The organism is Flagellimonas zhangzhouensis, from assembly GCF_900102925.1.
Classification (GTDB): Bacteria; Bacteroidota; Bacteroidia; order Flavobacteriales; family Flavobacteriaceae; genus Flagellimonas; species Flagellimonas zhangzhouensis.
Map to the genome: position 1 here is coordinate 1 of NZ_FNKI01000004.1, position 57,671 is coordinate 57,671.

Annotated in this window: 50 protein-coding genes and 2 pseudogenes (1 of these 52 running past the window's edge); 28 read left to right on the forward strand and 24 right to left on the reverse strand. The window is 41.6% G+C overall.

Translation table 11 applies throughout. The features are described from left to right. Nucleotides 1-13 precede the first annotated feature (13 nt). Entirely contained in the window at nt 14-808 is a 795-nt protein-coding gene (locus tag BLQ18_RS14585; RefSeq protein ID WP_090298251.1) for a cation efflux transmembrane domain-containing protein, read from the reverse strand. 509 nt (nt 809-1,317) lie between these two features. Continuing rightward, complete coding sequence (locus BLQ18_RS14595; RefSeq protein ID WP_090298257.1) at nt 1,318-1,704, reverse strand: hypothetical protein; 387 nt, start codon at nt 1,702-1,704, stop codon at nt 1,318-1,320. A gap of 589 nt (nt 1,705-2,293) precedes the next feature. Between BLQ18_RS14595 and BLQ18_RS14600 the strand changes: the two genes are divergently transcribed. Together BLQ18_RS14600 and BLQ18_RS14605 are read left to right on the forward strand one after the other, a co-directional pair. Beyond that, on the forward strand, nt 2,294-2,980 hold the full coding sequence (locus BLQ18_RS14600) for a phosphatase PAP2 family protein (protein ID WP_090298260.1): 687 nt from the start codon (nt 2,294-2,296) through the stop codon (nt 2,978-2,980). Further along, nucleotides 2,973-4,577: an ArnT family glycosyltransferase gene (locus BLQ18_RS14605; protein ID WP_090298264.1), complete on the forward strand. Its 1,605-nt coding sequence runs from the start codon at nt 2,973-2,975 to the stop codon at nt 4,575-4,577. The genes BLQ18_RS14600 and BLQ18_RS14605 overlap by 8 nt, the downstream gene beginning before the upstream one ends. 113 nt (nt 4,578-4,690) lie before the next feature. Here BLQ18_RS14605 and BLQ18_RS14610 read toward each other — a convergent pair whose 3' ends face one another. After that, complete coding sequence (locus BLQ18_RS14610; RefSeq protein WP_090298267.1) at nt 4,691-4,885, reverse strand: hypothetical protein; 195 nt, start codon at nt 4,883-4,885, stop codon at nt 4,691-4,693. A 240-nt stretch (nt 4,886-5,125) separates the two neighbouring features. On the opposite strand from BLQ18_RS14610, the gene BLQ18_RS14615 reads away from it, so the two are divergent. The 14 genes from BLQ18_RS14615 to BLQ18_RS14680 all read left to right on the forward strand — a co-directional run bounded on the left by BLQ18_RS14615 (nt 5,126) and on the right by BLQ18_RS14680 (nt 21,796). Continuing rightward, entirely contained in the window at nt 5,126-5,800 is a 675-nt protein-coding gene (locus BLQ18_RS14615; protein WP_036378998.1) for a response regulator transcription factor, read from the forward strand. Between the two features lie 30 nt (nt 5,801-5,830). After that, nucleotides 5,831-7,069: a sensor histidine kinase gene (locus BLQ18_RS14620; protein ID WP_245668140.1), complete on the forward strand. Its 1,239-nt coding sequence runs from the start codon at nt 5,831-5,833 to the stop codon at nt 7,067-7,069. Between the two features lie 76 nt (nt 7,070-7,145). After that, nucleotides 7,146-9,563: a TonB-dependent receptor gene (locus tag BLQ18_RS14625; RefSeq protein WP_090298272.1), complete on the forward strand. Its 2,418-nt coding sequence runs from the start codon at nt 7,146-7,148 to the stop codon at nt 9,561-9,563. A 97-nt stretch (nt 9,564-9,660) separates the two neighbouring features. Next, the gene (locus tag BLQ18_RS14630) at nt 9,661-10,134 is read left to right on the forward strand and encodes a PepSY-like domain-containing protein (RefSeq protein ID WP_090298274.1); all 474 of its coding nucleotides are present in this window, start codon (nt 9,661-9,663) and stop codon (nt 10,132-10,134) included. Nucleotides 10,135-10,299: 165 nt separating this feature from the next. Further along, nucleotides 10,300-10,818 (forward strand): hypothetical protein, encoded by a 519-nt coding sequence (locus tag BLQ18_RS14635; protein WP_090298277.1) that lies wholly within the window; start codon nt 10,300-10,302, stop codon nt 10,816-10,818. A gap of 73 nt (nt 10,819-10,891) precedes the next feature. Continuing rightward, a complete protein-coding gene (locus BLQ18_RS14640) occupies nt 10,892-12,868 on the forward strand; it encodes an LTA synthase family protein (RefSeq protein ID WP_090298279.1) in 1,977 nt (658 codons plus the stop codon). Then, a complete protein-coding gene (locus BLQ18_RS14645; RefSeq protein ID WP_090298281.1) occupies nt 12,868-13,770 on the forward strand; it encodes a diacylglycerol/lipid kinase family protein in 903 nt (300 codons plus the stop codon). The genes BLQ18_RS14640 and BLQ18_RS14645 overlap by 1 nt, the downstream gene beginning before the upstream one ends. A gap of 114 nt (nt 13,771-13,884) precedes the next feature. Further along, entirely contained in the window at nt 13,885-14,460 is a 576-nt protein-coding gene (locus tag BLQ18_RS14650; RefSeq protein WP_090298590.1) for a phosphatase PAP2 family protein, read from the forward strand. 42 nt (nt 14,461-14,502) lie between these two features. After that, nucleotides 14,503-15,129: an HD domain-containing protein gene (locus tag BLQ18_RS14655; protein WP_090298284.1), complete on the forward strand. Its 627-nt coding sequence runs from the start codon at nt 14,503-14,505 to the stop codon at nt 15,127-15,129. 17 nt (nt 15,130-15,146) lie between these two features. Continuing rightward, a complete protein-coding gene (locus BLQ18_RS14660; RefSeq protein WP_090298287.1) occupies nt 15,147-15,719 on the forward strand; it encodes a phosphatase PAP2 family protein in 573 nt (190 codons plus the stop codon). 96 nt (nt 15,720-15,815) lie between these two features. Then, nucleotides 15,816-17,093 (forward strand): TolC family protein, encoded by a 1,278-nt coding sequence (locus tag BLQ18_RS14665; protein ID WP_175443779.1) that lies wholly within the window; start codon nt 15,816-15,818, stop codon nt 17,091-17,093. 1 nt (nt 17,094) lies between these two features. After that, nucleotides 17,095-18,012 (forward strand): efflux RND transporter periplasmic adaptor subunit, encoded by a 918-nt coding sequence (locus BLQ18_RS14670; protein ID WP_175443780.1) that lies wholly within the window; start codon nt 17,095-17,097, stop codon nt 18,010-18,012. Next, nucleotides 18,012-21,011 carry an efflux RND transporter permease subunit gene (locus BLQ18_RS14675; protein WP_090298296.1) on the forward strand — a complete coding sequence of 1,000 codons (3,000 nt, stop codon included), beginning with the start codon at nt 18,012-18,014 and terminating at the stop codon, nt 21,009-21,011. Before BLQ18_RS14670 ends, BLQ18_RS14675 begins: the two co-directional genes overlap by 1 nt. A gap of 14 nt (nt 21,012-21,025) precedes the next feature. Continuing rightward, a complete protein-coding gene (locus BLQ18_RS14680) occupies nt 21,026-21,796 on the forward strand; it encodes a patatin-like phospholipase family protein (protein WP_090298299.1) in 771 nt (256 codons plus the stop codon). Between the two features lie 3 nt (nt 21,797-21,799). Here BLQ18_RS14680 and BLQ18_RS14685 read toward each other — a convergent pair whose 3' ends face one another. After that, nucleotides 21,800-22,192 carry a DUF1003 domain-containing protein gene (locus BLQ18_RS14685; RefSeq protein ID WP_090298302.1) on the reverse strand — a complete coding sequence of 131 codons (393 nt, stop codon included), beginning with the start codon at nt 22,190-22,192 and terminating at the stop codon, nt 21,800-21,802. After that, nucleotides 22,192-23,055 (reverse strand): mechanosensitive ion channel family protein, encoded by an 864-nt coding sequence (locus BLQ18_RS14690; protein WP_090298305.1) that lies wholly within the window; start codon nt 23,053-23,055, stop codon nt 22,192-22,194. Before BLQ18_RS14690 ends, BLQ18_RS14685 begins: the two co-directional genes overlap by 1 nt. 319 nt (nt 23,056-23,374) lie before the next feature. On the opposite strand from BLQ18_RS14690, the pseudogene BLQ18_RS14695 reads away from it, so the two are divergent. Both BLQ18_RS14695 and BLQ18_RS14700 read left to right on the forward strand, forming a co-directional pair. Beyond that, nucleotides 23,375-23,641 (forward strand): annotated as a pseudogene (locus BLQ18_RS14695) (DUF5712 family protein); the annotation flags it as partial. A 10-nt stretch (nt 23,642-23,651) separates the two neighbouring features. Next, complete coding sequence (locus BLQ18_RS14700) at nt 23,652-23,990, forward strand: hypothetical protein (RefSeq protein ID WP_245668141.1); 339 nt, start codon at nt 23,652-23,654, stop codon at nt 23,988-23,990. 122 nt (nt 23,991-24,112) lie between these two features. On the opposite strand, the gene BLQ18_RS14705 is transcribed toward BLQ18_RS14700, so the two are convergent. The 14 genes and pseudogenes from BLQ18_RS14705 to BLQ18_RS17115 form a co-directional block, all read right to left on the reverse strand. Then, nucleotides 24,113-24,862 (reverse strand): methyltransferase family protein, encoded by a 750-nt coding sequence (locus BLQ18_RS14705; protein ID WP_090298308.1) that lies wholly within the window; start codon nt 24,860-24,862, stop codon nt 24,113-24,115. Between the two features lie 5 nt (nt 24,863-24,867). Further along, on the reverse strand, nt 24,868-26,076 hold the full coding sequence (locus tag BLQ18_RS14710) for an OprO/OprP family phosphate-selective porin (protein ID WP_090298311.1): 1,209 nt from the start codon (nt 26,074-26,076) through the stop codon (nt 24,868-24,870). Nucleotides 26,077-26,081: 5 nt separating this feature from the next. Then, the gene (locus BLQ18_RS14715) at nt 26,082-26,459 is read right to left on the reverse strand and encodes a YkvA family protein (RefSeq protein WP_090298314.1); all 378 of its coding nucleotides are present in this window, start codon (nt 26,457-26,459) and stop codon (nt 26,082-26,084) included. Between the two features lies 1 nt (nt 26,460). Continuing rightward, nucleotides 26,461-27,192, reverse strand: coding sequence for a TVP38/TMEM64 family protein (locus tag BLQ18_RS14720; RefSeq protein ID WP_090298317.1), 732 nt, complete (start codon nt 27,190-27,192; stop codon nt 26,461-26,463). A 17-nt stretch (nt 27,193-27,209) separates the two neighbouring features. Continuing rightward, on the reverse strand, nt 27,210-28,412 hold the full coding sequence (locus tag BLQ18_RS14725; RefSeq protein ID WP_090298320.1) for an efflux RND transporter periplasmic adaptor subunit: 1,203 nt from the start codon (nt 28,410-28,412) through the stop codon (nt 27,210-27,212). Between the two features lies 1 nt (nt 28,413). Further along, nucleotides 28,414-32,769, reverse strand: coding sequence for a CusA/CzcA family heavy metal efflux RND transporter (locus BLQ18_RS14730; RefSeq protein ID WP_090298323.1), 4,356 nt, complete (start codon nt 32,767-32,769; stop codon nt 28,414-28,416). Between the two features lie 111 nt (nt 32,770-32,880). Beyond that, a complete protein-coding gene (locus BLQ18_RS14735) occupies nt 32,881-33,489 on the reverse strand; it encodes an HD domain-containing protein (RefSeq protein ID WP_090298326.1) in 609 nt (202 codons plus the stop codon). Nucleotides 33,490-33,611: 122 nt separating this feature from the next. Beyond that, nucleotides 33,612-34,877, reverse strand: coding sequence for a sensor histidine kinase (locus BLQ18_RS14740; protein ID WP_470303229.1), 1,266 nt, complete (start codon nt 34,875-34,877; stop codon nt 33,612-33,614). Then, nucleotides 34,878-35,552, reverse strand: a complete 675-nt coding sequence (locus BLQ18_RS14745) for a response regulator transcription factor (RefSeq protein ID WP_090298330.1) — start codon at nt 35,550-35,552, stop codon at nt 34,878-34,880. 180 nt (nt 35,553-35,732) lie between these two features. Further along, nucleotides 35,733-36,431, reverse strand: coding sequence for a response regulator transcription factor (locus BLQ18_RS14750; RefSeq protein ID WP_090298596.1), 699 nt, complete (start codon nt 36,429-36,431; stop codon nt 35,733-35,735). Nucleotides 36,432-36,500: 69 nt separating this feature from the next. Then, nucleotides 36,501-39,308 (reverse strand): TonB-dependent receptor, encoded by a 2,808-nt coding sequence (locus tag BLQ18_RS14755; RefSeq protein WP_175443781.1) that lies wholly within the window; start codon nt 39,306-39,308, stop codon nt 36,501-36,503. Between the two features lie 197 nt (nt 39,309-39,505). Then, nucleotides 39,506-40,705 (reverse strand): hypothetical protein, encoded by a 1,200-nt coding sequence (locus tag BLQ18_RS14760; protein WP_090298337.1) that lies wholly within the window; start codon nt 40,703-40,705, stop codon nt 39,506-39,508. Nucleotides 40,706-40,728: 23 nt separating this feature from the next. Then, nucleotides 40,729-43,554, reverse strand: a complete 2,826-nt coding sequence (locus tag BLQ18_RS14765) for a TonB-dependent receptor (protein ID WP_090298340.1) — start codon at nt 43,552-43,554, stop codon at nt 40,729-40,731. A 348-nt stretch (nt 43,555-43,902) separates the two neighbouring features. After that, nucleotides 43,903-44,061, reverse strand: a pseudogene (locus BLQ18_RS17115) (site-specific integrase); the annotation flags it as partial. Nucleotides 44,062-44,216: 155 nt separating this feature from the next. On the opposite strand from BLQ18_RS17115, the gene BLQ18_RS17120 reads away from it, so the two are divergent. From BLQ18_RS17120 to BLQ18_RS16910, 4 genes are all read left to right on the forward strand, one after another. After that, nucleotides 44,217-44,615 (forward strand): hypothetical protein, encoded by a 399-nt coding sequence (locus tag BLQ18_RS17120; RefSeq protein WP_245668143.1) that lies wholly within the window; start codon nt 44,217-44,219, stop codon nt 44,613-44,615. Further along, nucleotides 44,591-45,760 (forward strand): IS21 family transposase, encoded by a 1,170-nt coding sequence (istA, locus tag BLQ18_RS14775; RefSeq protein WP_245668144.1) that lies wholly within the window; start codon nt 44,591-44,593, stop codon nt 45,758-45,760. Before BLQ18_RS17120 ends, istA begins: the two co-directional genes overlap by 25 nt. A 20-nt stretch (nt 45,761-45,780) precedes the next feature. Further along, nucleotides 45,781-46,518: an IS21-like element helper ATPase IstB gene (istB, locus tag BLQ18_RS14780; RefSeq protein ID WP_090298345.1), complete on the forward strand. Its 738-nt coding sequence runs from the start codon at nt 45,781-45,783 to the stop codon at nt 46,516-46,518. 65 nt (nt 46,519-46,583) lie between these two features. Beyond that, nucleotides 46,584-46,892 carry an efflux RND transporter permease subunit gene (locus tag BLQ18_RS16910; protein WP_245668145.1) on the forward strand — a complete coding sequence of 103 codons (309 nt, stop codon included), beginning with the start codon at nt 46,584-46,586 and terminating at the stop codon, nt 46,890-46,892. A 15-nt stretch (nt 46,893-46,907) separates the two neighbouring features. Here BLQ18_RS16910 and BLQ18_RS14790 read toward each other — a convergent pair whose 3' ends face one another. The 3 genes from BLQ18_RS14790 to BLQ18_RS14800 are packed head-to-tail and all read right to left on the reverse strand — an operon-like array spanning nt 46,908 to nt 50,789. Continuing rightward, nucleotides 46,908-48,287 (reverse strand): di-heme oxidoreductase family protein, encoded by a 1,380-nt coding sequence (locus BLQ18_RS14790; protein WP_090298598.1) that lies wholly within the window; start codon nt 48,285-48,287, stop codon nt 46,908-46,910. Nucleotides 48,288-48,336: 49 nt separating this feature from the next. Continuing rightward, entirely contained in the window at nt 48,337-49,416 is a 1,080-nt protein-coding gene (locus tag BLQ18_RS14795; protein ID WP_090298351.1) for an imelysin family protein, read from the reverse strand. A gap of 23 nt (nt 49,417-49,439) precedes the next feature. Beyond that, entirely contained in the window at nt 49,440-50,789 is a 1,350-nt protein-coding gene (locus tag BLQ18_RS14800) for a porin (RefSeq protein ID WP_245668146.1), read from the reverse strand. Nucleotides 50,790-51,530: 741 nt separating this feature from the next. Here BLQ18_RS14800 and BLQ18_RS14805 point away from each other — a divergent pair. The 3 genes from BLQ18_RS14805 (at nt 51,531) to can (ending at nt 53,713) form a co-directional block, all read left to right on the forward strand. Then, entirely contained in the window at nt 51,531-52,058 is a 528-nt protein-coding gene (locus tag BLQ18_RS14805) for a DinB family protein (RefSeq protein WP_090298602.1), read from the forward strand. 137 nt (nt 52,059-52,195) lie between these two features. Further along, nucleotides 52,196-53,029, forward strand: coding sequence for a DMT family transporter (locus BLQ18_RS14810; protein WP_313795038.1), 834 nt, complete (start codon nt 52,196-52,198; stop codon nt 53,027-53,029). A gap of 45 nt (nt 53,030-53,074) precedes the next feature. Continuing rightward, nucleotides 53,075-53,713 (forward strand): carbonate dehydratase, encoded by a 639-nt coding sequence (gene can, locus BLQ18_RS14815; RefSeq protein ID WP_090298357.1) that lies wholly within the window; start codon nt 53,075-53,077, stop codon nt 53,711-53,713. Between the two features lie 78 nt (nt 53,714-53,791). Here the strand turns inward: can and BLQ18_RS14820 are convergent, their stop codons facing one another. Next, nucleotides 53,792-54,364, reverse strand: a complete 573-nt coding sequence (locus BLQ18_RS14820) for a Crp/Fnr family transcriptional regulator (RefSeq protein WP_175443782.1) — start codon at nt 54,362-54,364, stop codon at nt 53,792-53,794. 235 nt (nt 54,365-54,599) lie between these two features. Between BLQ18_RS14820 and BLQ18_RS14825 the strand changes: the two genes are divergently transcribed. From BLQ18_RS14825 to BLQ18_RS14835, 3 genes are read left to right on the forward strand one after another with little or no spacing between them, the layout of a single operon-like run. Beyond that, complete coding sequence (locus BLQ18_RS14825) at nt 54,600-54,869, forward strand: ArsR/SmtB family transcription factor (protein WP_090298363.1); 270 nt, start codon at nt 54,600-54,602, stop codon at nt 54,867-54,869. Nucleotides 54,870-54,905: 36 nt separating this feature from the next. Further along, the gene (locus BLQ18_RS14830; protein ID WP_090298366.1) at nt 54,906-55,925 is read left to right on the forward strand and encodes an LLM class flavin-dependent oxidoreductase; all 1,020 of its coding nucleotides are present in this window, start codon (nt 54,906-54,908) and stop codon (nt 55,923-55,925) included. Nucleotides 55,926-55,959: 34 nt separating this feature from the next. Next, complete coding sequence (locus BLQ18_RS14835; RefSeq protein WP_090298375.1) at nt 55,960-56,970, forward strand: bile acid:sodium symporter family protein; 1,011 nt, start codon at nt 55,960-55,962, stop codon at nt 56,968-56,970. 10 nt (nt 56,971-56,980) lie between these two features. Here the strand turns inward: BLQ18_RS14835 and BLQ18_RS14840 are convergent, their stop codons facing one another. Then, on the reverse strand, nt 56,981-57,671 hold the 3' portion of the coding sequence (locus tag BLQ18_RS14840) for an arylesterase (RefSeq protein WP_090298378.1). The gene runs 11 nt beyond the window's last position; only the last 691 of its 702 coding nucleotides appear in the window; its start codon lies beyond the right edge, outside the window — the gene reads right to left on this strand; its stop codon occupies nt 56,981-56,983.

Below are 57,671 nucleotides of genomic sequence, written 5' to 3' on the forward strand. Positions count from 1 at the left end.
TTTGAACTTTGGTTCATTTGCTAAGTTTCAAAATCCTGAATGCTCCTTGAATCACCAAAACAAAAACAATAGTTCCAATTATTAAATCAGGTTTGTTAGAACTTAACCAATTTACCAATAGTCCCGCAATTATTACTCCCATATTGATGATTACATCGTTAGAGGTGAAAATCATACTTGCTTTCATATGTGCCTCATCCTTGCTTTTTGATTTTTGTAATATGTAAAGACAAATTCCATTTGCAATAAGTGCCAAAATTGAAATGACTATCATAGTTGAAAAATCGGGAAGTTGTTCTGCCCCAAAGAATCTTCTCAAAACTTCTATAAAACCAATTACAGCAAGAGTTATTTGAAAATACCCAGCAAGTTTGGCAATCTGTTTTTTTCTGGACATAGTTCCTCCAACAGCAATCAAACTTATTCCATAAACGAATGAATCAGCAAGCATATCCAAGCTGTCCGCAACCAACCCCATTGATTTTGAGATTATTCCTGTAGCCATTTCGATTACGAAAAAGGCGAAATTTATTCCCAGGACAGTCCAAAGTAGTTTTCTTTGGTTTGTATGCTCATTAAAGTCGATTTGGTCCGTTTCCTCAGTCGATATTTTCTGTCCACCTAAATTCAGTTCAAGAACTGATTTTTCTATTTGGTCAATTTGTCCTTTATGAAAAACGGTCAATTTTCTGTTGGGAATGTCAAAGTCCATATTTGTAATACTTGAAATTCCGTCCAGTTTCATACGGATCAGATTTTCCTCTGAGGGACAATCCATTTTAGTTATCTCAAATATTGTTTTTTCCATTACAATCGTTTGTTTGAACTTTAAAAATAATCAATATTAGAATTGGAAACACTGTAGCATATGTTACTTACAACATTTTCCAATCACCTTTTAAATTTGGTTCCCATCCAATGGTCTGCCTTAAGTAGGGTTATCTATCAAACTATTGTCACTTTGAATCATTTTTAGGTTTTCTCCTTGACTTACCAAAAAACTGATGGCATATACTCCCCTAATCAAAGTCCGGTCTACTTTTAGTTGAAGATTTGCAAGAGGCCGATGTCCAGTTCAAGTTCTTCTTCGGAACTAGGGGACTTTGACCCACCTGCCAATTATGATGTTATTAAACCTATTGAAGTGAACTAAAAAAGCCATTTTTAAAAAGTCAGTCCACTTGGTTCTATCAAGAGGCTTTTTTAGAAAGTGAGCAAAACATTTGTTTAGCGCAGCAAGTCCCAATCTTACTTCAACTTTTGTCCTGGGAAGAATAGGCAAACAAATTCACAAGTCCTAAGGAGAAAAGCTTTGTTTTATTTCAATAATTCATTTGTGATGACCAATCTATATTCAGCATCGTATGATGATATCTCATCAAACGACCACAATTGATCCACAATTGGCATTTGCTCATAGGATATGGTCTTATTTCCTCCGGTCTCCTCTTTGTAAAGCCTCACTTCATCAAATGCTATATTTTTGGAAGGGGGAACAAAGGAATTCAAATCCGTGGATACGGCCATAAATTGACTGGATCGGCTTTCAATCGAAATCTCTCCGGCATCTTTGGTTATCAATATTAAATCAATGCTAGTGCTGTTTTGGATGTAGTACTCCGTTCTGAAAACAGGACTGTCATCAGATTCACATTGGGAAGACATCAATAGTGGGGCAAGAAGTAGGAGGAAAAACTTTTTCATAATAGCGTGTTTAGTTTGTTGTAGAACAAATCGGTAATTAAAAACCCCACTTTGAATTTTGGTTTTTTTTAATAAGGTTACTCCAAATTGATAAAATTATTGGAATCGTAATTAAGTGATTGACAGATAATGGGTAATCGATTTCCAATGATAGGGTCAAACCAAGGCGATAAATTCGTGTTTTGGTTATAAGTAGCCAAATGTTTAAAAATTGTTTTCCTCAACCAATTATCTAATTGATCGATCTCTTACAACTACCCATTTCCCATTTGATAGAGGATTTTTAAGAAAAAAATAAGCTTTCGCTTTGATACCTGTTTCCATCCCTCATTTCTGATGGAGCGTTTATTGCATCCTTCAAAAATTTTGTGGCTTTGGTTTTAAGGTCATTATGAATTCTGAGGTTTCTTTTGGTCAACAATCCAAGTGTGATGGTATTTTTTCTCTGGATACCGTGCCTGGTAACACTTCAGATAATTCAAGTAAAGAATTTATTTACAATCCCTAAAGATATTGGTAAAAAACATATAATTAATCCATAACCTTCTGGACTTAGGCTTTAAATAACTTTGTTTAGAAAACAAATAGTATGCAGATTGTAGTAAAGAGACTTTTCCCCTTTTTTCTTGTCATAGTCATATTTTTCCCCATAATATTCCTTCCAAAAGGCACCGTTGTATTGGCTGTCAATTCGTCCAGAACCCCTTTTTTTGATGTATTCTTCAGTAAGGCCAGCGCATTGGGTAACGCGATAACCGTTATTTTTGCAGTTCTTTTGGTCCTAAAATTCAAATTAAAATGGTTGGCCATATTTCTTTTGGCATTTGCTTTTCAAATTGTTCTTGTCTTGTTGTTTAAAAAAGGGATCTATTCCGGTGAATTGAGACCCTATCTTTACTTTAAAAATGCTGGTCTCGTTGACTTGCTGCACTTGGTCGAGGGGGTGAAAATTAGATATGTCAACACCTTTCCTTCTGGACACACGGCAACGATTTTTTATTTGACCTCTTTTTTTGCTTTGTTTTCACGGAACAGAACTGCGAGTTGGGTTTTGGTGGTTTTAGGATTCATTGTGGGTCTTTCGAGAATATACCTTGTTCAGCATTTTTTTGTTGACGTTTATTTTGGTATGTTATTTGGATTGCTCTCATCTGTATTTGCATATCTGATTGTCCGGGCACATCCCAAAAAGTGGCATTCCCAACAATTCCATATCGATTTACATCGGGTACACAGAAAAACCCAGGATGCTATCAACCAGCTTTTAAATGGATAAATGGCAATATTATAGCTTGGGTGGGAGATTGATCAATCAGTATGATTATCTCATTCTATTTATAGTTGGGCTTGCAATTTGTACTTCATCCATTGGCCAGTATCCCATTTATATCCTTGACGAAGCCAGAAACTCTGAGGCGGCAAGGGAAATGTTGGCATCTGGGAATTTTTTGTCCCCATTCTTCAATGGGGAACTTCGAACCGATAAACCCCCTCTGCACTATTTCTTCATGGTCTTAGGTTATAAATGGTTCGGAGTAAATAGCTTCGGGGCCCGTTTTTTTTCGGGTTTTTTTGGTGCGTTGACCCTATTGGCGACTTATTGGGCCATTAAAAGGCATTTGGATTCCTTTGTTGCATGGACAACCGTAATGGTTTTGGGTTCCTCCTTATTTTTTATCAATGAATTTCACTTGGCCGTACCCGACCCCTATCTTATATTCTTTGTTTCGGTTTCCTTTTTTTCGTTTTACTTCCTTTATAAGGAGGGTAAATGGGTGTGGTTCTTTGCAATGTATGGTGGAATCGCCTTGGGAGTATTGACCAAGGGACCCATTGCAATTGTTTTACCGGGATTGGTGATACCGATATTTCTGCTATTAAAAAAAGACTTTAATTGGAAAACCCTACTACAACTTAGACCAATTTTGGGTTTGTTGGTGGTACTCTTAATTGCAGCACCTTGGTATTATTTGGTACATTTGGAAACTGATGGGGAATGGACCAGGGGCTTCTTTTTGGATCATAACCTTTCCAGGTTTGGTTCTGAAAAAGAAGGGCATGGTGGGCTTTTTTTGATGACTCCCCTCTATGTGATTTTAGGCATGCTGCCATTTTCACTTTTTGGTATCCAATCCTTTGTATACGCATGGAGGAAAAGAAAGGGAAACGATATGGTACTCTTTGCCTTGACGGTGTCTGTTGTAACCATACTTTTTTTCAGTATTTCAAAGACGAAACTCCCCAACTATCCAATGCCCTGTTATCCTTTTGTTGGAATTTTAATTGCCCACTATTTTAAAAAAGTGTACCATGAAAAAACACATAAAAAGGGGGTGTCCTGGAGTTTGCTTGTTCTGACTATCCTATCCATTTTACTTCCAATTGCTGGCTATGTGGCACTTTCAATCGAAAAACAATTCTTTGCAATAAGATTCTTGAGCTTATTGCTGGCCTTATCGGCCTTGGCCTCGATACTCGGATTTCATTTTTATGGCAGGGGTAAACTGAAAATCTCATTTTTATCGATAGCAGGGGGTTGGCTATTGACTGGAATGCTACTTTCTGGCATCATCTATCCAGAGCTTACAGAAAAGAGCCCGGTAAGCTTGGCCCTTAAACATATTAATGAAAAAGACAATATTGTTGTCTTTAAACGTTTTGACAGTGCCTTTCCAATAAATTTCAAACGTACTTTTACTGTATTCCAATCTTTGGAAGGAATAATGAAATATGCCGAGGAAAACCCAGAAACCTTTATTATAACCAATACAAGAAGCGAAGAGGACCTAAAACTTCTTGAGGGATTTGAATTGGTGTTGGAGCAAAAGGCACTTTTCGAGGACCATATTACACGCATTTATGTGATTAAATGAAAGCTTGGTTGCCCAAATCTGCCTCTTTTGCTTTTATGTTGTTGGGCAACATGTTGAACCTCGTGGATACCTAAATTCAAAAAACTCTTTTGCCCAACAAAAAATATAAGGAATCACAATTTGTTCATGGAATATTTTCCGCCGTTATTGAACCAATCAGTTGCCATATCAATTGCAAGCGAAACTGCCTTCTCCTTATCATATCCATGAACTTTTACCATACCATTGGCAAGAAGATAAACTTTGTTCAAAAACTTTTGATCCGTGGTGCCAATTTTTCTTTTTAGCTCTATCAAAGTTATTTCCATGGTAAGAGGAGATTCAGGATTAAGTAAATCTAATCAAAACATAAGAATCTCAAGATATTCAATTTTTAGAATAAATCAATTTACATCGTTTAAATGGAGATTTGTTTTTTGAGGAGTGTATCGTTTATTTGAACTTTCCTTTTATTGGGAAAATTCTACTGGCCATTTTTAAATCCTTAAATATAGAGCTTTAGAATTTCTAAAGATTTGAAACCTATTTTTAAGCCTTAACTTTAAGGTATGAAGATCCTTATTGCAGAAGACGAGACAGAACTCCAGAAATCCATTGCCACCTATTTGGAAAGGGATGGCAATGTCTGTGAAATGGCTTCAGACTACCACGAGGCCCTCTACAAGATCGACCTCTATGAATACGATCTGTTGGTCCTGGACATCAACCTGATCACCGGTAGTGGATTGGATATCCTAAAATTATTGAAGCGCAACCGTTCTGAGACCCCGACCATCATCATCTCCGCCAACAATTCCTTGGACGATAAACTGGAAGGATTGGATCTGGGTGCCGATGACTATTTGACCAAACCTTTTCATTTGGCCGAACTCAATTCGAGGATCAAAGCCGTTTTGCGAAGGGGCAAGTTTGGGGGCAATGACCGTTTGGAGTTCCACGAGATTTCCATTGATACCCGCTCAAGGACCGCTTATGTCAATGAGCAAGCCCTTTCCTTGACCCGTAAGGAATTCGATCTCTTGCTTTTTTTTGTTACCAATAAGGGACGGGTGCTTTCCAAAGAGATCATCGCCGAACATTTATGGGGGGACCATAGCGATCTTGCGGATAATTTTGATTTTATTTATGTCCATATCAACAACCTGCGCAAAAAATTGACCGAAGCCGGGGCAAAGTATATCAAAACGGCCTACGGAAGTGGGTATAAGTTCGTGGAAGAGTGATCTATGGGGGATACCTTGAAAAAAATACGATTGATCCGAAAGACCTCCAAAACTTTTTTGGGGATCAGTGCCCTGTTGATGTTGGTCAGTACGGTGGCCCTTTATTTTTATTTGAGGAACCTGCTCCAGTCTGAAGTGGAGGAAGAGCTCCGTTCGACAGAGGCACGGATTGAAAGTTCCCTGGTCGAAAATCCGGAGCCTTTTCAATTGTCCCCGGTCGTCGAGATCCAAAAGGTATCCCGGTTGGGCAATGAGGTGCTAAAGGATACCATCATCTATGATCCCTCACAAGATGAAATGGAGGAGTTCAGGGAACTGTCCACCTTCTCCGCCATCAATGGTGAAAATTATAGGATCACGGTCCGCGCACTCGTGGTGGAATCGGAGAACATCCTGATCGCCGTGGTCATTTCCTATTTGGTGATCATTCTTTTAGTGTTCCTGTTCCTGTTTTATGTGAATCGTTCGAAGAACCAAAAACTGTGGACCCCTTTTTTCCACAACCTGGAGCAAATGAAACGGTTTTCGCTCAGCTCCGATGCTCCCATTGCCCTGATGGACAGTGAAATCCTGGAGTTCTCCGAATTGAATACAGAGATCAAGCTATTGACCAATAAGGTCCGTTCGGATTATCGGAACCTGAAACAATATACGGAGGATGTATCCCATGAGATGCAGACCCCCTTGGCCATTATACAGGCGAAGATCGAGAATATGATCAATATCGAGGAACCATTGGACGACCAGCAGTTCGAACAACTCACCTCCATCCAAAGGGATATACAACGACTCTCCCAAATGACCAAGCGCTTGACCTTGTTGACCAAGATCGAGAACAACCAGTTCGCCAACGTCGAGCAATTGGATATCACGAGACTCATGGCGGTAACGGTCCAGGACTTTTGTGAGATTTCCAACAATGCGATCAAGGTCGATTTCGAGTATCCCATTAAGGTGGACATGGATCCCTATCTGGCAACGGTGCTCTGTAACAATTTGGTCTCCAATGCCATCAAATATAATATTGCCCAACAAGATATTGTCGTGGGTTCGACGGTGGATGATATTTCCATTTCAAATGCGGGTACAACACCCCTGAAACACCCCGACAGTCTTTATAACCGATTTTATAGGGAGTCCGATGGGGTCAAGGCAACGGGGCTCGGCCTGGCCATTGTAAAACGGATCTGTGACCTTTATGGTTTTGGGATTGATTATCGATTTTCAGGGGACAGGCACGTGTTCACCATTCATTTTGGGAAGAAATAAATCAGGGAAAATGTAAAACTTTAAATTCCCTTAAGGTTTCGATCCTAGATTTGACATTTAACTTAAAACGTTTTCCATGCGAAGCCTATATGCCCTGTTATTTTCCTTTATCTTTTCTTGCCCCTTGTTTTCCCAAGAGACCATTACCATTTCTGGTCAGATCTTGGATGCAGAATCCAAGGAACCCTTGGCCTTTGCCAATGTGGCCGTGCATGAGTTGGATACCAATGCCCTGGTGACCGGGACTATCAGTGATGAACAGGGGAGGTTTACCATCGATGGCGTGGCATTGGGGGAATATGCACTCTATTTTTCCTTTATCGGATTTGCCACCTTGGAGCGGACCCTGGTGGCAGGGGGATTGAACAACGTGTTCGACCTCGGTAAAGTGGAATTGCTGCCCAGTGCCCAAAGTTTGGGAGAAGTAGAGGTAGTGGGCCAACAGGCCACCACCAATTCCGATCTCAACACAAAGACCTTTAGCCTTGAGGATAATATAGCCCAATCAGGAGGGTCGGTCATGGATGCCATGAAAACCCTGCCAGGGGTCACCTTTGACCAAGAGGGGAAGGTCGTCCTCAGGGGCAGTGACAAGGTGGTGGTCCTTATCGATGGGAAACAGAGCAGCCTTACGGGGTTTGGGAACCAAAAAGGGTTGGCAAATATCCCCGCGTCCAACATTGAAAAGATCGAGATCATCAACAACCCTTCGGCAAAATACGATGCCAATGGGTTTGCGGGTATCGTGAACATTATCTATAAAAAGGAACGACAGGCCGGGCTCAACGGGGACGTGGGGCTATCGTTTGGTCTCGGTGCCCTGGGCAAACGACGGGCCGATACCCCAACGGATCTGGGCAGCTACTCGGTCAATCCCAAATTGATCCCGAGCCTAAATCTCAACTATAAAAAAGGAAAACTGAATTATTTCCTGCAATCGGAATTTATCCTTCAGGAAGCCCTGCCGAACAATGAATTCACCACGAGGAATTATGATGACGGCCGTAATATACTTTCCCAGGTGCCCGAAAACCGGAGACAGTTCCGGTCCATCATCAACGGAGGGATCGATTATGATTTGGATGACCACAACAGTTTTACCTTTTCCGGTCTATATGATCGCGAAAAACATATTGATACCGCCCAAGTGGCCTTTATGGATATGGATGCCAACCAACGGAACCGATTTTATAGTTGGCAGGAAGAGGAGGTCACCCGCTTCATCAACGCCACGGTGAACTATAGGCATTCCTTTGCACAACCGGGACATACCCTCAGTGCCAGCGCCCAATATACCCAGGGGTTGGAGGATGAGACCTATTCCCTGAACGATAGTTCTGCGGTGCGCATCGGTACGGACAAAACCAATATCAGGGCCATTGAGAACACCACCAGTATATCCACGGACTATGTGAGGCCCTTGCGGTCAGGCCGTATGGAACTGGGGGCCAAACTGAGAATAAGGCGATTGCCCGTGGACTATACCATTACACCGGGGAACCAGTCCATCATCTATCCCGGTCTGGGCAGTTTTTCGGATTGGGGGGAGAACCTTTATGCCGGGTACGCCAACTATGTCCTTGAAAAGGAAACGTTCGATATCGAGGCGGGGCTCCGTGCCGAACAGACCAATGTTTTCTACGACCTGGACCCAGTCAATAGTTATTATCCCAACAATGACAAGTACGATTATTTCGAACTGTTCCCCAGTGCACGGTTTACCTATAAATTGGGGGGGCACAACAAATTGTCGGTGTTCTACAACCGCAGGATCGACCGTCCGGGGGAACCGGAACTCCGAATTTTTCCAAAGTACGACGATCCCGAACTGCTCAAAGTGGGCAATCCCTATTTGCGGCCACAGTTCACCAATGCCCTTGAGTTGGCCCATAAATATAGCTGGTCCACAGGATTCATTTTTACGGCAGTGTACCACAGGATGATCAAGGACCAGTATATGAGGGTCTACAGCATCGATGCTTCCAATCCGGACTATGACATAGTCAACCGCATTTACCAGAACACGGGAAGGGCCACCAACACAGGGGTCGAGCTGTTGTTGGCCCAGGATATTTCCGACAAGGTAAAGGTATCGGGCACTTTTAATTGGTACTCCAATGCCATTGATGCCTATCAGGGGACTTTGCTATTCCCTTATGAAAGGACTTTTACGGTGGAGGAATCCACAGCGGATGCCTGGAATGCCAAGTTGAATGCGGAGCTTCAATTGGAACATGATCTGGCCATCCAATTGACAGGCATCTACTATTCGGATAAGAACATCCCTCAAGGCAAGGAACTCTCAAGATCTTCAGTGGACCTTGGGCTCAAAAAGAGTTTTTGGGACAAAAAGGCGGAACTGACCTTCTCCGCCACCGATATCTTCAATCGGTTAGGAATCCGCCAAGAAGTAACGGACCAAGGGTTTACGGCAATGTACCAAAACTATTTCGAGACCCAGATTTTTAGGTTGGGGCTTCGGTATAAGATATAGTGAGGTAAATGAATGGCGATGGGGCCATCTTTAGATTTGCTTTAAACCATCTTTAGAATTGGATTGTAGTTTTAGGTCAGATATAAAAATTGGAACCATGAAGAACAAAAAAATTATTATCGGATTACCCCTCGCTGTCCTTTTGGGACTTGCACTCTTTGCCTTTGCAAGTAACCGTTCCGTGCCCCTTCGGGTAAAGGCAGCCTTTGTCAAAAAGTTTCCCCAAGTGAAGAAAGTGAAATGGGACAAGGAATCGGATGCTGAATGGGAAGCTGAATTCAAAATGGACGGTATGGAATATTCCGCGAATTTCCTGGAAGATGGGACTTGGAAGGAGACGGAACATGAAATTGAACAAAAGGATATTCCCGACGCCGTCAGGGCTACCTTGGACAGTGAGTTGTCCGGGTATGAAATCGAAGAGGCGGAAATTTCCGAGACCGTTGATGGCCTGACCTATGAATTTGAAATGGAAAATGGCGAACAAGAACTGGAAGTAAGTATCGATGTCCATGGAAAATTGATCCATAAACAGGTCGTCGATGAAGAAGGGGAAAAGGATAAAGACTAAAGTTTAGGTTTGAGTTTGAGTTGGTTTTTGATGGAGGTCGGGAGTTCATGCTTCCCGACCTTTTTCATCTTGGGGAATCCCATGGGATTCCATGGATACAGTCGGTTTTCATAAAATACCTTGAAGACCATGCAGTGGAAGATTCAATTTTATAAAATGTAAGGAATGGGGATTTTATGGATTACAGGGGCAAGAGGTAAGCGTTGGCTTGACCAAGTGAATTTGGGTTCGGGAAGGCTTCTGGGATGTTTGCTGCTGCTGGCAGTGGCCTGTACCAGAAAAGTACCTGATGCCATCGATAGGGCCTTTACCTCCAAGTTCTTGAATGCAAGGGATGTCGAATGGCACTATACTCCTGATGGCCATTGGCTGGTAAACTTCTATATGGAAAAATTCGACTATATGACCGCGAGCTATACCTTGGATGGCCTGTTGGAATATTTTGAGCTTGAGCTGCATGGGGAAGAAGTTCCCAAGCAGCTTATGGATAGGGTCAAGAAGGCCTATCCTGAAGGTGACGTATACGAGGTCTATGAGCGGAACCGGGGAAATTCGGCAGAGTACATCTTTGAACTTGTGGACCACGGAAGCCTTTTTGGGGTCGATTTTTTTGAGGATGGCCACAGCCAGATCATTCCCTCCGATGACTATCGCTTTACTTCTAGGATTTTGGTAGGGGATTAACCTAAAATTTACAAAGGGGTAACTTTAAATTTCCTTAAGAATTGGATCCTACCTTCGATTTTCAAAAAGTACCATGTTGACCAAAATCTTTCCGGCCCGGTATGCATTGTTGAGGGCTTTCGTTCTTATCTTTTTGTCCATTTCCCTTGTGGTTCGGGGCATATTGTTGGTTTGGGACTTTCAGGAGACCGATACCGGTCCCTTGTCCCTTGTTTGGACGTTTGTGGTCGGTTTTGTGTTCGACTTGGCGACACTTTCCTTTTTTGTGATCCCCTATCTGGTCTATCTTGTGTTGGTGCCCTCCAAATGGTCCGGTTCCCTGTTGGATCGCGTCCTGACCTTCTTTGGGTTCTTTTTGGGCATCTTTATCCTATATTTTTCGTTTCTGGGGGAATTTACCTTTTGGGATGAGTTCCATAGAAGGTACAATTTTATAGCAGTGGATTATTTGATCTATACCTATGAGGTAGTGCAGAACATCAATGAATCCTATCCCTTGCCCTTGTTGATCGGGACCCTTCTGGGACTGGTAGCGGTGACCTTTTGGTTGTTGTTCAGGTTTGGGGTCTTTCAAAGGACCTTTTCCACTGGTACCCATTTCGCGCAACGGTCCTTATCAGCTGTACCATGGTTGGTGGTCATGGTGCTCTCGGTATTTTTATTGACCAATGAACAGGCGGAATGGTCAAGTAATCGCTATAACAACGAAATTTCCAAAGCGGGTATCTTTTCCTTTTTTGCCGCTTTTCGGAACAATGAACTTTCGTTCCCGGATTTCTATATGACCGTCGAACATAAAGAGGCCTTTGCCCGTGTGAAAAATGAACTGGCCATGGATGGGGCAACTTTTGTGCACCCTGATGCGGATGAAATCCTTCGGACCGTAACAACCACGGACAGTATTGTGTTGGACGCCAGGCCTAATGTGGTCTTTATCTGTGTGGAAAGTCTTAGTGGTAAGTTCCTGAAATCGTTCGGGAACGAACTGGATCTGACCCCAAATCTGGATTCCTTGGCAGAGGAAAGCCTCTTCTTTACCCAGCTGTATGCCACGGGTACACGCACCGTAAGGGGCATGGAGGCCATTACCTTGAGCATTCCCCCCACACCGGGGAGAAGTATTGTCAAACGGGTGGACAATGCAGGGTTGTTCACCATCGGGGAGGTGTTCGAACAAAAAGGGTATGAACGGAACTTTTTCTATGGAGGGGACGGTTATTTTGATAATATGAACTCCTTTTTTGGGGGCAATGGTTTCAACATTGTGGACCGTGGCCGTGGATTTCTAATGGATAAGAGCATCCTGACCAAAAGGACCAATATCGATGATGACGAGGTCACCTTTGAAAATGCATGGGGTGTCTGTGACGAGGACATCTACAACAAAGTTTTGAAAGAAGGGGACCGGGCCTACGGTGCAGGGCAGCCTTTTTTTGATTTTGTGATGACCACTTCCAATCACAAACCCTATACCTACCCTGAAGGGAAAATAGACATTCCCTCCGGTACGGGACGGAACGGGGCGGTAAAATATACGGATTATGCCATCGGGGAGTTCCTGCGCAAGGCCAAGGGGAAACCATGGTTTGCCAATACGGTCTTTGTGATCATGGCCGATCATTGTGCCAGTAGTGCCGGCAGGTGGGAATTGGATGTGCAGAATTACCAGATACCTGCACTGATCTATAACCTGCCCCAAAAAAATACAGGAAAGATCAATAACCTCTGTTCACAGATCGATATGTTTCCGACCCTGTTCGGCTTATTGGGTTGGGACTATACCTCCAACCTTTTTGGAAAGGATGTACTAAAGATGAGGCCAGAAGTAGAAAGGGCCTTCATCGGTAACTACAGAAAGTTAGGGTTGTTGAAAGGGAACCAGGTCATGGTGCTTGGAGATCAAAAGAATGCCAATTTCTATGATTGGGATCCTTCCGACAACAGTCTGAAAAGTATCCCCACGGACCGGGCTTTTCTCGATGAGGCCATTTCGTGGTACCAGGTGGCTGATTTCCTCTATTCCAACGGAGGACTTAAACTTCGGGATTGATGGGGCATCAGAGAATACATTTTATTGTCAATCCCATTGCGGGCAAGGGGGAAAGGGTGCTCAATGAAGGTCATCTGGAGCAGTTTTTTATCAAGAGCTTTCATCGGTTGACCGTAAAATATTCCCAATACAAGACCCACGCCAGTACCTTGACCAAGGAATCAATTGCCGAGGGTGCGGACATCATAGTGGCCTGTGGTGGGGATGGTACCATCAATGAAGTGGCCTCCTGTCTGTTGGGAACCAACATCCCCTTGGGCATCATTCCCTTCGGTTCCGGAAATGGCTTGGCCTCCAACCTACATATCCCGAAGAATCTGCGTAAGGCCTTGGGGCTTTTGCGCAATGCCCATACCATCCGCATTGATGCCGGTCGGATCAACGATCATTATTTTTTCAGCAATACGGGGGTCGGTTTTGATGCCAGTGTCATCAAGAACTATGAATCGTCCAATAGACGGACCCTATCCGGGTACCTAGGTGCCTGCATGACCTCCTTCAAGGAATTGAAGAAATCCCAGGCAATTAAGATCAAATCCAACGGTAAGGAGTGGAGTACCGAACCCTTTTTGGTGTTTGTATCCAACACCAATGTAATGGGGTACCACCTGAGCCTTACGCCCCATGCATCCTTGCAGGACGGGCTTTTGGATGTATTGGTCATTTGCAGGATCAACAGGTTCAAAATGTTGGTATTGGGCGCTCTGCTCTTGATGAACAGGCCCCATTTGCTCAAGGAGGCAACGCATTTTCAAACCACTGGCCTTGATCTCTCAGGTCTGCCCGGTGCCCATTTCGATTCCCAGATCGACGGGGAGTTCCATCCCATGGGGGACAATACCATTTCCATCGGTATTGAGAAGAAAGCCTTGACCGTCATCGTGCCCAGACCAAAAGGATGATGGATGGTACTTCGGCCACAACTTAAAATTGTCTTTAGATTTCAATTCTACTTTGGCTCTCCAAGGATGGGTCGGGCACTTCAAAACCAGATCCTAAAAACGAAATTTTGCGGTATGGGAACACGGTTTATTGGAGCCACTGGAATCAGGAAAAACATATCGGCCTTAGGGTTGTTCCTGCTTTTGATCGGTACGGTTTGGGACACCAATGCCCAGGACAGGACCCTCCAGAGCGCAGGGGACGTATTGCTGGTTTCCCTGCCTGTGGCCAGTCTTACCGGGACATTGCTCATTGGGGACCGGGAGGGGAGTTGGCAGTTTGTCAAAGGGTTTGTAGTGAACCAGGCCGTGACCCTTGGGATGAAATATGCCATCAACAAGCCAAGGCCCTATGACAACGGATTTCGTGCCTTTCCCTCGGGGCATACCTCCACGACCTTTCAAAGTGCGGCCTTTTTACAAAAAAGGTATGGTTGGAAATTTGGGGTGCCGGGTTATGTTCTGGCCGCATTTACGGGGTATACCCGTATCAAGGCCCATAAACACGATGGTTGGGATGTCCTCGCGGGTGCTTTGGTGGGCATCGGAAGTTCCTATTTATTTACAAGTCCCTATATAGAATATCCTATGGAGCTCACTTTTTCAAGCGATGGACAAGGCCTGCTCGTGGGATTCAATTATACGTTTTGATCGCTGAAATGAACTTGCAGGTAAAGAAAAAGAAACTCGATTATGGATGATTTCACTGCCCACAAAAGTGGTGGCATATTTGCAAAGGCCGAGCTCCACGTGGTGGCCCTGTTGCAGAATGGTGCCTGCGGGTCCCTGCCTTTCCACAATGTACAGCACACTTTGGAGGTATATGTTCAAGTCCTAAAGGTCGGGAACCATGTTGGATTGGATCCAACGGAACTGGAGCGTGTTCTATTGGCCGCCCTATTCCATGATGTGGGACATGTATCGGGTTTTGAGGGACATGAGACCCAAAGTTGCGATTTGGCGAAAGCGTTTTTGGAGGACTGGGATTACCCATCTGAGGGATTGGCCGTTGTGCAGGACTGTATCTTGGCCACGCGAATGCCACAGGAGCCCAAAAATCTAATGGAAAAGGTACTCTGCGATGCCGATCTGTTCCATTTGGGGACCCTTTCCTTTTTTAATAAGAACGCACTGCTGCGAAAAGAATGGGCCCAGCACCGAAACATGCAGTATTCGGATCGGGACTGGACCCAGCTCAATATCACCTTTCTTGAAGGGCATTCGTTTTTCACCACCTATGGACAGCGGGTTTTGGAACCCGTCAAACAGGAAAACCTGGCACAACTCAAGGACCGTCTCGGGTGGCTCGATCCATTTTAAAAAGTAAACATTCGATCATGATGAAATATTCGATTTTTATGTTATTGTTGTTGTCCCTTTGGGAAATTAAGGGACAACAAACGGAATCTCCCAAAGAAATTGCCACCGAAACCACCATTGAAAAGGTGGGGGACTATGCGCAGTTCGTGCCCACGGCCTTTTCCCTGGTGACCGTTTTGGCCAAAGGGGACAAGCAAGGGTTTTGGCAGTTGAGCAAATCCGTGGGCACCAATTTGGCGGCCACATGGATCTTGAAATACGCCATCAACAAACCAAGGCCGGAGGGTAGGCTCGATGGGCATGCATTTCCCTCCGGACACACCTCCTTTGCCTTTCAGGGTGCTTCCTTTTTACAAAGGAGGTACGGTTGGAAATATGGAATCCCTGCCTATGCCGTAGCTGCCTACGTGGCCTATAGTAGGATCGAGGGGGTGAACGATAGACACGATGGATGGGATATTTTGGGTGGGGCCTTGACAGGAATTGCCTCGACCTATCTGTTCACCACCCCCTACATGAAGGAACATTTTGATGTGAGCTTCCAAAGTGGGGACGGTTCCTATGCCCTTGGGGTGGTCTATAAGTTCTAAAAGGGTAAGCATCTTGGATCGGGGTTTTTGCGATGTGGTGTTATCCATGGATTTTGAAATAGAATGATATATTTGAAAAACTGTAATAGTTTGGTTATGAGGTATTTTGTGGGTATGATTTTTTTGTTCGGATTGGTACATCACAGCTGTGCACAGGAAAGATCCCTTGGATTCTTTGTGACCAATGCCGAAGAAAATGCCCCGGGACTTTTGGAAAATGCCAACCTTCAAAAGGTAGGGGAACTACAGAACGAAATCATCAGGGCCCAGAACAATGCCTTTCAAATCAATGCCACCTCCGAAGTTTTGGTGGCCCCTTATTTCAACAGTAATGGCAAGTTTTTGGATGTGACCACAAACCCTTCCGTCAATGCACTGGGGTATGATGTGGGCATTACCAATGGGGGACTCTATTCCGCCCAAGTGAACATTACCAAAAACATTTTCAATAAGACGATCGTGGACAATCTGTTGCTCCAAAACCAATTGTCCAATGCCTCCCTGGCCTTGGGACAGGAGGAAATGACCAGAAATTTGGTCAAGAACATCACGGACCTCTATATCTTCACTTACCAATTGCAACTCCAAAAGGACTTTACCCTTGGTATCATTGAAGATCTCAATAATCGGTTAAATGTCATGGAGTTGTTGGTAAAGCGGGGCATTTTGGCCGAAAGTGATTATTTGGCCATCCAATCGGATATAGGGACGAAACAATTGGAATTGGATCAGATCGATATCAACTTCAAGAACCTCTATACCCAAATGGGTAACTTGTCAGGGGTGACCCTTTCAAACTTCGATCCCTTGGCCGATCCCCAAATAGAAACAACGTCCCAAAAGGATACCCTGCTCTTCGAAAAAAGATTTGCCCTGGATAGCCTTCAGATATCCGCCGATCAAAATGTATTTGAGAACCAATATCGGCCACAGGTTTCAGTGTATGGCAACTCTGGATTGAATGCAGTGGACCTGAACAACCTTCAACGCAGGTTCGGACTCAGTGCAGGCCTACGGTTGACCATACCGATCTACGATGGGCATCAGAAAAAATACAACGAGCTCCAAAATAAGCTGAAATTGGACAACCTGGATTATTATAAGAAGTACAATGAGACCCAGGCCCAAAATACCTTTGAAAGCCTTCGGATGCAGATGGAGGGACAAACGGCATATTTGAAACAGATGGAAGAACAACTGCAACTGCAGTCGAACATCCTGGAAATCTACAAACAAAAAATGGTTCAGGGACTTGCTTCCGTAATCGATTATTTGAACCTGGTCCAAACCTATAAATTGACGGCCTATGCCAAACTGCAGGCCCAGACCAACCTCTGGTTGTTGCGTAACCAATATAACTATACAAACTGGTGATATGATGAAAAAATTAGGGTACACCTTTCTTTGCATATGGGTCTTGACCTCCGCGGGTTCCTGTAAAAGCGACCCCCAAAACACAACCACATCGGAAGTGCCCATTCAGGTAAAGACCGCTGCGGTTCAACAGGGTGACATCAAGGAATATATTACCTTCAATGGAGTGACCCTGTACCAGAAAAAGGAGAATGTGCGTTCCAATGTTACGGGATATGTCTCTTGGTTGCCCCATAAATTGGGGTCCCATATCCGTGCTGGACAAACCTTTGCCACGGTCAGGACCAAGGAACAGGATGCGCTGGCCGAAGCCGTAAGGATAGATAGTACCTTGGCCAAGCTTTCAGGGCCTATTTCAGTCATTAGCAATGGTACTGGGGTCATAGCCCAACTCAATGTGCAGCGTAATGATTATGTGGCGGAAGGGGATGTGCTGGCCATAATTTCAGAACCAAGGTCCCTCGTGGTCCAAGTCAACGTGCCCTATGAATATGGGGACCATATCGATATCGGGACCCTTTGCGAGATCATGTTGCAGAACGGAACGGTCATACAGGCCAAGATATCGGCCATCCTTCCAGTGATCGACCCTGTTCCCCAATCCCAACAATTTTTGATCCAACTCCCCGACCAAGAACTTCCCGAAAACCTGAACGTGCAGGTCAAGACCGTCTACAAGGAAAAAAAGAATGCCATGGCCGTGCCACACTCCGCCCTACAATCCAATGAATTGTTGACCGATTTTTGGGTCATAAAGGTCTTGGGTGACACCCTGGCGGTCAGACAAGATGTCGAGACGGGCCTCAAAAACGATTCCTTGATCGAGGTGATGTCAAAAAACCTGGGAATCCATGACAAGGTGGTGACCGAGGGCAGTTATCAAATGCAGGATTCCACCAAAGTCAGTATCGAAAAATAATGAAGCTATCCTACTCCAAATACAAATACCCACTTTTGGCCATAGCCCTGATGTTATTGATTGGGGGTGTTTTTTCCTATAGGGGACTGAAGACGGGACTGTTTCCCGATATCACCTTTCCGAAGATCAAAGTGATCGCGGATGCGGGTCAGCAACCTGTGGACAAAATGATGACCACGGTGACCATCCCCTTGGAAAATATTATCCGAAGAACGGAAGGGTTGCAATATATCCGTAGTACCACCTCAAGGGGCAGTTGTGAGATTTCGGTCTTTTTGGATTGGAGTACCGATATCAATACGGCCAAATCGCAGATTGAATCCTTTATCAACCAGTCCCAAGGGGATATTTTGCCCAATACGACCACATCCGTAGAGAAAATGAACCCCTCCATTCTGCCGGTAATGGGGTATTCCCTGGAAGGGGAGGGGCTCTCCCAAGTGGATTTGAAAAAAATAGCGAAATATCAGATAAAGCCCTATTTGGCCGCCACGCCGGGTGTGTCGGACATTGCGGTGATAGGGGGCAAGGACAAGGAATACCAAATCGAGTTGAAACCGTATGTCATCCATACCCTTGGTATTTCGATTGCTGCGGTTACCAGTGCCGTGGTCAATTCCAATATCCTCCAATCCAATGGATATGCCTCGGATTACAATCGATTGTACCTAACCCTGACCGACAATGCCATCGATGATCTGGATGATCTTCGCAACCTGGTCATCATCAACTCCCCGAATCGTTTGATCCGGTTGAAAGATATTGCCGAGGTCAAAGTGACCGAGGCCAAATCCTATACCAAGATTCTGGCCAATGGTAAAAATGTTCCCCTGATCGCTGTCATCAAACAGCCCAATGCCAACCTTGTGGAGGTCAACAACACTATTGAAAAAAAGGTAAAGGAACTGGAGTCCATTCTCCCAAAGGGTGTAAAACTCTTACCCTATTACAAACAAGCGGATTTTGTCAATACCAGTATCAGCAGTATCAAGGATGTACTTTGGATAGGTCTGGTCCTGGCCCTATTGGTAGTTATCCTGTTCCTACGGTCTTTTTCGGCCAGTATGGTGGTACTGTTTACCATTCCCCTTTCCCTTTCCTTGACCCTTATTGTTTTGGATGCCATTGGTTACACTTTCAATATCATGACCCTTGGTGCCATAGCTGCTGCCATTGGCCTGATGATAGACGACGTGGTCATCATCGTGGAACAGGTGCATAAGATCAAAGAGGAGCATCCGGACCAGAACGCTGCATGGTGGTCCAAGGAGGCCATTGCCCATTTATTTCCGGCCATGGTAGGGTCGTCCTTGAGCACATTGGTGATTTTTATTCCCTTTGTGCTGATGACAGGGGTGGCAGGGGCCTATTTCAAGGTGATGGCGTTTAGTATGATCATTGCGTTGGCCTGTTCCTTTTTGGTGACATGGCTTGTGGTACCCGTACTTTCAATGCTATTCTCTTCGAAAAAGAAGATCACGAAAAAACATCATACGAATACCCAATGGATCCATATGGTTCTCACCAGACCAGTGATTGGGGTTCTTTTTGCCCTGGGATGTTTGGTCATCATTTGGCTGGTTCCCTCGAAATTGGCGTCCGGATTTTTACCGGAAATGGATGAAGGTAGCATTGTTTTGGACTATTACAGTCCTGCGGGAACCACTTTGGAGGAGACGGATCGGATGCTACAGGTGGTCAACCGGATTTTGGACGAGCAACCGGAAGTGGAGGCCTATTCTGCACGCTTGGGTACACAAATGGGGTTTTTCATAACGGAGCAGAACCGAGGGGATTATTTAATAAAACTAAACGACAAACGGAAAAAGACCACAACCGAGGTCTCCGATGAGATCAGGGGACGAATTGAGGCGGCGGTGCCACCTCTTACGGTAGATTTTGGTCAGGTGATCGGTGATATGTTGGGAGACCTTATGAGTTCCGTACAACCTATCGAGATTAAAGTATTTGGTGATGATATTGGCAAATTGGAGGATTTTTCCAGGCAGATTGCATCTTTGGTGGAGCAGGTTAATGGTACGGCCGATGTGAGCGACGGAATCATTGTGGCGGGCCCCGAGGTACTCATACAGCCCAACGTACCCATTTTGGCACAATTGGGATTGACCCCTGCCGATTTTCAAACGCAATTGGAAACCCAGATACAAGGGGTGGTCATCAGTAGTATCATTGAAAGGGAACAGGCCGTGAACATCCGGTTGGTGTTTCCCGGCACCAACACCAATTCGGTTTCGGATATCCAACAAATGACCCTGCAATTGCCCAGTGGGGATATCGTACCCTTACAAAAGGTGGCGAAAATCGAAATAGGGAAGGGAGTGGCAGAGATCAATCGGGAAAACCAAAAATCCATGGGGGTCGTTACGGCTCGCTTGAACAACAGGGACCTGGGGTCGACCTTGACCGATATCCGAAACAATCTGTCCACGAAGATCAGCCTTCCCTCGGGGTATCATATTGAATATGGAGGGGAATACCAGCAACAACAACAGGCTTTTAAGGAATTGATGCTCATTTTGATTGCCGCGGTACTGTTGGTCTTTACCGTCATATTGTTTCTGTTCAGAAAGATCAAGATTGCTCTTGCCATCATATTCATTGCCATTTTAGGGGTTGCAGGTTGTCTGTTGAGTCTATTATTGACAGGAACACCTTTGAACGTAGGAAGTTACACAGGTATCATTATGATAGTTGGGATTATCGGGGAGAATGCCATTTTTACCTATCGACAGTACCAAGAGTGTGATGTTTCGTTATCACATCTTCAAAAGATCGAATATTCCATAGCGCAACGATTGCGGCCCAAATTAATGACAGCCACTGCCGCAATCATGGCCTTGATCCCCTTGGCCCTGGGTATCGGAGCAGGGGCCCAGTTGCACCAGCCCTTGGCGATTGCCGTCATCGGAGGGTTGGTCTTTGCATTGCCATTGCTATTGGTGGTACTTCCAATTATACTTAAATTGTTGAAGGAGTAGAAACAATTTAAAAGATGCCATTGATTGGAATTGCTTTGTCAGGAGGAGGTGCAAGGGGAGCTGCCCATATAGGGGTCCTTCAGGCCCTGAACGAGCACGGAGTATTTCCAGAGGATGTTTCCGGATCCAGTGCGGGAAGCATCATCGCGGCATTGTACTGTTTTGGATATACCCCGTTGGAGATTCTTGACCTTTCACATGAAAAAGAGTTTTTAAAGATCTTTAAATTGGGAATCTTCAATAAGGGAGTTACCGAGCTTACCTTTTTGAAGAGATTTCTAGAAGCCCATATTCATATACCTGGGCACGAGAATCCTAGGAACAGACTTCATGTCTGTATGTCCAATATCAATTCAGGAAAGTTTGAAATAGCCTCAGAGGGTAATTTCATCGTTCCCTTGTTGGCATCATGCGCCTTACCATTACTGTTCAAACCTATTGTTCACAATGGATATACCTATGTCGATGGGGGTTTGTTGAATAATTTGCCCATTGAGCCCCTGATGGCCAGCTGTGATACTGTTATCGGTTCCAGTGTCTGTCCCCATGAAGAAAGGTATGATATCCAGGGAAGACGGAATGTTGGTTCACGTTGTTTTCAATTGGCCATTTGGAACACTATCTATCCCCGCCTCAAGGAATGCGATTTGGCCTTGGAAATTGAGGACAGCTATCGTTTCAATATGTTTGACATCAAGGAATCCAAAACACTTTTTGAAATCGGTTACGAGTCCACCTTAAAGAAAATACCAAAGCTTATGGAAATCCTAGAAGAAAAAAAGTAGGGTTTACTTTGATGATTTTTCCGAAAGCATTTTTTTCAATTCCTTGATTTCCTGCATCAAAAGCGCAATTTCCTTTTCGGCCTTGATGTTGACATTATAGTCGTTTTCAGCCCTGATCTCCGCTCTTTTGGCCTGAAGGTTTTGACCCACCATCAATAAGGGCATCAGGAATATCTGGATCATATTGGAAATGAACAACCATAGTACAAAGGCGGGGTAGGGGTCGAACCGGAAGTTGACGGGTGCGAACATGTTCCAACCTAGCCAAAATATGGTCCATACCAAAATAAGGATGAAAAAACCGATGGTCCCGATGCGTTCCGTGATCCATATGGCGAAACGTTCCGATGGTTTTAAATTGTTTTTATAGACGTGGTTGGTGTTCTTGATTTCCATTAGATTTCATTTTTGTCCATGGTATTGGGGAATGTAACAGTTCGTTGGGGGAATGGGATTTCGATACCTGCATCATCAAACCTTTTCTTGATACTCTGTAAAAGGTCGCATTGAAGGACAAACCCATCGGCCGAATTGGCCGCCCACGCCCAAACCCGTAGGTTCACGGATGAATCGTTAAGGGCCGTTACCCTTGCAATCACAGGAGGAACTTTGTTCTCCAAACCCTCCTTGTTTCTGGAATCGATATGCAGTGGGTGTTTCGCTACTTCTTCCTTCATGATATCCAAGGCTTTTTCCACATTTGAGGAATATCCTATGCCAATGTCAATCATTTTGCAACACTTGGTATCCCCCAAGTGGGCGTTGATGATCAAATCGGAACTTATCACTGAATTGGGGACAATGATTCTATTGTTCTCAAAATCACGAATCACGACTTGACGTAGGTTTATGTCTTCAACAATTCCAGTAAAACTTTCACGGATGGTAATCTTGTCATTCACGCGGAAAGGTTTAAATATGACAATCAAGATGCCGCTCATGATATTGCTAAGCGCTTGTTGGGATGCAAGACCTGCAATCAGGGAAACAACACCGGCACCTGCCAAAAGGGAATGACCGACAATTTTGAATTCAGGAATCTGTACTAAGGCACATGCAATGCCCACCACATAGATCAGTGCGGTAGAAATATGTTTGATAAAGAGAAACCCGGTCAAATCCTTGTGATGGTTCAACAAGGATTTTTTAATGAAACGGTTTAGGAACCAGTTAAAGACTAAAGCAATTGTAATAGTGAGAAGTATGATAATTACAATCAATGTCAATGTCCTGAATTCTGTAAATAGCATTTTAATCATGGACACTTGAAATTTCACCAATCCGTAGAGATTAATATAATCTTTTATTTACTTAGATTGTTGTAAAAAGTTGAATGTAGCAATCTTCAAAGGTCTTTTTGGAAGACTTCAAAAAATCATTAAGTCCTGACTGCATTTAAAATAACATCGCAAACATGGGCCTTAATTGGATGAGTTGGATGGTTGGGGCCACCAAAAATAGAAAATTTGAGTCACCCAATATTTGGTTTTAGTGCGTTGAAAATTAGATTTTTGAGTTAGTTTTGAGGGTGCTCAATTTTGTCCGGCGAAGGTGGTATACTATGTCCGGCGTTTCCACTTTGACAGGACTTTTGGCTATCAGCGCAACTTTGCTGAAACCTACCAGGCACGGAAAGACTTTATTAAGAATCCCAAAATCTATTTTGCTTCGTTGATGAAATTGCCCACCAACGAAAAGGCAATCGCTTTTAAACTGATGCGGGAAACGGGCATCCCGATTATGCCGAGCATCCCAACCAATCAGGCGCAGCTTGCCCTAAAGGTTTTCAATCAGCTTCGCAAAGGTTTGGACGTGGCCATCAAATCAAGTTCCATCGGAAGCTAAATCTTAGTTTATGCAACTGGACAACCTTACAACGGTACTCTTAATTCTTGGCTTAGCTAGTGCGCTATTTTATATGCTGTACCGATTGACCCGTTATGCCTTTATTTTAAATGGGATTTTGCTAGGGATTTTGGCGTTCTACCTATCGAGCAGCAATGACCTAATCTTGATTTCATTGGTTCTAATTTGCCCCCTGATGCTAATCAATACGGGACTGTACGTTTTCTTGCACAAAACGGACGAGCCAAAAAGTGCCGAGAGCAAGTATCTGAAACGCTATGGTTATGATCCAAATTTGAAGCGGCTACGACCACGGTCTGAGAATTATCGGAAACCACATCGGCACTAACATCAGTACAAGGCAACGCGTTGAGCGTTAAAATATATAGACCAAATATGAATGTTAATAATTTCACGTTGCAAAGATAACAAAATGGTCTGGCTGCAAACTTTTTGCAATTCCAGATGCTCTCATCTACCAATTTCATCTAAACGTTTTTTCTTTTTAAGTATTTTCAAAATGAGATATAGTACTGAGCTTGAAATTGCTGCATAGAACCAAAAATCGATTATTAGTAGGGAGCTGGTATATGCAATAATGCATTCGAACCATTCAAATAACCAAAACAGTAAAAAGATTGCAGCCAGACCATTTTTTTCCTTTTTTAAGACTTTCATCACACTAAATGGATAATTTGGCCTAATGACTTTTTTAAATGCGGGAATAAATGGAGGTGTATGGGATGACCATTTTAGGTATTCATTGCCGAATTTCTCAATGAGAAAACTTTCTTCCGCATACATTATCCGTTCGTAATAGAGCCAAAAGAGAAATATAAAGGAGATTATAAACCATAAATTTGCTGTAAGCATCGCTACACCGAGCCACATTAAAAAATTTCCAAGATACAACGGGTGCCTAATAACCGAATACATTCCAGTTGTGTTGAGCTCATCTGCTACCTGTCCCATTTTTGTATTTCGGCCTGAAGTGTTTTTTGGTGTAAAACCAACGGTCAATACTCTTATAAGCAATCCCATCAAACTTACACCCAGGCATATGAATTCATAATATTCATCTATTGCCGATTCTATTGCGGGGTTTTGAAACTTGCTGTAAATATGCACACTTAAACCAATAAGAAGAAAAATGAGTGGGAGGTAGCTGCGATTTTTGAAAAGGAAATCTCCTTGTTTTTTGAATTCGTTATATAATGCCATTTGGTTCAAAATTGATATTGAAAACGCATCAAGAATGCCTTTTCCCGGTTAAAAGTTTTATTTTCTATTGATAAGTTATCGGAATAGTGAAAGGCTTGATAATTGGCCACAATTTTAACGTCGTCATTGGGGTACCAATTGATGCCGAAGGATAAGGCACTTGTGTCATTTGTGCCTTCTATAGCCCCAAGGCCAAGAGCTGATGGCGATATGGAAAGGTTCTCGTAGCGGCCTGCTATTTCAAATGCACCCCAATGCCCTAGCGATGGATTAAACTCGTTCGTTGGTTTTACCGTTTTGCCATTATTTTCCTCACCTGTAAGAAAATAGGTAATGGTGGTATAGAAGCCACTTGCATCAAACACATTGAAGCTACTATTTTTAGTAAAACCTTCAAATTTGGCTGTTAGATATTCCGCTTTAATAGAAGCACAACCAACAAACCACTCTATATCGCCCCCTAATCTTTTTACACTCCCGTTTTGTTGAATACTATCCCCGAATTTTAGTAATGGGGTTCCCAACACATTTTTGTATTCTTTGTTCGAAAAGTCTTCTTGATGTATACCGGAAGAACTGGAGACCCCAAATGAAATATTAGATAGTACAGAAGATTCCCAAGTTTTGAACGGTTTAAGGATTATGCGGGCAACTACATCCTTCGATTTATTGTTTTCCGGAGTATTTCGGGGGACTCCGTTAAAAACTCCTGCTGCATAATCTATATGTCCCCTCCAGATTGAACCAAACAACATTGCCCCAACATCCCTACCAGAAGAAAAATTATCTATAATTAAGGGCCTGGTCATTAAATCCAGTTGAGAACTGGAGGTAAGGTTCGATAGGCTAAATGGAGCAAAAAATTGACCTACACGTATTTTTGCATAAGGTAGATGTCGGGATTCGATAAATGCTTCGTTAAGCTCTGCTTTTCCTTTATCGAACCTGGCATAGAGCATATAACGGAATTTTCCCTGAAAATAACCTGTTGCCGCCAACCTCGCCCTTCGAACTGAAAATTCGGAAATAGCAGGGCTTTCGCCAATTGGCGTATAAAAATCCGTTTGTCCATAACCTTTAAATTTTAAAAGATCATCAGAACCAATAAATAGGTACCCTTCGTCGAAAGGAGTAGGCCTAGGAATAGTGTCTTGAGCAACTGTCGCTTTAGAAAAGGCAATTAAAATCAGTATAAAACAGAGAGATCTTTTCATATTTGCTATTCTTTATCCATTAAAAAATTCGTTACAATCCAATACCCGACAACAAACCAGACCAGAATAACAATACCGCCAATTATCCAGCTGTTTTTCTTATCCCATTTGTAATCTTCAGCTTTTTGAAGGGCTTCCCGTTTTACTTCCTCTGGTATAAGTTTTAAGGCAAAATAGATTCCTATAGGTAATAGGATTAGGTCGTCCAAATAGCCAATTATTGGAATGAAATCTGGGATAAGATCAATTGGGCTAAGGGCGTAAGCAATGATTATAAAAATCAGGACTTTGGCAAACCAAGGCGTTCGATTGTCTTTATAGGCCAAGTGCAGCATAACCAATTGCTTTTTTAATTTTTTTGCCCATTCTTTTAATTTTTTCATATTATTTCTTTTTCATCTTGTCGTAGACAATATATCCGCCTAGGGCTGCCAAACTGATAACAGTAGTCCATAGCAGACCACTTTCCAATCTTTCAAAATCTCCACCTAAATAGGCCAACGCAATTAATAAAGGGACAATACCGACTATTGATGACCATATAAATCGCCAATATCCCATACGTACCAGACCAGCAACCAAACTGGTAGCATCATCGGATAAAATGGGAGCGATCCTCACAATAATTACCGTCCATACCCCGTATTTCTCTACATTTTTCTCCACATTTTTCTTGGTGTCTGGACCTATAAGTTTGTCAACAGTAACAGGACCTAAATAAGCCCCGATTGCATATGCCACCGAAGAAGAAATTAGAAGTCCGGTCAAGGCCAATAAACTTCCCCAAATTGGGCCGTAGGCTAGTATGGAAATAATCATAACCAAAGTACTGGGAATCACAAATAGGAACATTTGTACGATCATAATCGCAAAAATTAATAATGGCCCCCAAAATCCAAATTGGGACACCCAATCGGAGATTTTTGCCTTGTTGTCGCTTGTGAGTATTTGATAGGCTTCATTTACAAAATCCTTAAAAGATGGCCACAGAAAATAGCAGCCCAATAGTGATGCAATGATCCCTAACGAAATATAAAGAGGCCATTTACTCTTTTGGTGTTCATTGCCCTCGTTATTGGCAATTTCAAGCCTTGATTTAGCAGGTATATTTTTCATTATTATTTTCTGGATTATTAATCGTCATCGCCCTCGCCTTTGTTCAACTCTGATTTCAGATAATAGGCACCGGATATAACTATACCTTGGGAATCTTTAAAACTCTCTATATTTGTTATCTGTGTGAAACCATCTTCTTTGATGCCCGTTACTACCTTTATTTTTTTGAAAGCGATGGTTTTTTCCCCTGTCGATTCTGTCTGGGTTCCTTGAGAAACAAAAATGAACTCTTCACTTTTGTCTTTCACTATCGCGTCATTGGGTAGGGCAAATACTGCCACTTCTTCGCCCTGTATTTTAGCCTCGACATAAAGTCCGGGCACCAGCTCCATATATTCATTGATGCTTCCGGTTGCCTCCATCATTTTGGACTGTTGGTCCATAGTTCTGCTGATGCCTGTAATTACACCTTTATATTTTTTGGAAGATTCAAAAGAGGGTACTGTGAAAGTAAATTCCTCTCCCTGTTTTATCTGATTGATGTTCTTTTCAAAAATGCTCAGCTTCACAAAAAGATGGCTGTTATCTATGATTTTGAATAGGCTTTGCTGCATATTGACCAATTCCCCCTTGTTTACATTTATTTGGGAAACAATGCCCTTTATCGGGGCACGAAGGCTTATTCGGCTCTGTATATTCCCAGCTTCCACACTTCCGGGCTGGATCCCTATGAATTTTAACCGTTCCCTGGTGGCGAAGTATTTGGCCCTTGCCATTTCATAATCAGATTGGGTCTGCTGATAATTCTTCTTTGCACTTACATTGGCATCGCTGAGTGTTTTTTGACGTTCCAGTTCTTTTTTCAGATAATCGTATTGTCCCGAGGCTTCCAAAAAATCCTGTTGCAGCTGTATATAATCGGGATGTTCCAAAATGGCTAAAACAGCCCCCTTATTTACCTGATCTCCCTCCTGGACATTGATTTGATAGACATATCCATTTGCCGGCGGGGAAACCGATGCGAAATAATTCGGTTTTAATTCCGTAGAACCGTTGACCGAAATTTCCGTACCCATTTGCTTTTCAATCAAAGCGCCCAATTCAATTTCGGCGGTTTTTATTTGGTCTTCTGAAAGTTCTACTTGATCACCTTTGACCGCTGTAGAGTCTGCACTAGTTGAATCAGAAGAACTATCGGCACCCCTATTTTTTTGTTGGTTACAGGCTACAATCAAGAGAAAAAGTAGGATGCCCATAAATTTTTGTATAATCGCTTTCATATTATTTACCTGTTAAATAGTTTAACTCTAAAATGGTTTCGTTGTAGCTCAATAAAGTATCCATCCAAGCAATTTTTATCGCTACGGCACTATCAATATTCTGAATATACTCCACATACCCTATCTCACCTGTGTAGAATAAGAGGTCTGCATTTTTCAATAGTTGTTCACTTAATGGAAGACCTTCATTCTCATAATATTCCAGTTGCTTTTGCAGTTGCCTTATTTGAAGTAATAAATTATTGTAAGAAGAGGTCACTTGTAATTGTAGATCTTGATACTTTCTTTCCTGAATATCCTTGTTTAACTTGGCACCCTGAATCTTACCTCGGTGCGATCCAAAGAAGATAGGAATATCAATACCTACTTGCCAGGCATAAAAACCACTTGTTCCGTTCACTTGTTGCTTGGCATATTGAGCATTAAAATCTGGTAAAAATTGGGAACGTTGTAGTTTAATTTCTCTTTCGGATAATTCAATTTGTGACTTCTGTATCTTTAGAAGTGGATTTGATTCCGGCAATGAGTCTGAAAGGGAATAAATAGGCAATGCCCCGCTCTTTATCTCTTCCGGAACGGTTTGGTCTGAAATTTTACGGTTCATCCAACGCTCCAAGTTATTCTTGTAGGACGTATAATCGGCCTGCGCTTTTTCAAGTTGTAGCCTTACCTGTTCCTGCTTCCCTTTTGCGGTAAGTTTTTCCAAACTTGAAGCTTCCCCGGTTTCAAAGCGCAAAACAGCTGCCTCATAAAACCGGTTATAGACGCTGTCCAGATAGCTGTAGAACTGCCGTTTCTCAAGGGCAACACCCCAGTTGTAATAGGCGCTGGACACATCTTTTTTTAACTGGTATTTGTCCACGGTATAATTTGCTTTGGCCACATCAGTTTCTTTTTCATACAACTTCCTTCTATTAAAATAAGTGGTGGGAAACTCAATGGATTGGGATATTCCGATAACAGATTGAACCGCTTCGGAAGTATTTGGATTTACCTCTTCTTCGCCAGTATAAACAGATGTTTTAGGAATGTTGAAAGCTGTTTTTTCAAGTTTTTCCTTTTGTTCAATAGTAAGCGAGGATGCTTCAAGACCGGGATTTTTATTTAAGGCACCATCTATAGCTTCATCCAAGGTTAGGATTTGTAATTGAGGATCTGTCGTTTGTGCATTTGCAGAATTTGGATAGCTAAATCCAAGCAACAGTAATAAGGGTATAATGAACAGTTTGGGCATTTTAAAAGGTTTTTCAGAGAATGAATAAAAAATAGGAAGCAACACCAGCGTAAGTAAAGTGGCGGTAACCAGACCTCCAATAACGACCGTAGCGAGCGGCCGTTGTACTTCTGCTCCCGCACCGGTGGATATAGCCATCGGTAAAAAGCCTAGGATATCTACCGTGGCCGTTAAAAAAATGGGCCGTAAGCGGGATCGGGTAGCTTTTAATATCCGTTCCTTAATATCGGTTACCCCATCGGCCTTTAAATCGTTCAAGTAGGAAATCAATACCAAACCGTTTAAAACGGCTACACCAAAGAGGGCAATAAATCCTATCCCAGCCGAAATGCTAAAGGGCATTCCCCTAATCCATAGGGCAAAAACCCCACCGATGGCAGCAAATGGAATGGCTGTATAGATAAGCACGGTTTGTTTAAAAGAGCGAAGGCTGATGAAAAGGATAATGAAAATCATTGCCAAGGCAACTGGCACAACAATTGACAATCTCTTAGAGGCACGTTGCAGATTTTCAAATTCCCCTCCGTAAGTAACATAGTAGCCGGGAGGAAGTCCTAGGTTTTTATCCAATTTTTGTTTGATTTCCTCAACAAGGGTCTGTACATCACGGTTGCGGACATTGACCCCAATAACAATGCGGCGATAGGTATTATCCCTTGAAATTTGATTGGGGCCTTCTTCAAAATGAACATTGGCAATTTCCTTTAACGGAACTTTTGCCCCCGATGGCAATGGCACATATAGATTTTGTATCGATTCAATATCTTCCCTAAAATTTTCTTTCAGCCGAACTACAATATCGAATCGTTTCTCGCCATCGTAAAACTGTCCTGCCGTAGCTCCTGCCAGCGCAGAACTGATCAAGGTGTTGATATCGACTATCTGCAATCCATATTGCGCCATCCGGTCCCGATTATAATCCACTACGATTTGCGGTAATCCGGACACCTGTTCGACCCTAACATCTGCGGCACCGTTGATGTTCCTAATGATAGATGCAGCTGCGTTTCCTTTTTCCTGAAGTATCTTTAAATCTTCTCCATAAATTTTTACGGCCAAATCTGATTTTACCCCAGTCAAAAGTTCATTGAATCGCATCTCGATGGGTTGTGAAATTTCCACGGACATTCCGGGGAGTACCGCTAAAGCCTCATTCATTTTAGTGGCCAATTCTTCATAGGTTTGATCCTGTTTCCAGTCGCCAGGCGGTTTTAGGGCTACCATAATATCGGCTCCCTCTATAGGAGCTGGATCTGTAGGGACTTCCGCGGCACCAATTTTTGTAATGACCTTTTCTACTTCCGGGAAGTTGTCGAGAAGGATTGTTTCCAGTTTTCCCATATTCTTTTTCATTGCTTCCAACGAAGTTCCGGGAGCCATACGAACTTCCAAAGCGAAATCCCCTTCCTGTAGTTTTGGTATAAATTCCCCTCCCATATTATTAAAGACGATTACGGCAAGGACGAGTAGTAACAACGCACCTGTAATTACAATCGCTTTAAATTTCAAAGCACCCTTTATCAAAGGCTGATATGAGGTTCTATCCAACCATTCCATAAACTTGTCGCCAACATTTCTTTTTCCAGCGGATTTACCATAAAGAAAAAGGGCACAGACCATAGGTACATAAGTAAGGCACAAAATCATTGCGCCAAGAATTGCAAAGCCGAAGGCAAGTGCCATTGGGATGAACATTTTCCCTTCCACACCTTGTAATGTGAGTATGGGGATGAAAACGATAAGGATAATAATCTGTCCAAATGTTGCGGCATTCATCATTCTTTCGGATGATTTTATGGCGATTTCATCCAGTTTTTGCCTTCGCTTAACCCCTGTGAGTTCTTTTAGTTTATCATTGTTTTTTGCAAGACTTACGGCCATAAATTCAACGATGATTACAGCACCGTCTACAATAATCCCAAAATCCAATGCGCCAAGGCTCATTAAGTTTGCGGAAACCCCGAAAGCGTTCATCATCGATAAGGCGAACAATAAGGACAAAGGAATAATTGAAGCCACGATCAATCCTGCCCTCCACGTACCCAAAAGGAAGACCAAGGCAAAAATGACGATCAATCCGCCTATTAAAAGGTTCTCCTCAATGGTACTGGTAGTTTTGGCAATTAACCGGGTACGGTCTAAAAATGGTTTGATAACCACTCCTTCAGGAAGATTATTTTGGATTTCCGAAATTCTGGTTTTCACATCGGCGATAACATTGTTGGAATTTGCACCTCGCAACATCATCACAACACCAACTACGGTTTCGCCCGTACCGTTTATGGTAGCCGCTCCATATCTCGTTGCGTGTCCTATTTGAACTTTTGCAATATCCCCGATGGTTATCGGGATATTGTTTCTGTTGGTTACCACTGTCTTGCGTATGTCATCAAGTGAAGTTACCAGTCCGCGACCCCTTACATAATATAGGTCAGGTCCTTTTTCAATATAGCTGCCACCTGTATTCTGGTTGTTTCCTTCTACGGCATTGAACACATCCGCTATGGTAAGGTCGTAACCGTTCAGTTTATTGGGATCGACGGCAATTTCGTATTGTTTTAAATAGCCACCTATGGAATTGATTTCCACTATGCCCTGTATTCCCGATAATTGTCGTTTTATCAACCAATCTTGTATAGTTCTAAGTTCTGTTGCATCATATTTGTCTTCATAACCGGGTTTGGCTTCTACGGTATATTGGTATATTTCACCCAATCCCGTTGTAATTGGAACCATTTGGGGGGTTCCCAGATTGGAACCAATTTCTTCCTGTGCTTCCTTAAGCTTTTCGGAAACCAGTTGCCTAGGCTTATAGACACCCATATTCTCTTCAAACACTACTGTTATTACGGATAGTCCGAAACGGGAAATTGAACGGATTTCTACAACGCCCGGTAAATTATTCAAGGATAATTCTATAGGCTGCGTTATGAATAATTCAACTTCCTGAGCGGCCAGATTTTGTGAAACGGTTATTACCTGTACTTGGTTGTTGGTAATATCGGGTACGGCGTTAATGGAAATTTGAGTGACGGAATACACGCCCCAGCCCAATAATACAAGAGTGAACAGACCTACAATGAGTTTGTTCTTTACGGAAAATGAAATAATTTTATCAATCATAAATAATTATTGTTGGCTTAAATTTTCGAAAAACGATCTTATTTCGGGTTTAGGATATTTAGCTTTAAAGAATATGGAATGAAGTGGAAACTTACTTCTCCACGATTTTTCTCATTGTCTAACGGAACCTGCTGTAAAAGACTTTTTTTTTAATAATTCAATATTTCTTTCTTTTCCCTTGCTTAAAATGTTTTTCCCATACGAAGTGAAATAGTTATGGTTTTTTAAAAAATCTATATTCATTTCTATCCATTCTTTATCAGAGTATGTTTTGCCCAATTCAATTTCCCATTCTTCTCTCAAAAGTTTATTTTTTGAGAGGTAATTTTTCGCTGATAAGTGAGATAAATCTGCATCACAAATAATCTGTTGTAATTTGGTTTGTGGGTTTTGTGGCATTTTAGTGGCGTGAATGCAATCGGTTACTACAGTTATGTCTGTTTCTAAAAAGCCCAATTTCTGTAAGTAGAGTTTTGCATAGAGTGCACTCATTGCTTCGTGGTTTTGATAACCATCTGCTATACCAGTATCGTGGTACAAAGCTGCAATGGAAACCAGATTAAACTCTTCGGGTGTCACATTTTCTTTTATTGCTATAATTTTCGAATAGTTCAAAACTTCAATGGTATGTTGAAAGTTGTGAAACGGCAGGTTTCGTTTTGTAGATTGACTGAATAAGAATTCACAGTGGCTATATACTTTGTCTAAATCTGTAATCATCCTATTTATGATTTATTTGCTACGACCAGAGAATTTCATATAAGGCAAAATCCTCCACCGTTCGTTTTAATTTTCTTAGACAAACATATAAACAGAATTGTAAGGAAGTTTTAAGTTGAAAATCAGAAGGTTTTCAGAAAGCCGATTTTGAAGTGGTGGGAGTTACTTTCAAAATAATAGGTAAGGTCATAGTCGTAGCGCTCGCAGATTTTTTTTACGATCGCTAGACCCAATCCAGTAGACTTGAATTGTTTGTTTTCCCGATAAAATCTATTGAATAATTTTTCAGGGTTTACAATGGCCTGTTTTCCTGTATTGGAGACGATGAGGCTATTGGTTTTGGTTATTAAAGATATGCTACCTTCTTCAATACAATATTTGATGGCATTGGTCATCAAATTATTTAAAAGAATATGGATTAGGTGCCTATCCGCTTCAATAACGATTTTATCTACAGGTTCATAACATATTTGCGTCAGCGAAAGCTCACGAAAATTTAAGACCAATTCATCCAATTCCTCATTAACATCTATTGTTTCAATATTTGAGAATTGCTCATTGTCTAGCTTTGTCAGTAAAACGAGCTTTTTGTTGAGCTGTTTTAATCTATTGATATCGTTTTTGAGGGAAGAGAGTTGCAAGAACTCTTTATTCTTGATAGTAGCTTCGTTTAAAAAACTTTCAATTTTAGTACCTATTATGGCAAGCGGCGTCTGCATCTCGTGGGAAACATCCTCTGTAAACTGCTTCAAGTTTTGATAATCGGCCTGAACCTTTTTAGTAAGGATAAGTACTTCTTTGTTAAGCTCTTCAAATTCAACAATTTCAGATTCTTCAAACACCATAGTTTCGTTACTCGTCAATGAAAATTTCTTCAATTTTTCGAGGCTTGAAAAAAAGGGCATCCATAATTTCGCATTATGTGATTTGTTTAGATAAAACAAAAAGATGAACACCAATAAAATGATAAGTAGGAATGTGAATACGATGGTCATTATAATTTCCTCCGTATCGATGAGCATATCCCGCACGGTTATTTTGTAATATTGACCATTGATGAGTTTAGTTTCAGACAATTGCCTGAAAAGTGCCGATTGCTGTTTTTTTGAATCGTAGATTAAGGTATCACTAAATTTAGATGATTGTGGAAAATCTACTTTTTTGCTTTCAATGATAGGGGGTACTGTGACTAATGAGTCAGTATTTGATATTATATTCTCAATATTTTCTTGGTCAGATAAGAGTTCTTCTTCGACCTCATTTTTCAAAAGATATTTCGTCAAAAAAAACAGCACAAAGGCACTCGCCAACAATAAAATTGAACTGGTAAGCAGGAAAGACTTGGAAGCCTTTCTGAGAAGCCTTATTTTTCTTTTATTTTTTTTCAATTATTCATCCATAAATCTATAACCGCTGCCATACACAGACTTGATGTATTTTGGTCCATTGACACCCAATTTTTTTCTTAGATTGGTAATGTGAACGTAAACAAAGTCAAAATTATTTAAAAGTTCACTATCATCGCCCCATAAATGTTCTGCGATTATCTCTCTGGAAAGCACACGAGCTTGATTGGTTATAAAAAATAATAGCAAATCATATTCTTTTCTCGTTAGAGTAACTGATTTGTCATTAATATAAATAAGCCTTGTTATTGTATTGATCTTAATTTCATTGAAAATAAGTGTATCATCACCTCCGAATTTGCCCCTTCTTAGTACAGCCTTTACTCTGGAGTTCAATTCGGCCAAATCAAAAGGTTTGGTAATATAATCATCTGCACCTAGATCGAGTCCCGCAAGTTTGTCTTCCAGTGAATTGTTTGCCGAGACGATAATGATCGCTGTTTTCTTGTGTTCCCTCTTAATCTTTCTCAATAAATCTAGACCGCTACCGGTAACAAGGTTTATATCGAGAATAATAACGTCATAATCATATATCTCTAATTTTTCAAGGGCTTCATAATAGTCCGATGCTACTTCGCATACATTCCCGTCTTGTTTTAAGTATCGGGCAATGGTTTGTTGAAGTTCTATTTCATCTTCCGCAATTAGAAATTTCATATCTATTTTGTTTAATTGTGCCTGACGAGGGAAAGGAAGATTAAAAGGACATTCTATATTCCTTTCCCTTTCAGGACTTTTTACCGATCAATTTTATTTAATAAATGTAGAGATAAAATCTTAAGACAAATGAAAGCAGCAGTCCATCAGCGATTTGAATTATAAGTGATACCCGATTTACTACTCAACAAATTTGTAACCCACCCCTTTACGAGTCTTGAAATGGTTCTCGCCGATTTTTTGACGTAATTTTGTTATGTGTACATCAATTGTTCTACCCTTTAGTGTCAAGTCATTTTCCCAAACTTTTTTTAATATTTCTTCTCTACTAAATACCTTTTCAGGTTCAGAAGCTAAAAGGAAAAGAAGCTCAAATTCTTTATGTGGCAGGTCAATTTCTTCTTCATCTTTATAGACTAAGAACTTTTCCCTATTTATTACAATATTACCACAGGTAATTATTTTTTGGGGAGGTAGCATTACTGTTTTACTTCCATTTTGAAGCCTTCTAAGAAGTGCATTTATACGGGATATAAGAACCTTTGGCTTAATCGGTTTTGTTATATAATCATCTGCTCCAACATCTAGTCCAGCTGCCTCAGAATAGTTTTCCCCCCTTGCAGTTAAAAAGGCGACAAGTGTATTTTTAAGTATTTTTGAATTTCTTATTTCATAACACGTCTCGATACCGTCCATTTCGGGCATCATTACATCCAATATAATGAGGTGTGGCCTCAATAATTTTGCATTGATGAGGCCTTCTCTGCCATTTTTAGCTGTATATACAATATAGCCTTCTGAAGCCAAAATATCACTGAGTAAATCGAGTATTTCGGCATCATCGTCAACTAATAAGATTTTCGTTTCATTCTTTTTCATTATGTTGTTAACTTTCATTCAGCCATACCGCCGTCTTAGGATAGCCAAGCATTATGTTTTTAACAGGCTCTAAAAAACATCGTATTTGATTCCGAAGGTTAAACGTGTGTTGTAAAATTCCACTTGTTGCGTGCGTTCTTTGACGCCTTGAAAATATCTAAGTGGTTGGTTCGTGATATTGTTCAGATCAGCATATACACGTAAATTCTTATTGATGGCATAAGTGGCATTAAAATCTAAAAAGAATTGACTATCGTAATACCGGTCTTCAAATTCGTTACCTCCCAGAACATCTATATATGAATCCGAGAAATTGGCAGATAACCTAGTAGTAAATTTGTTGCCGGTATAGGATAAGGAACTGTTGAAAAGATTAGGTGCAGATCCCGGAAGCTCAATATTTCCTCTCAAATCTCCATCACTATTGGTAACTCCGTTCGCCTTTGAATGTACATAAGTGTAATTTAAGTAGAGTCCAAAATTTTTGGCGAAACCCGGTAAAAAGTCAAGTTGCCTTTGCAAAGCAATTTCAGCACCCAAAATATTCGCATTATCTCCGTTTAATGGGCGAAAGGTTTTAAAGCCGTCATAGATTCCGCCTACCTGATTTCCAATTTTCGTATATATGAAGTCTTGAATCTTTTTATAGAATACACCGCCTGATAAAATACCAACACTGTTAAAGTAGTACTCTCCCATCAAATCAAAATTCATAGATGTTGAAGGATTGAGCTCGGCATTACCTCGGACAATCTCTTCATCTTCAATCAAAACATCTTCAAAAGGCACCACATCTACATAATTAGGCCTTGCCAATGTGTTTGTCCAGGCAAATCTCAATACTGTCTTTGAACTAAGGTCATATTTAAAATGTATACCCGGCATAATATTGGTATAGGAGCTTTTATTGGTCACTTCACCCACTAAGTCCTCTTCTCCAAGAATTTGGTTTCCCGTCGCTTCAATATTTGTATTCTCAACCCTTATTCCTACCAATACATTCAGAGATTCAGATAGTTGTTGGTTTGTCATAATGTATCCGGCATATACGTTTTCATTTACCTTATAATTCGCCCGCAAATATTCCGAAGGGATATTCTCTTGTGTAAATAAATTTGGATTATTCAAATCCAGGCTACCTAAAAATGTTGGGATTACAAATAAACCTGCGTTATATTGATCCCCCGCAAGAAAATCTGACTTGGTATAGTCTCTTGTGGGAACATCGGCCAAGGTTGAAAAATTCTGAGGATTTGCATCTGTTGGACTGTATTCGAAAAAATTGTTTCCCCTAGATTTATCTTTGAAACGTAGACGACCACCAAATTTTAATGTTCCTGATTCATTATCTAACATTTTTAATGGTAGTGTTACATTGGCAAAGACGTTATAATCCTCCTCTTGAGTAAGACCATATTGTTCTGAAATAACCTTAAGCCTAAACTGGTCTAAACTAGCATCGCTGGGAGTGGCAGCAGAAAATGACGGATATCTGGGATTAGATAAATCAGTATTTAGATTTACACTTCCAGTCCTGTACTCGGTGTAGCGCTCATTTGGTCGTTCTTCGGAGGCCTTTGCATAAGATGCCAACCAGTCAATTTTCACGTTGTTTAATAGATGTTCTCCACTTAAGGCGTAATTTTGAACCCGTTGATCTTCCAAACGGGTGTTTTTTATTCTACCGCCATCTATTCCGCCTTTGGTCTGCCTTCTCAATTGCCCTTCATATCCAGAAACGGTTTCAGTTCCATCAGCAAAAGTGGGTTTGATATTGGCAAATCTAAGTCTTAATCTATTTTCCCTGTCGTCGCGCCAGTTGTAAATGGTCTTTAGATAAATAGTGTTATTTTCATTGAATTTGTAGTCCAAATTGGCTGAAAAACTACGTCTTATACGTTGGATTAGATACGTTCTTAAATCAGATTCTTCTACAAAGGGACGCACTTCTATTTCCTCTCCGGAGACAGGACTTGTTGCCTTATTCTGCCAAACCGCTTCAACATTATCAGAACCAAATTGTGTGTCATAAATTGTAGTCGACACCATCCAACCAAACTTACCCAATTTGTCTCCAACTAATAGGGAACCATTGAGTATCCTTTTATTATTTATAAAATTTATTCCAGAACCTAAAGTAGTAGATAGCCTAAAGTTCCTGGGGCTTGATTTAGTTATTAAATTCACGGACCCTCCCAATGCGTCTGCATCCATATCCGGCGTAACTGCCTTGTTAACTTCTATTGTTTGTATCATATCCGAAGGTATCAAATCCATCTGTACATTTCTGTTATCTCCTTCTGCTGATGGTATTCTGCTTCCATTTAAAGTAACAGAATTCAGTTGTGGGGCAAGGCCACGAATAATAATATTTCGAGCCTCTCCTTGATCAACTTGCATTGTAATACCTGGGATTCGCTTTACGGCGTCACCTATATTTGCATCGGGAAATTTTCCTATTTGGTCTGTGGAAACAACATTGGTAATATTCAGATTATTTTTTTGAGTGTTAAGGGCCCTTGCTTGACCGCTAATTCCATAACCATATATTTCTACACCATCCAAAAGCATACTTTCGGAGGTAAGTGATATTCCCACGGTGGTAGTTTCATCTTCGGTAACAACAATATCCTTGTTGACATCAGAAAAGCCAAGGTATTTTACCGTTAAAGTATGATTGCCAGAAGGAACGGAAAGGAAGGTAAATTTTCCGTCAACATCAGATACTGTACCTTTATTCAGTTCTTTTATCACTACTGTTGCACCTGGAACGTAAATCCCATTTTCGTCAACAATAGTTCCTTGAATACTCCCATTTTGGCAGATTCCAAGACTTATCATAAAGCAAGTCAAAATCAAAGTAAAGATTATTTTCATTTTCGTGTATTTCAGGTTGATTATGCGATATTTGATTTTTTAAAAAAAGAACCCGTTTAAACATAGCGCCTTCGGTTGAAAATCTATTTTTTAGGCTAATTATGAAAACAAGTGATATGCACAAAATGGATTTTCGTTTTGCCATCATTATAAAAAATAAAGCGTTTAAACGGGTTCTCAATTTTATAACCTACTAATTAATTGATGGTAGGAAATGTATATCCTGTCCAAGCAAATGCCGAAACGTCAGCTCCGGTATTCCCAGCTACAACATTGATAGTTGCACCAACTTCATTTTTAATGTCCGTAGCATCCAATACACCAAAGACCGTCACATCAATAGTAAATAAAGGAGAACCAGGACCTGCACTGTCGGTAAGGTCTATAAAGTCAGCAGCAGTCCCAGCACTTTCGCCAGGTGCCGCCTGGATACCTACCAAGGCATTGGTAATAGTTCCTGCGCTTCCCCTTCTTATTTTAATCATATCCGAAAGTTCAACGGTGGATTGATGGATGAGAGTAATATCCGAAATGGTTGGGTTTGCCCTTGGAGTAGCATCATTGTTGTCAGCATTGCTATCTGCTTCAATACCTCGTGGATCAGAAGTAACATCATTATATCCATACTCACGTATGCCGTAAAGATTGCTAGCAGTACCCGTCCAACCATCCGTCCAGTCGAACATATCATCTTTTGCGTTTACTATGAGAATATTGGTAGCATTCACAGTTCCTCCAAAAAACTCCACACCGTCGTCATCACCATTATAAGCGGCGATATTATCTACTACAGTACCGCTTCCAACACCATAGAACGTAAACCCATTGAATTCTTGCTCTCCATTTATTCTTGCTCCTGAATATTCCACAATAACATATTTAATAGTTCCTGAAGAGTCATCCGAAACCGTACCTCCGTAGGTTAAGCCAACAACTTCTGCGGTTGCAGTCTCCCCTAAATTTATTGGGGCTCTACCTGCTATAATCAAACCGCCCCAGTCTCCCGGTCTTGGATTTGATGCTCCAGATGTCAATGTGATTGGATTTGAAGCTGTTCCCGAAGCATCGATTTTTCCATCTTGCTCCACTGCAATAAATACATTAGTACCACCCGCTTGCGCTTCTACTTTCGTGCCAGGTTCAATAGTTAAAGTTGCTCCTGGTTTTACTATCAAAGAACCTGATAAGGACCACGTTTGGTCGGCAGTTAAGGTTACATTTGATGTGACATCGCCCTTAAGGTCTGTCGGGTCTAGATCAGGGTCATCCTGTGCGGTAATCTGACCATCCTTTTGAGCAACTGGTGGTTGCGGATCGGTTGTGCTATCCGAGGAACAGGAAGTAGCAATTAAGGCGGCTGATACCAAACTCATTAAAAAAATTCTCTTTTTTTTCATCTTTTTTTGTTTTAATTATTGATTTAAAATTTATAGTTAATACCTAGGGATAAGACTATCCCTTTTTTGAAGTTGTTAATGATAGTTTTGTTTCCATTTATGTCTTTCTGGGTTAGTTGAAGTTCTGGGTCAAGAATGTTTTTTGCAGCAAAATTGACCCCTAAATGGGTTCCCAATTCTGATCTCACTACAAAATCCAATGTTGGGATACCAGTCTCAACAATATTTCCCTTTTGCCGAACGCCGATGGAATATATTCTATCGCTGAAATAGTTAAGAACCGCGGAAGCCATTATATCTGAATTGGATTTTTTTAATCTGTAAGTAAGGTCGGAATTCAAAAGAAGTGGAGAAGCTCCCTCTAACTGATCGTGCTGATTTGTAAAATTTGTGGATGGATCAGATAGATCCTGTTTTGAGTATAGGTAAGATGCGTTTAGTCCAGCGGAAAGATTATTTTGGGTTTCTCCGTTATCACTTTCCTTATCGAATATATTTTTTCTGATTTCCAGCTCTGCACCCGCTACATCTGCTTTATTACCCGAGTTTATATAGGATAATTGGTTAGCCGCTGAATTTACCTGTATCCTGTTGATAGGATTTATTATGCGCTTATAGAATCCTGTTAATGAAATGATTTCATCAGAACTCAAATAGTATTCATATTTAATATCGACATTGTAGTTATCTGAAGGTTTTAAACCGGGATTACCAAAACTTGCGAAGTTCACATCCTCATATAAAAATGGGGCAACCTCCTTAAATTGAGGGAAGGTATAGGTTTTGCTTCCCGCTAGCCTAAATATACTGCTCTCTGTTATGCTGTATTTAAGGTTAATGGAGGGTAGGAAGTAATTTTTTTTCAAAGTGGAAGGATCTACGTTTAAATCAAACTCACTTGAAGATAGGTTGGTGTTCCAATTTACATATTGGTTCACATTCTCATATCTGATTCCCGCAATCGCTGACAATTTATCGGTAAAAGAATACAAAAATTGGGCAAAGCCTGCGTGAACCGTTTTTTGGCCCTCATAAAAGAATGGGGTTAAAGGGTCAAAATCAGAACTAAAACCATTGTTTGTTACTAAACGAAAAGTACCATTTGACAGGTTTTCCTGATTGAAGAGGCCGTCTGGATTATCAATATCCACAACGGTAGGCGATGGGAAGTCGTGATTGAATTGTAGAAAGTTAAAATTGCGGTCGGTTTTTCTGAAATTATAACCAATTCGAAGATTCCCTTTTTTAGGAATGTTATCTGAATCCTCTCCAATTTTATAGTCCAAATAGGCTTTCCCAGTTACTTCATCTTCAGAAAGATCGGAAAAGAAGCGATGATTATAACTGGGTGTACCTGTGGCAACTTCATAATTATTGCCGTCAAAGACATAGGTGTTCTGCCTTCTGTCGGGTTCATTCCCACGAGTAAGATTATAGCCTGCATCAACGTTCAATCCTAATCTTTTGGAAATCTTAAAATCAAACAATAACTGGTTTACGAATAGGTTGTTATTGTTGACCTGTTGCCTTCTAATAAAAGCTGAATCGCCTTCTTCTTCTGAAATATTAGCAGACTGGCCGGTGTAATCGCCAACCGCTTGCGTATTGTTGTGAATATATAATGAGTTGTAGGTAACAGATCCTTTTTCGTCAAATCGATATACAAAATTCCCCATAAGTATTTGAGAAACATTGTAGTTGTATTTGGAAAATTTCAAGTCCCGTAGTGGTAGGCCTTGAGCATTTATAACTTTGGTATTGCCATTTTGATAGACATAGCGATTATCTAAACTGCCAATGATGAGGGCACTAAAGGAATCATTATTGTTAAAAGCAAACTTTTTGCCCAATTGGAGGGAAACAGAATTGTTTAATTGAAGGTTTTGAGAATTTGGACCATAAGAATTTTTGAAATCGTACGTACCCAAACTGGTAATCGGTACATTTTTGTCAATTCCGAACCCAAGAGGTTTAGCGCCATCTACAGTCAAAAACTGCTGATTTACGGCACGGGTGTTGAAACCGCTCCCAATTTTAATCCTTAAATCATCTTTCCCATATAGTTCTTTGGACACAATATCAATATTGGCTCCAGCCACATCACCGTAAATTTCCGTATCAAATGTCTTGCTGATACCAACACTATTAATGATATCTGAACTGAAAAAATCAAGGGCAATATTCTTGTATTCAGGATCTTCCGACGGCAGCGGAAGTCCATTGAGTGTTGATGAATTATACCGATCCCCTAAACCTCGAACAAAAACGTTTTTGACCCCTTCCTGTTTGCTTACCCCAGATACTTTGGTAACGGCAGATTCTGCATTGCCCACTCCCTTACGGGCCAGTTCTGCTGATCCTATAGCTGTCTTGATAGCGACGGCTTTCTTTTGTTCTAATAACAAGGCAACTTCAGAATCTTTTCGAGACACAGTGCTTATAACGACTTCATCCAGGGCCGCAGCACTTGCGCCCAGTGCTACATTTATTTCTGTTACCTTGTTAGCTATTACATTGACATTTGGAACCTCCAATGATTCGTAGCCCAGAAAACTAAAAACCAATGTATAAGAGCCAGGTTCAAGATTATCTAAAGAGTACAAGCCATCATAATCTGAAGTGGTTCCTTTAGAAGTTCCTTTAATCAGGATGTTTGCGAAGGGAAGAGGCTCTTCATTTACTTCTTTGTCTTGTATTAAACCAACTATAGAACCTTTAGATTGCTGGGCAAAACCGATAGAACTTATGCAGACAAAAAGTATAAGTAAAGAGTACTTTGAAAATGAGAAATTTTTCCAAGCGAAAGATGCCTGAAAAGTGTTATAAGTGAGTGTGAAAAATCGCTTCAACTTTGCCTATTTTTAAATTATGGTTCGAAACTATCGGGCAAATTGTAAGCAACTTTTAAGGAAATCTTAAATGGAAAGTGCGAGGGATTATTTTGAAGAGATTTGGGTATTTTAAACGATATTGATATATAAAAACTGACTTATCAAATTTGAAAATATAAAGGAGCAAATGTCAATAAAAACAGAGGTTTAAATGAATTTCATAATGAAAATAATAGCTTCAAAAATTAGATTAGAAAGTCAATATTATGTTTGGGTTAACCACCTATTAAGTCTGTGTTAACAACAAAAATCAAGTCTTTTGACCCGATTCTAGAAGAAGTAGCAATTAAGAATCTTGATCTGAATCTAAAAGTTGATGACCCTGTCTAGGGCATCATCTGCCTCTTTATGGATGAAGTTTGCTTGGTAATTTATTGTCGTAGTAACAGAGGAATGCCGAAATAGTTTTTGATGCATTTGTATGGGTATTTTATCGCCCGAAATATCACCAAAGCTATGCCTTGCTGGAAACGCCGGACATAGTATACCACCCACGCCGGGTTAAAGTGACCATAGCTGGCCGGACGAAAGTGACCCACCCTCGCCGGGTGAAAGTGGACCACCTTTTAGATTAGATCTATCTGTAAGAAGTCTAAGTGCTTTTTTTGTTAAAAAGCACCATGGCGAACAAGCAGATAGACATGCGAAAAACAAAACTGATTTACAAACTTTACACCTCCGGCACGAGCAAACGGGGGATAAGCCAACAATTGGGCATATCCCGTGTCACGGTCAGGAAGTACATAGAATTCTTCAAGCGGTACCGTTTTACGGCCTACGAAGTGGAGAAGATGACCTTGGAGGAACTCCACAACCTTTTTAAGGACGGGCAAAAGCGCAAGAGCCAACGTTTGCTGACCTTAAGGCAGTACTTTCCCTATTTTGACAAGGAAATAAGAAAGACCGGGGTTACCCGACAGTTGCTCTGGGAGGAATATTATGCCAAGCATCCCGATGGCTTCAAACTCTCACAGTTCAAGTACTGGTACGCCGAATGCGCAAGGAGACCTCGCCGGTAATGCACATGGAGCACAAGGCCGGCGACAAGCTCTTTATAGACTTCACGGGAAAGAAACTCCACATCGTTGACAGGGACACCGGTGAACTGAAGGAACTGGAGGTGTTCGTGTGTATACTCCGCAGCAGCCAATACACTTATGTAGAGGCCTGTGCAAGCCAAAAACTGGAGGACTTCATCCGCTGCACCGAGAACTCCCTATGGTTCTATGGCGGCGTACCAAAGGCCCTGGTGCCCGACAACCTGAAGTCGGCGGTTACCAAGAGCAGCCGTTACGAGCCCAAGGTCAACGAGGTCTTCGCCGACTTTGCCGAACACTACGAAACGGCAATACTGCCCACACGTACCTACAGGCCAAGGGACAAGGCCATAGTGGAGAACGCCGTGAAGATAATCTACACCAGGGTGTTCGCCCCTTTACGGAACCAGGTCTTCCATAGCATGGCCGATATCAACATCGCGATAAGGGAACTGTTGGAAAAACACAACGCAATGCCGTTCAGGGGAAGGGAATATTCCAGGTGTTCGCTTTTCATGGAAATCGAGAAGGGCGAACTGATGCCCCTGCCGGTGAAGCGCTATGAGGTAAAACGTTATGCCCAGGCCACCGTGCACAAGAACAGCCATATCTATTTTGGGAAGGACAAGCATTATTACAGCGTGCCATACAGACATATCGGCAAACAGGTCAAGCTGGTCTATACCGACAATATCGTCGAGATCTACCATAAGCACGAAAGGTTCGCCGTACATACAAGGGACAGGAAAAAATACGGCTATACCACCTTGGCCGACCATATGCCCTCGCACCACAGGTTCGTAAGCGAATGGAGCAGTGAAAGGTTCATCGATTGGGCGGGCAATATCGGCGGACACTGTAAAGGGTACATCATTGCCATCCTGGAGAAGAAGCAGCACCCGGAACAATCCTATAAGTCCTGCCTGGGCGTACTCCACCTTGCCAAAAAGTACGGAAGGGAACGTCTTGACAGTGCGTGCAAACGTGCCTCGGAATATGGTGCGTACAATTACAATATGGTCGAGCGCATCCTGAAAAAGGGGTGGGACCAGATCGATGACCGTAATGATGAAGGAACGAAAATGCCCGAACACAAGAACATAAGGGGCGGAAAATACTATGAATAAAAACACTTAAAACTGGACATATGAACGAAAAAACAATGCAATTGATGAAAGAAATGAGGCTCTATGGAATGCACAGGGCCTTTACCACAACAATGGAGACCGGCGCTCCGTCCACCGGTTACACCAACGATGAACTGATCGCCTATCTCATCCAGAGCGAATGGGACGACCGGCACAACCGTAGGATAGAGCGATTGACCAAGTCCGCAAGGTTCAGGTATGCGGCCGTCATGGAAGCTATCGACTACCGACCGTCACGCCAACTGGACAAGAACCTGGTCCGGCGACTAGGCTCTTGCGACTTCATCCCAAAATGGGAGAACATACTTATTACCGGTAGTACCGGTGTGGGAAAAAGTTATCTGGCCTCGGCCATCGGCCACCAGGCCTGCTCCTTGGGGCGAAAGGTCATGTACTTCAACACCGCCAAGCTCTTTACCCTGCTCAAGACATCAAAGGCCGACGGTTCCTATCCAAAACAGATAAACAAACTTGAAAAACAGGACTTGCTCATCTTGGACGACTTCGGCCTTAAACCATTGGACAACATCAACAGGCATGCGCTTATGGAGATCATCGAGGACCGTCACGGCAAAAGGTCCACTATTATAGCATCACAACTACCAGTCGAAGTATGGCATGACATCATAGGTGAAAAAACACTGGCCGATGCCATCCTCGACCGTTTGGTGCACACGGCACACAGAATCGACATAAAAGGAGAATCAATGAGAAGAAAATTGAAAAATAAAAACTAAGTTTAACCCAAGGATAGATCAAATCTACGCAGTTCGTTTACCCTGGTCAGTTTCATCCGGCGAAGGTGGGTCACTTTACCCGGCTTATCCACATCATAGGGGAGAATGCCATCTTTACCTATAGACAGTATCAGGAATTTGATGCTACCATGTCCCATTTGGAACGGATCGAGTATTCCATTGCCATGCGCCTGCGGCCCAAATTGATGACGGCGAGTGCCGCCATCATGGCCTTGATCCCCTTGGCCTTGGGAATAGGGGCAGGTGCACAGTTGCACCAACCCCTTGCCATTGCGGTGATCGGTGGGTTGCTTTTTGCCTTGCCCCTGCTATTGGTCGTATTACCGATTATCCTCAAGTATCTAAAGGAATAGGGATGCCGTTTGTTTTTAAAGGGAGTTGATAAAGGCCAGAAGGGCATTGCGGTCCGTAGCCGAAAGCTCCTTAAAGGCTTGTTTGGAGGCTTCTGCTTCCCCACCGTGCCACAAAATGGCTTCGGTAATGTTCTTGGCCCGGCCATCGTGCAAAAGGTCCATATGGCCATTAACGACCTGGGTCAAACCTATGCCCCATAAGGGTCTGGTTTTCCATTCGTTCCCATCGGCCAGATAATCAGGCCGATGGTCCGCAAGTCCCTCACCCATGTCGTGCAAAAGTAAATCGGTATAGGGATAGATGGTCTGGTTGCCCAGACCAGGAATGCTACTGGGTCCTGTTTGCATTTTGGGAATGTGACAACTGGCACAGGCAATGGAACTGAACAATTGTTCCCCTTTTTGGACCGTTGCTTGGTCGATGCCGCGGGCCGCAGGCACCCCTAATGTTTTGCAATAGAAAACGACTTGTTCCACTATCTCATCACTCAATTCAGGGTCGTCCCCTAAACCATCATCACCGTTGGCCTGTCCATGACCGGTTTCCTTTGGGAAAAAGGAGGTGGTGATACCCATATCATGGTTGTAGGCGGCCACACATTGTTCCAATATGGAAGAGGTATTGGCCTTCCATCCAAACCGACCGATCTGCATGGTTTGCGTTTCAATGTCATAGACATAGTTCGCTTTGCCCGAAATGCCGTCCCCATCCGAATCGTTAATGTCCTCATGGGTCAAAAGAGTCGCTTCCGGGATGGCTTCCAAGAGACCCAATCCAAAAACAGGAGGGGCTAACCGTGGGGAGAAAAGCACATTGGACGGTATCTCGATATAGCTATCGATGATGGTGTATATGGGCTGTTGCAGCGTTACACTGGAACCATCGGCCAATGTTTCGACCAATGGGGTATAAGTTACCTCAAATCGAGCTTCCGCCTCATAACCAAATATGGCTTGGTTCTGGATCTGTGTGCCAAAGCCTGGAAGGGGAACTGCACCCCCGAATCCATCTTGTCCGGGCACACTTGCCCTAAGGAAAAACCCACTGAGACCATTGATGTCAGCGGGAAAGCGTGATCTTCCGTCACGGGGATGACAGGATACGCAGGAGGAATTGTTGAAAATGGGTCCGATACCCCCGTTGACCTGTGCAGGGGCGGTCACGAATGCAGCCTCGAATTGAAAGTCACCATCCAGATGTTGATCCAATTCTGTTCCGGACAAGGCCGGGGAGGGCGTACTGAAAGCATTACTGGAAGTCAAAAAGACGGTTGTCTCGCCTCCTGCATTGATTCGTCCGGGATCCGTTTCGATGGCCACATATCCGTTGTCGCCCTCTTTTGAACACCCAATTGAAAGAAATGTACAGGCTACCATAACGAGTAACCTGTACATCACTTGCCGTTTCTTATCCGACCCGTACTGCATTTTGAATTCCTTTTTTTTAAAGATTTGAAATAGCGGGCAGAATCCTGCTTTCCAATAGCGTGAGAAGTTCCAAGACCTTTTCCTGTGCGTTTTCAACTTCGGACCTATTGTCGACAATGGCGTCTGTAAAGGTCCCTGGGATAGCTTCAATGGATGTAATTCCTGCGGTAATGGCAGCCTTTACCTCGGCATCCAGGCCGGCATCCACGGTAACTATGACATCCGTGATGCCCTTTCCGGAATTACCGTCATAATCTCCCAGATAAATGTTCTGGATACTTCTGATATTGTTGGCAAAATCCAATTTGGAATTGTTGCTGAACCGGGACTCCTCTGCCTCTGGTTTGGCACTCCCGTTATTTCCGTTCAATGGCTCTTCTATCTTTCCATTGGCCACTTCATCTGCAATGATGGCAAGCCCTTCCACGATTTCCTGCAAAGCGTCCTTCTGGGATGTATAGATGGAGCCACTTTCCCCGGCCAGGATAAAATTGGCCGCAAAGTTGTCCCCTGACGATGTCCAACCGTCGTAAAGTTGTGCTGTTTTTTCCTTTAGGTTCTGTGTGACCGCCTGTAGGTATTCAATTTCCCTATCTGTAAGTTCGGCAGCTGTTTTGTCCCCGTCAAGTCCCCAAATGAAATATTCGATCGTATGGAAACCTCGTGCTTCATTATTGCTCTCCAAAAGACTTGAGGTGATGGGGTTGCCACTATTTAGAATATTGTTGATAGCATTGACATCAACGGGCCAGGAGTCGATGGCAGGGTCAATGCCTTCCGTGTCCACCGGTCCATATAAAAAGCCTTCGGTTTTTTCCCAAGGTGCACGGGTATCTTGCCAGGCCTCCTTAAGGGCCGAAAAGGTCGTTTCATCCCCAATGGTGATGGTAGCCGAAAGATCGTTCATGGCAGAGGCATTGGTCGATAGGTCAAAATACGTTTGGGTGATGACATCCACGGAAAGGTCGGTCAAAACTTCGGTATAGAGTTCTGCTGAGGTATCGATGGTTTCGGTATCAGCGGAATTGTCACTGCAGGATGCCAATCCCATAAGGCCAAAAGTGCTAAGAATAGCAATTGTCTTGTTAAGTTTCATAATTATTGGTGTTTTCTGTTACATTAAAATTTATATCCGATTCCAGTGGCAAAAATGCGTTCATGTTGCTTTTTGCCAGTATATTCCAAAGTTGTTCGATCATAGTTTTCAGAACCCAATCGTCTATCGACATAATGGGCCTTGAGGACTATGTTTTTGTGTACAAACCAGTTGAATCCCCCTGTTATGGTATTTCGTTCCCATCTTGGATTGTCCACTATACTGCCTTCCACATCGTACATGGTATCATAAAAATCGTATCTCATGAAGGGATAAAGCAGTTGTTTGGATTTTGGTGCAAGCATGGACAGGATGTTGTACCCCGCTTCCACCGAGAAGCCCAAGGCATTTTTTCCGACCGGGGTCCGTTTGGCACCCAGCTTGTTGGATAGGTTTGCATTCTTTTGGGAAACGATGTTCGAATTTTCCAGATTGCCATATAAGGCAATCGCATTGAAACGTAGATTGTTCTCGTTATAGGTGATATGGGCCTCTACGATACTGACATAGGCACTTTCCTCCATGTCGTTTTTTGGTCGGTTGGCAGCGGCATCGTTCAAATATCCTGCTATGCCCACATAGGTATCCTCATGGGTCCCAAATTTATAGTCTATCCTTCCGGCAAAGGCCAAGGATCCGGCATTGACCAAATCAAATTTGGTCTGGTAACCATTCTTGATCCATCTCCTTGACGAGAACCCACTGGCGTCCAAACCGCTTACTATATAGGCACGGTAATTGAACCGCTTGGCAAATGTCCCATAGAATTCCAAACCATTTTCATACCAACCCAAGGGTAAGATCTCATTTTCCATTTCTTGCCGATAAGTGGTGAAATAGGAGGTAGGTTCATCCAAGCTCTGGTGTAGGCCGAAATACATCTTCATCCTTCCTACCCTCATATTGAAATAGGGAACCATCTGGAAATTGATATGGGCTTGTTCCAATTTGACTTCACCACCCTTTTCGATCTCTTGTTCAAATTCTCCGAATTCCTCCTGCGTATCGTATTCGATTGTAGCGCCAGTGCCCCCATGCTCAAACTCGATCTCGGATTTAAAACTGATTTTATCTGTAAAATGGTAGTATAAATACAGGTTTAGCCTTTCAGGGTCAAATTTGCTTTTGTAGTTGGGGTCGGTGTCATAATCGTTGTTATAGTAGTTCACAACACTATACCCTTTTAAAGTAAAGTTGCTCCATCGCAATAGCTGATCCTCCTTTGCCTCTCCTTCGTCACTTTTAAGTTCTTCCAGGATTTCCTTTTTGAGTTGCGCCTTTAGTTCTTGGATTGTAATGGAATCTGTTTCCTGTGAAATGGCTACCTGTACTATTAATATTGCAGCAGCTATGAGGAGTTTTTGTAGTTTCAATTTTTGTATTTATTTAGACTTAGTTAAGATAATTTTGGCAAATTTAATTTTAATTAGATTTAATACAAATAACAAGAAGGATATTTTCTGGAAAATTTTAAGGATAGTTCTGGGAGGGTCTCTTAGTAATACATTAAAAAATATAGTGGTGAATTTAGAGTAGCGGTTCACCTTTCAATAAACTTAATTCTCAAGTTGACAGTAATTTTTTGCTGCAAACAATCGAATAGGTATAATGTTTACCATTCTGTTACTACAATTTAGAAAGAGAGATCTCACCTATCTGTTTTTGGTTTGGTACTAAATTTTTTTTGTGCCAAGGATAAATGCAAAATCTTAACCAATTAAGGGTAGATTTTACTATAACATCAATTCAACATTTTTTTAGTACTTTAAACAAATCATTGGAGGTCAAATTGTATCCTCCAGAGCTCGTTTTTGGGTTTGTTGTGCAAATAGGTGTACAAGCGTTAAAAAGTGATGTAAATAATTAATATACAGTGTATTGGCTTTCCTATCATAGGTCTGCCACCCCGACAAAAAAAACCACTGAGAAATCAGTGGTTTTTTTGTTTATATACCAATTGGCTCCTCAGTTCTTAAGAATACTTATACTTTCCAACGAGGGTCATGTCTATTTTTTATCAAAATTCCCTAATTTATTGATATAGAGTTATATTTAGTTTTCTAAACTTCAATCACATAAATTAATCCCGCAATATGCGGACAAAAAACAAACAAATGAAAACTATCAAAACGCTATTATCATTGGCATTATTTACCTTAATGTTCCATGCAGGCTATTCTCAAAACGTTTCCGAAATGACAAAGGATTGGGAACGAGCCAAAGCCTACACTTTGGAGTATTTAGATGCTATGCCCGCAGATAAATTTGATTTTAAACCAACCCCTGAAATAAGATCTTTTGCGGAGCAAATGTTGCATATCACCGATGCCAATTATGGGTTTATAGCTGCAATTGCAGGTATCGAAAGTCCAGTAGGGATGGGGGAGTCTGAAAAAAGCACCGATACCTCTAAAGAGAATGTGACCAAATTAGTGAGTGCTGGTTACGATTTTGTAATCGAAGGAATCAAAGGAATGAGCGACGCTGAACTTTCAGAGAACATTACCTTATTTGGGCAGTTTGAAATGTCCAAAGCCCAAGCATTGGCAAAAACCTTCGAGCACCAAACCCATCACAGGGGACAGAGTACAATTTACATCCGAATGGCAGGGGTAAAACCTCCGAATGAAAAACTCTTTTAGGAATACGAATATCGTTTCGATTCTTCTTTAAGAATTAAAGAAAGGGTCAACCCCAATTTTTCTACTAAATACAAATGAAAAAATAGGAGTTGGCCTTTTCAAGTTTAATACCTTAGCCTAGCAAAACCTTACCCCTGTTGAAAAAGGCTATTTTATTTATGTTGATCAGTACACTTTCCTTTACGGGAATGAATTCCTTGGTCAAGCACCTTGTACATCTACCAACTTTTGAAATAGTATTTTTTCGCTCATTAGGGTCTGCCGTTTTGGCCACATGTTTACTATTGTCTAAGGACATCCCTTTATTGGGGAATAGAAGAAAACTTCTCACTTTAAGGGCCATTTTGGGATTGACGGCAATGAGTTTGTTTTTTATGAGTTTGAAGGAACTTCCCGTGGGTACTGCTGTATCCCTTCGATACCTTTCTCCGATTATAGCTTCAATTCTGGCAATTTTTCTTTTAAAAGAATCTTTGAGGGGAGTACAACTACTATTGTTTGCCATTGCTTTTTCAGGAGTGTTGATTTTGAAAGGCTTTGATGCCAATTTGAGTATAAAGGGCCTTGCCCTGGTAATGATTGCTGCTGTTTTTAGTGGCGCAGTTTATATTGTCATTCGTAAAATTGGAAAATCCGAACACCCCTTGGTCATTGTAAATTATTTTATGGTGCTCGCTGCAATTTTGGGGTTGATTTTGGCACTCCCCAATTGGGAAATGCCTCAAGGAATAGAATGGCTTTTGTTGTCGAGCTTGGGAGTTTTTGGTTTTTTTGGTCAATTGTTCATGACCAAGGCATTTCAAATTGCTCGAACCAATCAAGTAGCCCCATTTAAATATTTAGAAGTGGTATTTACCGTAATAATCGGAATCACTTGGTTCAATGATTTTTATGGATTCTGGAGTTTTGTTGGGTTGGCCATGATTGTAATTTCTCTGGTGCTAAATTCTTTTGTGAAGACAAAAGCATGAGTTAGTGCAGAGTTTAAAGTAAATTAGATAACTAAGAAAAAATATATGTCGTCGGATTTTTATAAAAGCTTGATCGAGAACAATAAAAAGTGGGTGCAGTCCAAGTTGGATGAGGATGCCGATTTTTTTAAAAAATTGGAGAAGGGCCAACAGCCACCTCTTTTATGGATTGGATGTTCCGACAGCCGCGTGCCCGCCAATGAAATTATTGGTGCAAATCCAGGAGAAGTATTTGTACATAGAAACATTGCCAATATGGTTGTGCATTCCGATATGAACATGCTCAGCGTATTGGATTATGCCGTTAATATCCTTAAAATAAAACACATTATAGTTTGTGGCCACTATGGTTGTGGAGGTGTAAAGGCAGCCATGGGAAATCAATCCTATGGTTTGGTGGACAATTGGATCAGACACATCAGAGATGTTTATCGGCACCATCATAAAGAACTGGATAAAATTCAGGATGAAAAGATGCGGTTCGATAGTTTTGTGGAACTAAATACGAAGGAACAGGTCTATGATTTGGCCAAAACATCCATTGTTCAAGATGCTTGGACAAGGGGTCATGAACTTTATCTCCACGGATGGGTTTATGGGGTAGGTACAGGTATCGTAAAAGACTTGAACGTGAACTTCAACAGCAATTCTGAATTGGAAGAATTTTATAAACTAGGGGACTAGTCAAAAATATTTATCCTAATTTATTGTAGATACTATTGGCTGCATGGGTAGTGAATTAAACTAAATCTATTTTTTCAATCAATTCATGTCCTTGGTAAGCCTTGATAGGGTTTCTGGCCTAATGGCCAAATAAGAAGCGAGGTGTTTTTTGGGAATCCTGTCCAAAATTTGAGGTTTCATATGTTGAATAAAAAATTCCAATCGCTTGCTTGCATTCGGAATCCTTGCCAAATACACACGATGTTCCGCCATAATGTAATATTCTTCCATCATAATGCGGTTAATTTGTTGCATCTCGGGAAAATGCTCCAAGCAATATTTGTAATCATCATTTTCTAGATAATCACATAGCGTAATTTCCAAACTTTGAATGTATTCTTCAGTTTTCTGGTTTCTAAAAAAACCTGTTATAGATGTGAAAAGTTCATTCTCTGTGTCTATCCAAGTAGTGATTTCTGTGGAATCACTGATGAAATATCCACGAACCATGCCTTTTTTAATTAAATAAAGGCGATTGCAAATTTCACCTGATTTACTGATAATCTCGTTTTTCTCGAAGGAGCAGCTTTTGATTTTATCTACTAAAAAGGATTCCAATTCAGGACTTAACGGATAAATTGAATTCAGATATTGAAGAATATACTGATTCATTCTAGAGTTTGGCTTGTTGGTCATGGTTTAATCGAAATTCTAAAAAAGCCCTAAAATTATCATTTTTATGCTGGAAATTGACAAAAATCAAGTTGTTCTGGTTGAAAAAATAGAGGATCTGTACAAATTCTTCAATAATGCTTTTTGTTGATGGTGTGTAGATTATGCTTTCAGTAGATCAATTTAGCTTTTCAAGTGATATATCCATACATTTGCATTTATCAATATATTAAGTTTGGATTTAAAGAAAATTGAAAGGATATCGAAGGCTTTGGGCGATATGAATCGATTAAAGATTTTAAAGGCGGTCCAAGCGAATGAATCCCGATTGGAGTGCACTACAATTGTTTCCCTTTTAGATCTTTCACAGCCTTCCATCAGCCATCACATTAAAAAATTGGTCGACGCCGAATTGTTGTTGCCACAAAAGGAAGGGCGCTTCTATTACTATTCTTTAAATAAAGATGTAATGGAGGATTACTTTAATGCATTGCAATCCTCTTAATATTTATTTGTAAAACATATAGACACCTTCACTTTTATGAATGAAAAGAATATTGCCTATTCCATTTTAGAATTGGCAACCGTACCTAAAGGAAATAGTCTGCATTCGGTGTACCAAAATGCCGTTGCTTTAGCAAAAGCAGCAGAAAATGCAGGGTATAATCGTATTTGGTTTGCCGAGCACCACAATATGCCTGCAATTGCAAGCAGTGCTCCCCAGATATTGATTGGTTACGTGGCTCAAGCAACTTCTAAAATTAGGGTTGGCTCTGGAGGAATTATGCTTCCAAATCATTCACCATTTATAATTGCTGAACAATTTGGGACTTTGGGAAACTTGTTTCCCGATAGAATTGATCTAGGTCTTGGTAGAGCGCCAGGAACAGACCCAGCGACTACGCAGGCTATTAAATCAGGATTTGTTGAGGCCACTCATTCGTTTCCAAATGATATAGAAACCATTCAGCGGTATTTTTCCGAAGAAAATAAATCCGCCAAGGTTAGGGTTACAGTAGCCGAAGGGGTCAATGTGCCCATTTATATTTTAGGTTCCAGTATCAGCAGTGCGCACTTGGCTGCCCAAAAAGGATTGCCCTATGCATTTGCAAGTCATTTTGCAACAGGCCAATTTTATGATGCCTTAAATATTTATAAAAAGCAATTTACACCCTCCGAATTTTTGCAAAAACCTTACATGCTGGCAGGTGTGAATGTTTTTGTGGCCGATACGGATGAAGAGGCAGAACTACTTTATACCTCCAATTTAAGGTTGGTAATCAATATTTTGTCTGGGACAACAACGGAGTATATCGATGAACCCTTTGAAATGACCTCTGAACTTAAAGATGTAATGCAGCACCCTAGAGTGCAACAAATGGTGAAACATACATTTATTGGAAGTAAGCAGACAGTGAAGGAACAACTAGAGGTCTTTTTGGAAGAAACCCCAATTGATGAACTCATGATTGTTTCCACAATTTATAATATTGATGAACGAGTCAAATCGGTGGAATTATTTGGAGAGATAATGAATGAAATCAATAGCATATTAGTGTAATGCCTAATCAACCGAATTACATCTTTTAACCTTTATGGTGAAAAATTTATTATCCAAAATTAAATTGGACCGTTTTGTACTGGCAATCATTTTAGTGGTTGTACTGGCCTATTTTTTTCCAGGACTGGGAAGTAGAGATAGTCAGGTCCCATTGGGAACAATATCGAGTGTGGGCATATCGCTCATCTTTTTCTTTTATGGGTTAAAACTCAGCCCAGAAAAAATACGTACTGGGCTTAAAAATTGGAAACTCCATGTTTTGGTGCAGGTTTCCGTTTTTTTATTTTTTCCATTGATCGTATTGGCATTTTATCCTTTAATGGGCAGCGGTAGTACTGAGAATATTTGGCTGGGTTTCCTTTTTATGGCCGCACTGCCATCAACAGTTTCTTCTTCTGTGGTGATGGTGTCCTTGGCCAAAGGAAATGTTCCTGCAGCTATTTTTAATGCTAGTATTTCTGGACTAATAGGAATTGTGATGACTCCTCTTTGGTTGGGAGTCTTTTTAGAACAAAAGGCAGGTGATTTCAGTTTGATGGATGTGTACGTAAAACTGCTGACGGAAATATTGTTGCCTGTAATTCTGGGGTTACTTTTGAACAGGTTCCTAGGTAAATACGCTGCTCGATACAGTTCTTATTTAACCTTGTTCGATAAATCGGTTATCCTGCTCATTATATACAAAAGCTTTGTGCATTCTTTTGAGGATGAGGTTTTTGAATCGGTTAACTTCAAAACTATGGTTTTAATTTATATCGGGGTTCTTGCCATCTTTTTCTTCGTGTACGCTGTGATAGGATTTTTATCGAACAAGCTGGGATTCAGTAGGGAAGATAAGATTACGGCCCGATTTTGTGGAACTAAAAAGTCTTTGGTACATGGAACGGTATTTTCCAAGATTCTATTTCCAGCTTCCATGCCAACAGGGATTATTCTGCTACCACTAATACTTTTTCATGCTTCGCAGATTTTGATCATCAGTTTTCAGGCTACCCGATTGGGAAAAGAGGTAGAGGAAAATCAGATCAAAAGTGAATTGGGATAATTAAAATTACTTAAAGTACAGGCTCCAAAACCTCCCATACATTTTCAGCTACTATTTGTTGACCTTCTACCGTTGGATGAATACCGTCCCCTTGATTGAGTTCAGGAATTCCAGCTACATTTTCCAATAAAAAGGGAATCAAGGAGATGTTTTCCGATTCCGCCAATTTTGGGAATATTTGCTTAAATGTTGAGGTGTATTCAGGCCCCATGTTTGGTGGGATTTGCATGCCTGCCAAAATAATTTTGGCGTTGGGCAGCTCACTTTGCACTTTATCTACCATACTTTGAAGATTGGATTCTGTTTCGGTTAAAGGAATGCCCCGTAGACCATCATTGGCACCCAATTCTATAATAACAATCTCAATTCCGTCTTCCAATACCCAATCCAAACGGTTTTTTCCACTGGCCGTGGTTTCCCCACTCAAACCTGCATTGATAACAAAAAAATCCAAACCAAGGGAATCCAATCGTTCTTGAATCAAAGCTGGAAAGGCCTGACTTACTTCGAGTCCATACCCTGCAGTAAGGCTATCCCCGAAAAAGAGAATTTTTTTAGAGGATTTAGAAGTTTCTTTTACCGCTGGTTCGGTTTCGGAAACCTGTTCCTTATTTTGATTTTCAACCTTCTTTTCACCGCATCCAATTAGGGGTAAGGATAAAAAATAACAAAACATTAACGACTTGAAAAAGCTTGGAGTT

Coding starts and splice junctions, on each gene's coding strand:
- BLQ18_RS14585 (WP_090298251.1), bottom strand. CDS start 808: ATGGAAAAAACAATATTTGAGATAACTAAAATGGATTGTCCCTCAGAG.
- BLQ18_RS14595 (WP_090298257.1), bottom strand. CDS start 1,704: ATGAAAAAGTTTTTCCTCCTACTTCTTGCCCCACTATTGATGTCTTCC.
- BLQ18_RS14600 (WP_090298260.1), top strand. CDS start 2,294: ATGCAGATTGTAGTAAAGAGACTTTTCCCCTTTTTTCTTGTCATAGTC.
- BLQ18_RS14605 (WP_090298264.1), top strand. CDS start 2,973: ATGGATAAATGGCAATATTATAGCTTGGGTGGGAGATTGATCAATCAG.
- BLQ18_RS14610 (WP_090298267.1), bottom strand. CDS start 4,885: ATGGAAATAACTTTGATAGAGCTAAAAAGAAAAATTGGCACCACGGAT.
- BLQ18_RS14615 (WP_036378998.1), top strand. CDS start 5,126: ATGAAGATCCTTATTGCAGAAGACGAGACAGAACTCCAGAAATCCATT.
- BLQ18_RS14625 (WP_090298272.1), top strand. CDS start 7,146: ATGCGAAGCCTATATGCCCTGTTATTTTCCTTTATCTTTTCTTGCCCC.
- BLQ18_RS14630 (WP_090298274.1), top strand. CDS start 9,661: ATGAAGAACAAAAAAATTATTATCGGATTACCCCTCGCTGTCCTTTTG.
- BLQ18_RS14635 (WP_090298277.1), top strand. CDS start 10,300: ATGGGGATTTTATGGATTACAGGGGCAAGAGGTAAGCGTTGGCTTGAC.
- BLQ18_RS14640 (WP_090298279.1), top strand. CDS start 10,892: ATGTTGACCAAAATCTTTCCGGCCCGGTATGCATTGTTGAGGGCTTTC.
- BLQ18_RS14645 (WP_090298281.1), top strand. CDS start 12,868: ATGGGGCATCAGAGAATACATTTTATTGTCAATCCCATTGCGGGCAAG.
- BLQ18_RS14650 (WP_090298590.1), top strand. CDS start 13,885: ATGGGAACACGGTTTATTGGAGCCACTGGAATCAGGAAAAACATATCG.
- BLQ18_RS14655 (WP_090298284.1), top strand. CDS start 14,503: ATGGATGATTTCACTGCCCACAAAAGTGGTGGCATATTTGCAAAGGCC.
- BLQ18_RS14660 (WP_090298287.1), top strand. CDS start 15,147: ATGATGAAATATTCGATTTTTATGTTATTGTTGTTGTCCCTTTGGGAA.
- BLQ18_RS14665 (WP_175443779.1), top strand. CDS start 15,816: ATGAGGTATTTTGTGGGTATGATTTTTTTGTTCGGATTGGTACATCAC.
- BLQ18_RS14670 (WP_175443780.1), top strand. CDS start 17,095: ATGATGAAAAAATTAGGGTACACCTTTCTTTGCATATGGGTCTTGACC.
- BLQ18_RS14675 (WP_090298296.1), top strand. CDS start 18,012: ATGAAGCTATCCTACTCCAAATACAAATACCCACTTTTGGCCATAGCC.
- BLQ18_RS14680 (WP_090298299.1), top strand. CDS start 21,026: ATGCCATTGATTGGAATTGCTTTGTCAGGAGGAGGTGCAAGGGGAGCT.
- BLQ18_RS14685 (WP_090298302.1), bottom strand. CDS start 22,192: ATGGAAATCAAGAACACCAACCACGTCTATAAAAACAATTTAAAACCA.
- BLQ18_RS14690 (WP_090298305.1), bottom strand. CDS start 23,055: ATGATTAAAATGCTATTTACAGAATTCAGGACATTGACATTGATTGTA.
- BLQ18_RS14700 (WP_245668141.1), top strand. CDS start 23,652: ATGCAACTGGACAACCTTACAACGGTACTCTTAATTCTTGGCTTAGCT.
- BLQ18_RS14705 (WP_090298308.1), bottom strand. CDS start 24,862: ATGGCATTATATAACGAATTCAAAAAACAAGGAGATTTCCTTTTCAAA.
- BLQ18_RS14710 (WP_090298311.1), bottom strand. CDS start 26,076: ATGAAAAGATCTCTCTGTTTTATACTGATTTTAATTGCCTTTTCTAAA.
- BLQ18_RS14715 (WP_090298314.1), bottom strand. CDS start 26,459: ATGAAAAAATTAAAAGAATGGGCAAAAAAATTAAAAAAGCAATTGGTT.
- BLQ18_RS14720 (WP_090298317.1), bottom strand. CDS start 27,192: ATGAAAAATATACCTGCTAAATCAAGGCTTGAAATTGCCAATAACGAG.
- BLQ18_RS14725 (WP_090298320.1), bottom strand. CDS start 28,412: ATGAAAGCGATTATACAAAAATTTATGGGCATCCTACTTTTTCTCTTG.
- BLQ18_RS14730 (WP_090298323.1), bottom strand. CDS start 32,769: ATGATTGATAAAATTATTTCATTTTCCGTAAAGAACAAACTCATTGTA.
- BLQ18_RS14735 (WP_090298326.1), bottom strand. CDS start 33,489: ATGATTACAGATTTAGACAAAGTATATAGCCACTGTGAATTCTTATTC.
- BLQ18_RS14745 (WP_090298330.1), bottom strand. CDS start 35,552: ATGAAATTTCTAATTGCGGAAGATGAAATAGAACTTCAACAAACCATT.
- BLQ18_RS14750 (WP_090298596.1), bottom strand. CDS start 36,431: ATGAAAAAGAATGAAACGAAAATCTTATTAGTTGACGATGATGCCGAA.
- BLQ18_RS14755 (WP_175443781.1), bottom strand. CDS start 39,308: ATGAAAATAATCTTTACTTTGATTTTGACTTGCTTTATGATAAGTCTT.
- BLQ18_RS14760 (WP_090298337.1), bottom strand. CDS start 40,705: ATGAAAAAAAAGAGAATTTTTTTAATGAGTTTGGTATCAGCCGCCTTA.
- BLQ18_RS17120 (WP_245668143.1), top strand. CDS start 44,217: ATGGCGAACAAGCAGATAGACATGCGAAAAACAAAACTGATTTACAAA.
- istA (WP_245668144.1), top strand. CDS start 44,591: ATGCGCAAGGAGACCTCGCCGGTAATGCACATGGAGCACAAGGCCGGC.
- istB (WP_090298345.1), top strand. CDS start 45,781: ATGAACGAAAAAACAATGCAATTGATGAAAGAAATGAGGCTCTATGGA.
- BLQ18_RS14790 (WP_090298598.1), bottom strand. CDS start 48,287: ATGTACAGGTTACTCGTTATGGTAGCCTGTACATTTCTTTCAATTGGG.
- BLQ18_RS14795 (WP_090298351.1), bottom strand. CDS start 49,416: ATGAAACTTAACAAGACAATTGCTATTCTTAGCACTTTTGGCCTTATG.
- BLQ18_RS14805 (WP_090298602.1), top strand. CDS start 51,531: ATGAAAACTATCAAAACGCTATTATCATTGGCATTATTTACCTTAATG.
- can (WP_090298357.1), top strand. CDS start 53,075: ATGTCGTCGGATTTTTATAAAAGCTTGATCGAGAACAATAAAAAGTGG.
- BLQ18_RS14820 (WP_175443782.1), bottom strand. CDS start 54,364: ATGAATCAGTATATTCTTCAATATCTGAATTCAATTTATCCGTTAAGT.
- BLQ18_RS14830 (WP_090298366.1), top strand. CDS start 54,906: ATGAATGAAAAGAATATTGCCTATTCCATTTTAGAATTGGCAACCGTA.
- BLQ18_RS14835 (WP_090298375.1), top strand. CDS start 55,960: ATGGTGAAAAATTTATTATCCAAAATTAAATTGGACCGTTTTGTACTG.